This window comes from Burkholderia diffusa, assembly GCF_902499115.1.
Taxonomy (GTDB): domain Bacteria; phylum Pseudomonadota; class Gammaproteobacteria; order Burkholderiales; family Burkholderiaceae; genus Burkholderia; species Burkholderia diffusa.
Genome location: NZ_CABVPN010000021.1, coordinates 1 through 54,395 on the forward strand (window position 1 = coordinate 1; position 54,395 = coordinate 54,395).

55 protein-coding genes, 2 pseudogenes and 1 riboswitch are annotated in these 54,395 nt (G+C 65.8%); of the genes and pseudogenes, 26 read left to right on the top strand and 31 right to left on the bottom strand.

The genetic code is table 11. The annotated features are described in order from the left end of the window. The 3 genes and pseudogenes from glyA to BTE28158_RS21135 form a co-directional block, all read right to left on the bottom strand. Nucleotides 1-435, bottom strand: a pseudogene (gene glyA / locus BTE28158_RS21125) (serine hydroxymethyltransferase); the annotation flags it as partial. Nucleotides 436-755: 320 nt separating this feature from the next. Then, complete coding sequence (locus BTE28158_RS21130; protein WP_059608046.1) at nucleotides 756-1,535, bottom strand: SDR family NAD(P)-dependent oxidoreductase; 780 nt, start codon at nucleotides 1,533-1,535, stop codon at nucleotides 756-758. Nucleotides 1,536-1,568: 33 nt separating this feature from the next. After that, nucleotides 1,569-2,816, bottom strand: a complete 1,248-nt coding sequence (locus BTE28158_RS21135) for a D-arabinono-1,4-lactone oxidase (protein ID WP_151049792.1) — start codon at nucleotides 2,814-2,816, stop codon at nucleotides 1,569-1,571. A 261-nt stretch (nucleotides 2,817-3,077) separates the two neighbouring features. Between BTE28158_RS21135 and BTE28158_RS21140 the strand changes: the two genes are divergently transcribed. Next, nucleotides 3,078-4,103, top strand: a complete 1,026-nt coding sequence (locus BTE28158_RS21140; protein WP_124627581.1) for a helix-turn-helix domain-containing protein — start codon at nucleotides 3,078-3,080, stop codon at nucleotides 4,101-4,103. Between the two features lie 145 nt (nucleotides 4,104-4,248). Here BTE28158_RS21140 and BTE28158_RS21145 read toward each other — a convergent pair whose 3' ends face one another. The 10 genes from BTE28158_RS21145 to BTE28158_RS21190 form a co-directional block, all read right to left on the bottom strand. Next, entirely contained in the window at nucleotides 4,249-4,677 is a 429-nt protein-coding gene (locus tag BTE28158_RS21145) for a 2-oxoglutarate dehydrogenase (RefSeq protein WP_151049794.1), read from the bottom strand. A 44-nt stretch (nucleotides 4,678-4,721) separates the two neighbouring features. After that, complete coding sequence (locus BTE28158_RS21150; RefSeq protein WP_151049796.1) at nucleotides 4,722-6,572, bottom strand: S10 family serine carboxypeptidase-like protein; 1,851 nt, start codon at nucleotides 6,570-6,572, stop codon at nucleotides 4,722-4,724. Nucleotides 6,573-7,380: 808 nt separating this feature from the next. After that, nucleotides 7,381-9,192, bottom strand: a complete 1,812-nt coding sequence (locus BTE28158_RS21155) for an ExeM/NucH family extracellular endonuclease (RefSeq protein WP_151049798.1) — start codon at nucleotides 9,190-9,192, stop codon at nucleotides 7,381-7,383. Between the two features lie 189 nt (nucleotides 9,193-9,381). Then, entirely contained in the window at nucleotides 9,382-10,323 is a 942-nt protein-coding gene (locus tag BTE28158_RS21160) for a CopD family protein (protein ID WP_151049800.1), read from the bottom strand. After that, on the bottom strand, nucleotides 10,320-10,700 hold the full coding sequence (gene copC / locus BTE28158_RS21165; protein ID WP_151049826.1) for a copper homeostasis periplasmic binding protein CopC: 381 nt from the start codon (nucleotides 10,698-10,700) through the stop codon (nucleotides 10,320-10,322). The genes BTE28158_RS21160 and copC overlap by 4 nt, the downstream gene beginning before the upstream one ends. A gap of 14 nt (nucleotides 10,701-10,714) precedes the next feature. Further along, nucleotides 10,715-11,062: a copper-binding protein gene (locus BTE28158_RS21170; RefSeq protein ID WP_059608039.1), complete on the bottom strand. Its 348-nt coding sequence runs from the start codon at nucleotides 11,060-11,062 to the stop codon at nucleotides 10,715-10,717. A 73-nt stretch (nucleotides 11,063-11,135) separates the two neighbouring features. After that, complete coding sequence (locus BTE28158_RS21175) at nucleotides 11,136-12,431, bottom strand: multicopper oxidase family protein (protein WP_059608038.1); 1,296 nt, start codon at nucleotides 12,429-12,431, stop codon at nucleotides 11,136-11,138. A 1-nt stretch (nucleotide 12,432) separates the two neighbouring features. Continuing rightward, nucleotides 12,433-13,947, bottom strand: coding sequence for a TolC family protein (locus BTE28158_RS21180; RefSeq protein ID WP_151049802.1), 1,515 nt, complete (start codon nucleotides 13,945-13,947; stop codon nucleotides 12,433-12,435). After that, on the bottom strand, nucleotides 13,944-14,237 hold the full coding sequence (locus tag BTE28158_RS21185) for a hypothetical protein (RefSeq protein ID WP_151049804.1): 294 nt from the start codon (nucleotides 14,235-14,237) through the stop codon (nucleotides 13,944-13,946). The genes BTE28158_RS21180 and BTE28158_RS21185 overlap by 4 nt, the downstream gene beginning before the upstream one ends. Nucleotides 14,238-14,325: 88 nt before the next feature. Further along, a complete protein-coding gene (locus BTE28158_RS21190) occupies nucleotides 14,326-14,700 on the bottom strand; it encodes a hypothetical protein (RefSeq protein WP_059605178.1) in 375 nt (124 codons plus the stop codon). Nucleotides 14,701-14,965: 265 nt separating this feature from the next. On the opposite strand from BTE28158_RS21190, the gene BTE28158_RS21195 reads away from it, so the two are divergent. From BTE28158_RS21195 to BTE28158_RS21205, 3 genes are all read left to right on the top strand, one after another. Continuing rightward, the gene (locus BTE28158_RS21195) at nucleotides 14,966-15,637 is read left to right on the top strand and encodes a heavy metal response regulator transcription factor (RefSeq protein ID WP_151049806.1); all 672 of its coding nucleotides are present in this window, start codon (nucleotides 14,966-14,968) and stop codon (nucleotides 15,635-15,637) included. Further along, entirely contained in the window at nucleotides 15,634-17,049 is a 1,416-nt protein-coding gene (locus tag BTE28158_RS21200) for a heavy metal sensor histidine kinase (protein ID WP_151049808.1), read from the top strand. Before BTE28158_RS21195 ends, BTE28158_RS21200 begins: the two co-directional genes overlap by 4 nt. A gap of 139 nt (nucleotides 17,050-17,188) precedes the next feature. Then, nucleotides 17,189-17,372, top strand: a riboswitch (yybP-ykoY riboswitch). Between the two features lie 84 nt (nucleotides 17,373-17,456). Continuing rightward, the gene (locus BTE28158_RS21205) at nucleotides 17,457-18,467 is read left to right on the top strand and encodes a sodium:calcium antiporter (protein WP_059605168.1); all 1,011 of its coding nucleotides are present in this window, start codon (nucleotides 17,457-17,459) and stop codon (nucleotides 18,465-18,467) included. A gap of 18 nt (nucleotides 18,468-18,485) precedes the next feature. Here the strand turns inward: BTE28158_RS21205 and gstA are convergent, their stop codons facing one another. Further along, nucleotides 18,486-19,124 carry a glutathione transferase GstA gene (gstA, locus tag BTE28158_RS21210; RefSeq protein ID WP_151049810.1) on the bottom strand — a complete coding sequence of 213 codons (639 nt, stop codon included), beginning with the start codon at nucleotides 19,122-19,124 and terminating at the stop codon, nucleotides 18,486-18,488. 137 nt (nucleotides 19,125-19,261) lie between these two features. Here gstA and BTE28158_RS21215 point away from each other — a divergent pair, with 137 nt between their 5' ends. From BTE28158_RS21215 to BTE28158_RS21225, 3 genes and pseudogenes are all read left to right on the top strand, one after another. Next, the gene (locus BTE28158_RS21215; RefSeq protein WP_151049812.1) at nucleotides 19,262-19,618 is read left to right on the top strand and encodes a winged helix-turn-helix transcriptional regulator; all 357 of its coding nucleotides are present in this window, start codon (nucleotides 19,262-19,264) and stop codon (nucleotides 19,616-19,618) included. Between the two features lie 21 nt (nucleotides 19,619-19,639). Then, on the top strand, nucleotides 19,640-20,008 hold the full coding sequence (locus BTE28158_RS21220; protein WP_151049814.1) for a hypothetical protein: 369 nt from the start codon (nucleotides 19,640-19,642) through the stop codon (nucleotides 20,006-20,008). A 142-nt stretch (nucleotides 20,009-20,150) separates the two neighbouring features. Further along, a pseudogene (locus tag BTE28158_RS21225) lies at nucleotides 20,151-20,432 on the top strand (MFS transporter); the annotation flags it as partial. 12 nt (nucleotides 20,433-20,444) lie between these two features. Here BTE28158_RS21225 and BTE28158_RS21230 read toward each other — a convergent pair. From BTE28158_RS21230 to BTE28158_RS21240, 3 genes are all read right to left on the bottom strand, one after another. Continuing rightward, a complete protein-coding gene (locus BTE28158_RS21230) occupies nucleotides 20,445-21,365 on the bottom strand; it encodes a LysR family transcriptional regulator (protein ID WP_151049816.1) in 921 nt (306 codons plus the stop codon). A gap of 137 nt (nucleotides 21,366-21,502) precedes the next feature. Then, the gene (locus BTE28158_RS21235; protein WP_151049818.1) at nucleotides 21,503-22,963 is read right to left on the bottom strand and encodes an NAD(P)/FAD-dependent oxidoreductase; all 1,461 of its coding nucleotides are present in this window, start codon (nucleotides 22,961-22,963) and stop codon (nucleotides 21,503-21,505) included. A 222-nt stretch (nucleotides 22,964-23,185) separates the two neighbouring features. Then, nucleotides 23,186-23,530: a cupin domain-containing protein gene (locus BTE28158_RS21240; protein ID WP_059447616.1), complete on the bottom strand. Its 345-nt coding sequence runs from the start codon at nucleotides 23,528-23,530 to the stop codon at nucleotides 23,186-23,188. A gap of 196 nt (nucleotides 23,531-23,726) precedes the next feature. Here BTE28158_RS21240 and BTE28158_RS21245 point away from each other — a divergent pair, with 196 nt between their 5' ends. The 4 genes from BTE28158_RS21245 (at nucleotide 23,727) to BTE28158_RS21260 (ending at nucleotide 27,757) form a co-directional block, all read left to right on the top strand. Beyond that, the gene (locus BTE28158_RS21245; RefSeq protein ID WP_151049820.1) at nucleotides 23,727-24,617 is read left to right on the top strand and encodes a helix-turn-helix transcriptional regulator; all 891 of its coding nucleotides are present in this window, start codon (nucleotides 23,727-23,729) and stop codon (nucleotides 24,615-24,617) included. A 165-nt stretch (nucleotides 24,618-24,782) separates the two neighbouring features. Then, the gene (gene speB / locus BTE28158_RS21250; RefSeq protein ID WP_151049822.1) at nucleotides 24,783-25,733 is read left to right on the top strand and encodes an agmatinase; all 951 of its coding nucleotides are present in this window, start codon (nucleotides 24,783-24,785) and stop codon (nucleotides 25,731-25,733) included. 22 nt (nucleotides 25,734-25,755) lie between these two features. Next, a complete protein-coding gene (locus BTE28158_RS21255) occupies nucleotides 25,756-27,237 on the top strand; it encodes an aldehyde dehydrogenase family protein (protein WP_174920071.1) in 1,482 nt (493 codons plus the stop codon). Nucleotides 27,238-27,436: 199 nt separating this feature from the next. Further along, nucleotides 27,437-27,757: a hypothetical protein gene (locus tag BTE28158_RS21260; RefSeq protein ID WP_239007154.1), complete on the top strand. Its 321-nt coding sequence runs from the start codon at nucleotides 27,437-27,439 to the stop codon at nucleotides 27,755-27,757. Here BTE28158_RS21260 and BTE28158_RS21265 read toward each other — a convergent pair. Together BTE28158_RS21265 and BTE28158_RS21270 are read right to left on the bottom strand one after the other, a co-directional pair. Beyond that, the gene (locus tag BTE28158_RS21265) at nucleotides 27,712-28,479 is read right to left on the bottom strand and encodes a DeoR/GlpR family DNA-binding transcription regulator (RefSeq protein ID WP_059605131.1); all 768 of its coding nucleotides are present in this window, start codon (nucleotides 28,477-28,479) and stop codon (nucleotides 27,712-27,714) included. The two genes, BTE28158_RS21260 and BTE28158_RS21265, sit on opposite strands and share 46 nt — an antisense overlap. Nucleotides 28,480-28,522: 43 nt before the next feature. Next, entirely contained in the window at nucleotides 28,523-29,203 is a 681-nt protein-coding gene (locus BTE28158_RS21270) for an MgtC/SapB family protein (protein ID WP_124905974.1), read from the bottom strand. A gap of 261 nt (nucleotides 29,204-29,464) precedes the next feature. Here BTE28158_RS21270 and BTE28158_RS21275 point away from each other — a divergent pair, with 261 nt between their 5' ends. The 4 genes from BTE28158_RS21275 to BTE28158_RS21290 all read left to right on the top strand — a co-directional run bounded on the left by BTE28158_RS21275 (nucleotide 29,465) and on the right by BTE28158_RS21290 (nucleotide 33,972). Next, entirely contained in the window at nucleotides 29,465-30,409 is a 945-nt protein-coding gene (locus BTE28158_RS21275; protein WP_151047085.1) for a choline ABC transporter substrate-binding protein, read from the top strand. A gap of 35 nt (nucleotides 30,410-30,444) precedes the next feature. Continuing rightward, nucleotides 30,445-31,125 (top strand): histidinol-phosphatase, encoded by a 681-nt coding sequence (locus BTE28158_RS21280; RefSeq protein ID WP_151047208.1) that lies wholly within the window; start codon nucleotides 30,445-30,447, stop codon nucleotides 31,123-31,125. Continuing rightward, nucleotides 31,101-31,430, top strand: coding sequence for a hypothetical protein (locus tag BTE28158_RS21285; RefSeq protein ID WP_239007155.1), 330 nt, complete (start codon nucleotides 31,101-31,103; stop codon nucleotides 31,428-31,430). The genes BTE28158_RS21280 and BTE28158_RS21285 overlap by 25 nt, the downstream gene beginning before the upstream one ends. 91 nt (nucleotides 31,431-31,521) lie before the next feature. After that, nucleotides 31,522-33,972 (top strand): phosphocholine-specific phospholipase C, encoded by a 2,451-nt coding sequence (locus BTE28158_RS21290; protein ID WP_151047087.1) that lies wholly within the window; start codon nucleotides 31,522-31,524, stop codon nucleotides 33,970-33,972. A gap of 64 nt (nucleotides 33,973-34,036) precedes the next feature. On the opposite strand, the gene BTE28158_RS32545 is transcribed toward BTE28158_RS21290, so the two are convergent. Next, nucleotides 34,037-34,462 (bottom strand): hypothetical protein, encoded by a 426-nt coding sequence (locus BTE28158_RS32545; protein ID WP_239007156.1) that lies wholly within the window; start codon nucleotides 34,460-34,462, stop codon nucleotides 34,037-34,039. Between the two features lie 114 nt (nucleotides 34,463-34,576). Between BTE28158_RS32545 and BTE28158_RS21300 the strand changes: the two genes are divergently transcribed. After that, entirely contained in the window at nucleotides 34,577-35,167 is a 591-nt protein-coding gene (locus BTE28158_RS21300) for a GNAT family N-acetyltransferase (protein WP_151047089.1), read from the top strand. Between the two features lie 41 nt (nucleotides 35,168-35,208). Here BTE28158_RS21300 and tam read toward each other — a convergent pair whose 3' ends face one another. Then, nucleotides 35,209-35,994, bottom strand: a complete 786-nt coding sequence (gene tam / locus BTE28158_RS21305; protein WP_151047091.1) for a trans-aconitate 2-methyltransferase — start codon at nucleotides 35,992-35,994, stop codon at nucleotides 35,209-35,211. 122 nt (nucleotides 35,995-36,116) lie between these two features. Here tam and BTE28158_RS21310 point away from each other — a divergent pair, with 122 nt between their 5' ends. Next, nucleotides 36,117-37,013 carry a LysR family transcriptional regulator gene (locus tag BTE28158_RS21310; protein ID WP_151047212.1) on the top strand — a complete coding sequence of 299 codons (897 nt, stop codon included), beginning with the start codon at nucleotides 36,117-36,119 and terminating at the stop codon, nucleotides 37,011-37,013. A 16-nt stretch (nucleotides 37,014-37,029) separates the two neighbouring features. Here BTE28158_RS21310 and BTE28158_RS21315 read toward each other — a convergent pair whose 3' ends face one another. Next, complete coding sequence (locus tag BTE28158_RS21315) at nucleotides 37,030-37,464, bottom strand: GNAT family N-acetyltransferase (protein WP_124905980.1); 435 nt, start codon at nucleotides 37,462-37,464, stop codon at nucleotides 37,030-37,032. Nucleotides 37,465-37,653: 189 nt separating this feature from the next. After that, the gene (locus BTE28158_RS21320; RefSeq protein WP_170296364.1) at nucleotides 37,654-37,992 is read right to left on the bottom strand and encodes a hypothetical protein; all 339 of its coding nucleotides are present in this window, start codon (nucleotides 37,990-37,992) and stop codon (nucleotides 37,654-37,656) included. Nucleotides 37,993-38,221: 229 nt separating this feature from the next. Here BTE28158_RS21320 and BTE28158_RS21325 point away from each other — a divergent pair, with 229 nt between their 5' ends. From BTE28158_RS21325 to BTE28158_RS21345, 5 genes are all read left to right on the top strand, one after another. After that, nucleotides 38,222-38,677, top strand: a complete 456-nt coding sequence (locus tag BTE28158_RS21325) for a DUF3304 domain-containing protein (protein WP_151047093.1) — start codon at nucleotides 38,222-38,224, stop codon at nucleotides 38,675-38,677. 85 nt (nucleotides 38,678-38,762) lie between these two features. Then, nucleotides 38,763-39,347 carry a hypothetical protein gene (locus BTE28158_RS21330; protein WP_151047095.1) on the top strand — a complete coding sequence of 195 codons (585 nt, stop codon included), beginning with the start codon at nucleotides 38,763-38,765 and terminating at the stop codon, nucleotides 39,345-39,347. Beyond that, a complete protein-coding gene (locus tag BTE28158_RS21335; RefSeq protein ID WP_174920073.1) occupies nucleotides 39,341-39,808 on the top strand; it encodes a DUF3304 domain-containing protein in 468 nt (155 codons plus the stop codon). The genes BTE28158_RS21330 and BTE28158_RS21335 overlap by 7 nt, the downstream gene beginning before the upstream one ends. A gap of 17 nt (nucleotides 39,809-39,825) precedes the next feature. Then, on the top strand, nucleotides 39,826-40,281 hold the full coding sequence (locus BTE28158_RS21340) for a DUF3304 domain-containing protein (RefSeq protein WP_151047097.1): 456 nt from the start codon (nucleotides 39,826-39,828) through the stop codon (nucleotides 40,279-40,281). A gap of 13 nt (nucleotides 40,282-40,294) precedes the next feature. Then, entirely contained in the window at nucleotides 40,295-42,304 is a 2,010-nt protein-coding gene (locus BTE28158_RS21345; RefSeq protein WP_151047099.1) for a phospholipase effector Tle1 domain-containing protein, read from the top strand. Between the two features lie 76 nt (nucleotides 42,305-42,380). Here BTE28158_RS21345 and BTE28158_RS21350 read toward each other — a convergent pair whose 3' ends face one another. After that, nucleotides 42,381-42,584 (bottom strand): hypothetical protein, encoded by a 204-nt coding sequence (locus BTE28158_RS21350; protein WP_151047101.1) that lies wholly within the window; start codon nucleotides 42,582-42,584, stop codon nucleotides 42,381-42,383. A gap of 43 nt (nucleotides 42,585-42,627) precedes the next feature. Then, nucleotides 42,628-43,947 (bottom strand): DUF3422 family protein, encoded by a 1,320-nt coding sequence (locus BTE28158_RS21355; protein ID WP_151047103.1) that lies wholly within the window; start codon nucleotides 43,945-43,947, stop codon nucleotides 42,628-42,630. A gap of 160 nt (nucleotides 43,948-44,107) precedes the next feature. On the opposite strand from BTE28158_RS21355, the gene BTE28158_RS21360 reads away from it, so the two are divergent. Beyond that, the gene (locus tag BTE28158_RS21360) at nucleotides 44,108-44,983 is read left to right on the top strand and encodes a LysR family transcriptional regulator (protein WP_059605089.1); all 876 of its coding nucleotides are present in this window, start codon (nucleotides 44,108-44,110) and stop codon (nucleotides 44,981-44,983) included. 30 nt (nucleotides 44,984-45,013) lie between these two features. On the opposite strand, the gene BTE28158_RS21365 is transcribed toward BTE28158_RS21360, so the two are convergent. Together BTE28158_RS21365 and BTE28158_RS21370 are read right to left on the bottom strand one after the other, a co-directional pair. Next, entirely contained in the window at nucleotides 45,014-45,580 is a 567-nt protein-coding gene (locus tag BTE28158_RS21365) for a hypothetical protein (RefSeq protein WP_151047105.1), read from the bottom strand. A gap of 119 nt (nucleotides 45,581-45,699) precedes the next feature. Beyond that, nucleotides 45,700-46,065 (bottom strand): hypothetical protein, encoded by a 366-nt coding sequence (locus BTE28158_RS21370; protein ID WP_151047107.1) that lies wholly within the window; start codon nucleotides 46,063-46,065, stop codon nucleotides 45,700-45,702. Between the two features lie 423 nt (nucleotides 46,066-46,488). On the opposite strand from BTE28158_RS21370, the gene BTE28158_RS21375 reads away from it, so the two are divergent. Continuing rightward, a complete protein-coding gene (locus tag BTE28158_RS21375) occupies nucleotides 46,489-47,625 on the top strand; it encodes an acyltransferase family protein (protein WP_151047109.1) in 1,137 nt (378 codons plus the stop codon). 57 nt (nucleotides 47,626-47,682) lie between these two features. On the opposite strand, the gene BTE28158_RS21380 is transcribed toward BTE28158_RS21375, so the two are convergent. Both BTE28158_RS21380 and BTE28158_RS21385 read right to left on the bottom strand, forming a co-directional pair. After that, nucleotides 47,683-48,273, bottom strand: a complete 591-nt coding sequence (locus BTE28158_RS21380) for a class I SAM-dependent methyltransferase (protein WP_059605078.1) — start codon at nucleotides 48,271-48,273, stop codon at nucleotides 47,683-47,685. A gap of 223 nt (nucleotides 48,274-48,496) precedes the next feature. Continuing rightward, nucleotides 48,497-49,480, bottom strand: coding sequence for an aldo/keto reductase (locus BTE28158_RS21385; RefSeq protein WP_059605075.1), 984 nt, complete (start codon nucleotides 49,478-49,480; stop codon nucleotides 48,497-48,499). Nucleotides 49,481-49,601: 121 nt separating this feature from the next. Between BTE28158_RS21385 and BTE28158_RS21390 the strand changes: the two genes are divergently transcribed. Beyond that, nucleotides 49,602-50,519: a LysR family transcriptional regulator gene (locus tag BTE28158_RS21390; protein ID WP_151047111.1), complete on the top strand. Its 918-nt coding sequence runs from the start codon at nucleotides 49,602-49,604 to the stop codon at nucleotides 50,517-50,519. A 22-nt stretch (nucleotides 50,520-50,541) separates the two neighbouring features. On the opposite strand, the gene poxB is transcribed toward BTE28158_RS21390, so the two are convergent. Together poxB and BTE28158_RS21400 are read right to left on the bottom strand one after the other, a co-directional pair. Further along, the gene (gene poxB, locus BTE28158_RS21395; protein WP_151047215.1) at nucleotides 50,542-52,263 is read right to left on the bottom strand and encodes a ubiquinone-dependent pyruvate dehydrogenase; all 1,722 of its coding nucleotides are present in this window, start codon (nucleotides 52,261-52,263) and stop codon (nucleotides 50,542-50,544) included. 267 nt (nucleotides 52,264-52,530) lie between these two features. Beyond that, nucleotides 52,531-53,031 (bottom strand): Lrp/AsnC family transcriptional regulator, encoded by a 501-nt coding sequence (locus BTE28158_RS21400; protein ID WP_059605069.1) that lies wholly within the window; start codon nucleotides 53,029-53,031, stop codon nucleotides 52,531-52,533. 191 nt (nucleotides 53,032-53,222) lie between these two features. On the opposite strand from BTE28158_RS21400, the gene BTE28158_RS21405 reads away from it, so the two are divergent. Further along, complete coding sequence (locus tag BTE28158_RS21405; RefSeq protein WP_124903185.1) at nucleotides 53,223-54,239, top strand: 1-aminocyclopropane-1-carboxylate deaminase; 1,017 nt, start codon at nucleotides 53,223-53,225, stop codon at nucleotides 54,237-54,239. Nucleotides 54,240-54,395: the final 156 nt, after the last annotated feature.

Consider the following 54,395-nt stretch of genomic DNA (forward strand, 5'->3'; position numbering starts at 1 on the left):
GCTCACGACGTTGAACCACTTGCCCGACATGTTCACCGGCGAGCCGTGCGTCAGGTGGCCGCCGTGCGCGAGGCTCAGCCCCATGATCGTGTCGCCCGGCTTGAGCATCGCGAAGAACACGCCCTGGTTCGCCTGCGAACCCGAGTTCGGCTGCACGTTCGCCGCTTCCGCGCCGAACAGCTGCTTCACGCGGTCGATCGCCAGCTGCTCGACCACGTCGACGTATTCACAGCCGCCGTAGTAGCGCTTGCCCGGATACCCTTCCGCGTACTTGTTCGTGAGCTGCGAGCCCTGTGCGGCCATCACGGCCGGGCTCGTGTAGTTTTCCGACGCGATCAGCTCGATGTGCTCTTCCTGGCGGCGGTTCTCGTCCTGAATGGCAGTCCAGAGTTCCGGATCGACGTTGGCGACGGTGCTGGTAGTGCGATTGAACATGATGATTGATCAAAAGAAAGTGATGGATTGACCCTGGTATGCCGGACTTGCCCGGACCCGCGAAGCCGAGCGCCGGACCGGCGCTCGATGACGTCATCAACCATGCCGCCCCGCGATGCCGGCTGAACGGTGATTCGGCATTGCCATTCCAACAGACGCAAATTCGTTCAGATAGAAGGATTACGACAATCCGCTAGGACGCATCGCGCGGCGAACCCGCAAAAAAAATCGAAGGCCCGCATCGCTGCGGAACCTTCGACGGGACCTGCCGCTCCTGGAGAATTCGTGCCTGCCCTTCGGCCTCCTGCGAATATCGGGGCCTAAACAGCGGAAAAACAGTTGTCGACGAACAGATGGGTACCGTTGACGAAGCTCGATTCGTCCGACGCCAGGAACAGCGCGGCCGCGGCCACTTCCGACGGCTCGCACAGCCGGCCTTGCTGCACCGCGATAGCCGCTTCGGTCGCGTCCACGCCCATCGCCTGCAGATCCTTGAGCTCGCGCATCCCGTGCGGCGTGCGGATGAACCCGGGCGCCAGCGCGTTGCAGCGGATGCCGCGGTCGCGGTATTCGACTGCGATCGCCCGCGCGAACATGTGGCACGCGCCCTTGGTCGCGTCATACAGCACCTCGCCGGGCGTCGCGCAGACGGCCGAGATCGACGACGTGCAGACGATGCTGCCGCGCCCCTGTTCCAGCATCTGCGGCAGGACTGCCTTCGTCATCAGGAACATGCTCTTCACGTTCACGCCCATCAGCCAGTCCCATTCCGACTCCTCGATGTCGAGGAACGGTTTGACGATCAGCGTGCCCGCGTGATTGAACAGGATGTCCGCATTGCCATACTGCCGGCGTGCCGCGTCGACCGCCGCCTGCACCTCCGACTGCTTCGACACGTCGGCGCCGACGCCCATCGCCTGCAAGCCGGCATCGCGCAGCCGCGACGCGAGCGTTTCGGCCGCGTCGCCGTCGCGGTCGATGATCGCCACCTTCGCGCCCTGCGCGGCGAACAGTTCGGACGCGGCGCCGCCGCATCCGCCCGCGCCGCCGCTCACGATGGCGACCTTGCCGGCCAGGCGTCCGTCAATCTTGGCATTCATTCGTCGCTCTCCAGTCTGGTTCGTTCGGACCGCTCAGCTGAACAGCGTCCGAAGATGATCGTTGAGGAAACGGCCTTCCGGGTCCACGCTGCGGCGCAGTTCGCGGAATGCTTCGGCCTTCGGGAACCAGCGATCCACGTCATCGCGGTTCGTGAAGTGCAGCTTGCCCCAGTGCGGACGCGAACCGTAATCGCGCAGGATGTCGTCGACGTCCTTCAGGAACGGCCAGTAGTCGACGCCGTTCGGCCCGCCCGAGCACGAGATGGTTACGCTGTCCTGATTGTTGAACGGGCTGATCCACGCCGGATCGCCCTTCGTGAAGCGGTACTCGACCGGGAAGATGCAGTCGCGATGCTTCGTGAGGATCAGGTCGCGCACGCGGCGCAGCGCTTCCTTGCCGTGTTCGGCGGGCACGGCGTATTCGAGTTCGTGGAAGTTCGCGACGTAGTGAATCGCATAGACCTCGGCGCTGTACGCGATCTTCTCGTGCTCGCCTTCGAAGAACGTGCGTTCGTCGGTGACGTCCATCACCTTGATTTCGCACACGTCGTAGTCTTTCTTCGAGTTCGACACCTTCGCGGTGTCGGGCAGGCAGTACAGGTGGCGGCTTTCGGACGTCGGGCACCAGAAGAAACCGAAATGCCGGTGCGTGGCCGCGAGGTCGTCGTACTTTTCCATCAGCGCCTCGAAGTCCTCGCGCCACACGCGGTCGTGCAGCCAGAACGCGTCGGTCACCTGCAGCGTCAGCTCCGACACCACGCCGAACAGGCCGATGTTCACCTGCGTCGCATGCAGCAGGTCGAGGTCCTGCCTGTCGCTCACCTCCATGATCGAGCCGTCGGGGCGAACGATCCGCATCCCGACGACCTGCGACGACAGATTGCTCAGCGTCACCCCCGTGCCGTGCGTGCCGGTTGCGAGCGCACCGGCAATGGCCTGCGAATCGATGTCGCCCTGGTTGACGAGCGAGAAGCCGATGTCCTTCAGATGACGCGTCACCGCGTTGATCCGCGTGCCGGCCTTCACCGTGACGCGCTTTCGCTGCTCGTCGACCGCGACGATGCCCTGGTGGTCCTTCAGCGACAGCAACAGGCCGCTCGTCGCGACGACCGGCGTGAACGAATGTCCCGATCCCGAGCATCGGACGTTCTTGCCCTGGCTCGTCGCCGCATGCACCAGCTCGGCGATCTCCGCCTCGCTGGTCGGCGACGCGATGTGCGCGGCAACGCACGACTGATTGCCCACCCAGTTCCGCCAGAATCCGCCACGTGGAAGCTCCATCGACGTCTCTCCAGAAGTGTGCCGCCGGTCCCACGCCGGCAGCCGTGTTCGGTTCGTCCGGCAACGAAGCGCGATGCTCCCGGCGCCGGCGCGATGCGATGCGTTGTGTTCCGTTCGTGCCAAAGGTATTGCGCCAGCCGGCTTTTCACTATCGGATTTCGGCAAGCGAGGGTTTCTTCGGGGAATCGGGCCATCGGGGTTTTTGACCGGCTCGTGCAGCGGCTACAATGCATCGATCCGGCCCGCCCCTTCCCGACTCCGATGACGCCGTCCGCCGATCCGAGCGATTTTTCTGGCGCCCCGCCGTTTGCGCGAACGGTGGCGTTCTGCGCGTTCACCGACGTGGAGGAACAGGCGCGGATCTTCGACGGCTGGGATCTCAACTACACGCAGATCTCGGGCGGCCTGTTTCATGGCTCGTCGTCCATCGTGTCGCTCGGCGGCATCCGGCTCCTGGTCGAGGACCTCGACAAGGTGATCCTGCAGCAGGGCGCGGTGCCGTCCGACCGCATCGCGGTGGCCGTGCCGCTGGAACTCGAAGGCCATGCACGCATGTGCGGCGAGAAGAGCGGGCGCGACAGCCTGCATGTGTTCTCGAGCCAGCCCGTGTTCGAGTTCTATTCGCCCGACCGGCACGTGCTCGTGAACGTCGAGATCGAACCCGACAAGCTGTCGACGGAGGCGATGCGCACACTCGCCGCGTCGCTGCGCGCGCGTACCTTCGCGCCGCTGATCCCGATGACGCCCCAGGTCGCGGACCGCTTGCGCGACCTGCTGCGCCACACGATGGCCGCGGCCGCGAAAAGCACGCCGATCGAGGACGTGACGACGCAGGAGCGGATCGAACTGCTCGAGCGGACCGTGCTGTATGCGATTTCCGAAGCGATGACGATGCCCGCGCCGGACGCGGACGCCCTCGCGACGCGGCGGACGAAGTACTGGTCGCTCGTGAACGCAGTGCAGGAGCGGCTGCAGGATGCGTCGACGTGCCCGCTGTCGATCGCCGAACTGTGCGTGCAGCTCGGCATCAGCCGGCGTACCGCGCAATACGCGTTCAACGACACGCTCAACCTGAATCCGATCGCCTATCTGCGCGCCGTCCGGCTGAATCACGTTCGCCGCGAGCTGCGGCTCGGCGGGTCCGTGACGTCGGCCGCGACGAAGTGGGGCTTCTGGCACCTGAGCAGCTTTGCGCAGGACTACCGCGCGATGTTCGGCGAGTTGCCGTCGGCGACGGCGCGGCGTTACGCGCACCGGGAAGCTGAACATCGATCACGTGATACGTGACGCGGCTTCGCGTTGCCTGCGCATGAACTGAGCTTCCATGAAGAAAGCCGCGGCCGGACTTGCGCCGCGGCGGGCTGAAAGCAGGCCGCCTCAGCAGGGAGCGGCCGGCACCGGCCACCACCCTGCGCACGACCTCGCTACACCGTCACTCCTGCTGTTCCTGCTCCGCCTGCACCTGCCGCTGCTGGATGAACTGCCGCACATCGCTCATCGTCACGCGACCGGTGTGTTTCGCATCGATCTCGTCGAAGTGCTTCGCGACGAAGCCCAGCCCGCTGCTCTGCGCCTGCGCTTTCGTCACCGCCGCGCCGTTGCTCAGCACCGTGTTGCCGCCGAGCCGGGCGTCGACGCGCCGCTGCGCCTGCTGCTGCAGCGTCGCGCCGGTCGACGGCAATACCGGCGCCACGCGGGTCGAAGGAAAGAACGGACCGTCGACACCGTGCCCGCCGTGCGGCAGCTTCACAGGGGCCACCGCCTGCGGCGGCAGTGCATGGGCGCTGCTCATCACGGCACCGAGGACGATCGACGCAGACATACGCCGCATCAAGTTGATTAGGGACATGATCACTCGCATTCAATGGATGAATAGAGGGTTCCTTTTCGCAAGGAGTCCGTCGTTTATGGTGCCACCGCCAGCGTCGTCGCGGCCGTCGCGCCCGGCACGCTGCCGGTCGGCGTGCCGGCCGGGTTCTCGTCCGGCCACGGCGGCGGCAGCGTGCGCAGCGTCAGCGCCGTCGGAATCCGCCTGCCTTGATAGAAGATCTTCAGGTCGCGCTTCATCTGCGGACGGGCCACGTCATCCAGATACGTCATGTGCCCGCCCTGGAAGAAGTTCACCTGCAGCTTCGGGTTCAGGCCCTTCACGGTCTGCAGCCGCGCTAGTTGCTTCTCGGTGTTGAAGAACGGCGTCGCCAGATCGTGAAGGCCGTTTTCCGCGAGCACCCGGAGCTTCGGATTGAGCTGCAGCGCGCCGAGCAGATCGGGGATCGAGTCGGGCATCGGCTGGCCGTCATGCGAGAAGTCCCACACCTGGATGATGTTGTCGTTCAGTGGCAGGTAAGTCGCGTTCGGCGCGGTGTAGCCGAGGTAGTCGGGCATCTGCGTCGCGAGCGCGTTCGTGAACGGCTGCGAGATCAGGATGTCCGACGGATCGCCGTCCGCTTGCAGTCGCGGATCCGAGTTCGGCAACGACACACGTCCGTCGTAGCGGCCGATCGTCGTGCCGGGCAGCAGGCTCGTGCCGAACGGATTCGCGTTGAAGTAGCCGCGCAGCGCCTGCTGCGTGAGGCTCGACGGCAGCGACCACAGCTTCAGCGTCGCATCGCTCGGGAACACCGGCGTGCCGAGCGCATCCGGAATGCCGAGCTGGCTCAGCACCCACGACTGCGAATACTGCTGCAACTGGTTGTAGATCAGCGTCGTGAACAACTCGGTCTGCAGTGCATACAGATACGGGTTGACCGGCGCCGGCGACACCTGGTTGAAGTACGCCGCTACCGCTGCATAGCCGGGCAGGTAGCCGGCCACGGTATCGGTCTCGAGCAGCAGCCCTTCGGTCGACTGCGTGATCGCCACCGCTTCCACCGCATCGGCGAAGTAGTTCAGGATCGACGACTGCAGCACGATCCCGGTCAGGTGCACGCCGGCCGATTCGAGCGCCAGCGCGAGCATGTCGGTACGCGGCGTGCCGTATGACTCGCCGTACAGGTAGATCGGCGACGTGCCGCGGCTGTTGACGTTCAGGTAGCGCTGGATGAAGTCGCGCATGATGTTGACGTCCGCGTCCGAACCCCAGTACTTCTGGTTGGTGTTCGGCAGCACGGCTTCCGACAGCCCGGTTCCCGGCGGGTCGATGAACACGAGGTCGGTCGTGTCGATCAGGCTTTCCGCGTTGTCGACGAGCGGATAGTTCGGCCAGTTGTTGCCGAACAGCGGATCGGGCGTGGCGACGCGCGTCGGCGCGAAGGAGCCGAGGCGCAGCCAGATCGACGACGATCCGGGGCCGCCGTTATAGACGAACGTGACGGGGCGCGGCTTGCCGTTCGTGCTCGGCGCGGTGTACGCGACGTATGACATCGACGCTTCCGCGTTGCCGTTCGCGTCCTGCGCGGTCAGGTGGCCCGTGGTCGTCGTGTAGCTGACCGTCGTGCCGCCGGATTTCCACTGGTAATGCATCACCGCCGCCTTCTCCGAGACCTGCGCGGCCGCAAGGCCGTCGGTCGCGTTCATCGAATAGGCGACGGGGTCGACGTAAGGCTGGTTCGCCGCCGGCGACTGGCTGTCGGCCGCCGCTTGCGCGCTGGCCTGCTGGCTGGCGGTGGCCTGCGCGAGGCTCGACGCGCCGACCGACGACGAATCGTCGCCGCCGCAGCCCGCGAGCACGAGCGTCACGACGGTCAATGCGCCTAGCCCGGCCAGCCAGCCGCGACGCGCGCGGCGGCTGCCGGTACTGCTCCTGTCTGGTTTCATCTCTGTCCTTGGGTCGGATACCGCTTCACACGGGCCGCCATCGCCGGCGAAAAACGCGCAGGCATACCCGCCACTCGCGTTGCACGGTCGGCAGACGGCGGTTGGGGACTGGATTTCTTCGAGAGACTGAACTTGATACAGACACAGCAAACTGCTGGCGGAGAATGATGCGGGTAACGCCGCCCCCTTTGCAGTTTCAACGACTTATCGTATGACCAAAATTTACGACATCACAAAAATAGGTGGTGCTGCGCTGCGTTGTCAAAGATCATTCCGATATTAAAAAATCTCTTATGATGCAAACGGCGATCAGTGTCTGGCATTTGAAAGAAAACACGATTGTTCGCACCCGGCTTGTTATATGAGTCGTTTTTATTGGAATGCGGCTGCGTTTCCGCACGTTGGGCAACGCTTCCAGACTTCGCATTGCGCATGGACGCCCTTCAAAGCGACAGGATTTTTCTTTCATTTTAATTATCCCGAATCGATTGGCGCGATTCAATGAATAAAAATCGGCATTGTCCAAAAAATACCGATTCCGATTATCTCCCGGACACGCCATGGAATTATTTACCCGGCATTGGAATTAAACCGCGGAGTGCGCCAAGCGGCATTGATGCGTAATGCGAAGGCATTCGCAATGAAGAAGCCGTCATTCGCGCCACGCATTCCGGATCGCATGACAGCGATCGCGAATCGGGCACGTGACGGCCGAGGGGGAGAGAGGCAGCGCGAGCGGCACAAGCACCGCCCGCGCGACGGCGTGCGGCAACGTCGCACGCCGTACTTCAGACACGCGAGTCAGCGATCAGCGCCCGTTGCCCGGCAACGCGATATCGATCAGCACCGGATCGTGGTCCGATGAACGATACGCATCCGGCGCGTAGAACGTCTTCTGCTGCTCGGCCGACTTGTACGCGAGCGTGTACTGCAGCGCGAGCGGCTCGTCCGCGTTGATGTGCCATTCGTGCACGGCCTTCACGTGCGATGCGAGCGGCAGCGACGCGAGCGCATGATCGAGGTAGCCGGCTTCGCCGTTGTACACGTAGCTGTACGCATTGGCGCCGATCCAGCGCGACACGAGGTTGCGGTAGCCGCGCGATTCGAGCAGGCGGATCGGGTCTTCATACGTGTAGCTGTTGAAGTCGCCGATCAGCAGCGTGCCCTGCCCTGCGACGCCCGTCGGGTTGCCGGCGAGCCAGTCGGCCAGCTTCGCGGCCGCGCGCGTGCGCGTCGGATTCCAGCAGCCCTGGCCGTCGCCCTGGTCGAGGTCGTCGTTCGCGGCGTCCGGGCAGTTCTTCGACTTCAGGTGATTGACCGCGATCGTCAACGCCTGCTTGCCGCCGATCCGGCGGAACGACTGCGCGAGCGGCTGGCGGTTCTTGTCGTCGATCGCCAGCGTCGACGCGCGGCCGACGGGTTCGACCGCGCGGCTGTCGTAAATCATCGCGACCGTGATCGCGTCGCCGCCGAGGCGCGACGTGCCCGGATCGACGACGCGCCAGTTGCTGCCGAGCTTCGCCGCGAGCTGACGCACCGCGCTCAGTTCGCCGTAGCCGTTGTTCTGGATTTCCATCAGGCCGATCACGTCGGCGTCGAGCGCCTTCAGCGCGCTGACGATCTTCGCTTCCTGGCGCTGGAATTCCTGGTAGTTCTTCGCGCCGCGGTTGTTCGGATCATCGAAGCCGCCGCCGAGACCGTTGCCGTTGAAGTAGTTGAGGACGTTGAACGACGCGACGCGCAGGTTCGATTTCGGATCGCGCGCCGGTGCGTTGGTGCGCGGGTTCGAACGCGTGTCGAAAGCAGGCGCGGCCGCGCCGGGCAGCGGCTGCACGCGCCATGCGCCGTAGCGCACCTCGAGCACGCCTTCGACGTCGCGCACGGTGTAGCCCGAGCGCAACGTGTTCGCGGCCGACAGTTCCGGCGCCGGATACGGCACGGTCGCCGGGTTCTGCTTGTTCGAGCCGTCGTCGAGGACCAGCCGGTTGCGTGCGTTTGCATCGATCTGCGTCTGCGCCTGCGACGGCGGCACCACGCTCGTCGGTGTGCGCAGGCGGCCGTTGCTCAGCAACACGCTGCCGTAGCGGCCGAGTTCGTAATTTTCGGTGACGGTGAGCGTCTGTGGCAGGCGCACGCGCATCCCTTCATATGCGGCGAATGCGTTCGGGTTGTCGACCGGCAGCGAGAGCGTCGCCGGCGTGACCGTCTGGTTGTTCGCGCACACCGCGATCGCGCCCGACAGCGTGAGCTGCGTCTGCCCGTATTTTTCCTCGATCTTGCCGGTCACGTGCACGAGATCGCCGGCCTTCGCGCGCACTTTCGGCGCATAGACGAACAGGCCTTCGGAGACGCCCGGCTGGTTGCGGCGCTGCGCGTCGGCCTGCTGGACGAAGAAGCCGCCGAAGCCGTCCGTGCCGCCGAAATCGGCGGTGACGACCGCTTCGATCGACACGTTCTGGCCGGCGAGCGGCGACGGCGCGCCGGGCCCCTGGATGTCGGCGATCGGCGTCGTGCTGCCGCCGCAGTTCGGACTGACGGGAGCGGCGGTGACGGCGAAGACCGGTGCGGCAAGCGTGGGCAGCAGCAATAGCGGGGCAAACAGGCGGATTGTCGAGCGCATGACGGGGAATCCCGGTTGTGAGGATGGCGAAAGCTTAGCGGCGCTCGATGACAGTTGTTAGTAACCAGAAGATAGATGGATGTAATAATCCGACATCGCGCTCACGGTCGGAAAGCGCGAAGTCCTCCGATCAAAACCGCCGCTGTTCCGACGATTTCCCGATACCGGCTTCGCCTGCCGGCCGTGGCGCTAAACCGTCCCCGGCAACGCGCTCGACACGAGCACGGCGGCCACCATCAGCGCGCCGGCCAGCACAACCGCCTCGATCCGCAACACCGCGCCGAACCGTCGCAACAGGTCGGCCGGCGTCGCGGCCGCCGGGTCCTTCAGCGCGGCCAGCAACTTCGGCATCTCGAAGAACCGGTTGTGTCCGCCGAGCGCCGTCGCGATCAGCACGAGCGCGAGCTTGAACAGCAGGATCTGCCCGTACGTCGACCCGAGCAGGTTCGCGGGCGTATCGACACCGCGCCAGCCGTTGTAAGCGCCGGTCGCGAACAGCACGATCAACGCGTACGTCGACGCATCGGACAGCGACTGCACGAACGATGCGCCGGTCGTGCGTTCGCTCGCGGGCATGCCGGCAAGACGCGGCATCACGCCGAACGCCGTCACGAACACGAGCCCGACCCACGCGCTGATTGCCAGCAGATGCAGCCAGTCGACCCACACCGGCACGCTGAACAGGCCCGCGTCGACCGGATGCCCGCCGTTGCTGCGCGCGAGTGCGACACCTGCGAGCGCGGCCCACATCGCGAACGGAAAGCGCGTGTCGTTCGCACGCCGGAGCAACGACAGCAGCACGACGACGGCCGTGAACACCGCGCCGGCCAGCCACGCGTGGCCGAAGCCGGTGCCGGCGAGCATCGCGCGGACGGCCGGCCAGGCGTCGCGCATCGACACATCGCTCATCAGCGCGCAGTGCGCCCAGAACGCGGTGATGCTCGCGAGCAGCGACACGATGGACGCGATGCGCAGCGTCGCGACGAGACGCCGCGCGATGCCGTGCTGCCATGCCGACTCGCCGCGCGCGAGCCAGTGGCTGCCGAGCAGCGCGCCGACGATGACGGTGAACCCGGTGTTCTGGATCGCCACCGACACGAGCCTCAGAAGGCCGACGAGGCCCTCGTTCACCCCTTCACCCTGAACGCATAGGTGCCCTTGGTGCGATGCGCGTCGGCCGTCATCGCCACCCACTGCACCGTGTACGCACCGGGCCCAAGCTTCGGTATCCCGACGGTCATCACGCGCGGATTCGACGCATCGACTTTCGCCTTTTCGTGCGCGACGGCATTGCCGTTCGCGTCCGACACCTTCACCGAGCTGAACGCCGGTTCGAGGTCTTCGTTGAACGTCAGCCGCAACGTGTCGGGCGCGGTGTCGACCGCGCTGCCCGTCGCCGGTGCGGCGCTTTCCAGCTTGCCGTGCGCGAATGCCGCGGCCGGCACGGCGGCGGCGATCGCGCCGGCCGCGGCGAGGGCGGCCAGCCGCCCGAGCGTGGTGATCTTCATGGTCATGCCCGGCGTCACGGCTTCTTCAGCTCGACGACGGTCAACGTGCCGCCCACGTCCTCGGCGACGAAGTCGACCTGGTCGCCCACCTTCACCTGCGACAGCATCGCCGGGTCTTTCACCTTGAACGCCATCGTCATCGCGTCCATCCCGAGGTTGTCCAGCGGGCCGTGCTTGATCGTCAGCTTGCCCGTGCCCGTGTCGATCTTGCGAATCTCGCCGTGCGACATCTCGCGCTTTGCGGCGGTGCCCTGCATCGCGCCGCCGCTCATATCCATGCCGGCCATGTCGCCGGCCGCGTACGACGCGGCGGAAAACGCCAGCATGCAACCCGTTGCAATCGAAACCAGTTCCTTCTTCATCGTGCGTGCTCCTGAGTGAATGAAACGAAAACCGGCGGCCGCATCGTCACGGCCGCCGCATGCTGCCCGCGGCTCAACCGTCCGGCAATTCGCCGGTGTATTCGTACGCGACGGTGCCCTTCGGATGCCGGAACCAGCCCGGATCGCGATAGTCGTTGCGGCCGAGCCCCTGCCGGACCTTCAGCACCGTGAACATGCCGCCCATCTCCAGCGGCCCGAACGGGCCGGTGCCCGTCATCATCGGCAGCGTGTTGTCGGGCAGCGGCATTTCCATGCCGCCCATCGCGCCGCCCGTGCTCCCCATCGCCATGTAGTCGGGCACGAGCTTGCCGATCTTCTTCGCGAGGTCCTTCTGCGGCACGCCGATCAGGTTCGGCACCTGATGCCCCATCGCATTCATCGTGTGATGCGACTTGTGGCAATGGAACGCCCAGTCGCCCGGGCGATCGGCGGTGAACTCGATCGCGCGCATCTGGCCGACGGCGACATCCGCCGTCACCTCCGGCCAGCGCGCCGCCGGCGGAATCCAGCCGCCGTCGGTACCGGCCACCTCGAAGCTGTAGCCGTGCAGGTGGATCGGATGGTTCGTCATCGTCAGGTTGCCGAAACGAATCCGCACGCGGTCGCCCGCCCGCACCGGCAGCGGGTCGATGCCCGGGAACACGCGCGAGTTGAACGTCCACATGTTGAAGTCCGTCATCTCGTTCACGCGCGGTGTGTAGCTGCCCGGATCGATGTCGTACGCGGCGAGCAGAAAGACGAAGTCGCGATCGACCGGCATCGTCGCGCGATCCTTCGGGTGCACGATGAACATGCCCATCATCCCCATCGCCATCTGCACCATTTCGTCGGCATGCGGGTGATACATGAACGTGCCGTGCGCCTCCAGCTGGAACTCGTAGACGAAGGTCTTGCCCGGCGGAATGTGCGGCTGCGTGAGGCCCCCGACACCATCCATCCCGTTGGGCAGCCGCAGCCCGTGCCAGTGGATCGTCGTGTGCTCGGGCAGCCGGTTCGTCACGAAGATCCGGACCTTGTCGCCTTCGACGGCCTCGATCGTCGGGCCTGGCGACTGGCCGTTGTAGCCCCACAGGTTCGCGTTCATCCCGGGCGCCATCTCGCGCACGACGGGCTCGGCCGTCAGGTGGAATTCCTTCCAGCCGTTCTTCATTCGCCACGGCAGTGTCCAGCCGTTCAGCGTCGCGACAGGCGTGTACGGGCGGCCGTTGGGCGGCACGAGCGGCGGCTGCGTGCCGGCCTTCGCCATCGTGGGCGCTTCGGGCAGCGACGCCGCGCCGGCCTTGCTGACCATCGCCGCACCGAGCAACGCGGCGCCCGAGCCGCTGAGAAATTGTCGACGGGACACCATGTCAATGACCTTCCGGATGCGTTGCGGGCGCCGGTTGCGCCACGGGTGAAGAAGCCGGCTGCGGTGCAGCGTCGGTCGTGGGTGCGACGGGCGCGTCCGCACGCTGCGTTGGCTGCGTTGGCTGCATCGGCTGAATCGGCTGCATCGGCTGCGCGGTCGGCAGCCGGCCGCCGACGGCCGCCTGCAGATCGGTTTCGGCGAGCCAGTAGTCCTTCAGCGCATCGATGTAGCCGTTGACCGCGCCCACCTGTTCGCGCGCATCGGCCAGCAGCTCGAACACGCTCGCGAGCATCCCGTTGTAGCGCAGCAGCAACTCGTCCGAGATCGTCTTGCGCAGCGGCACGACTTCGTCGCGATAGTGCTTCGCGACGTCGTAGCTCGTCGTGTATGCCGCGTACGATTCGCGCACTTCCGAGCGCGCGTCGATCGCCGTCTGAGCGAGCCGGTTCGCCGACTGCATGTAGACGGCCTCGGCCCGCGCCACCTTCGCGCCGCCCCAGTCGAACAGCGGAATCTCGACGCTGATCTCGTAGCCGTGCTCGTGCCCCTTGGAGGTCTCGTAGTTGTTCACGTAGCCGAGATCGACCGCGTTGACGAAGCGCGTCGCCTTGCTGAGCCCGAGCGACGACGCGACGCCCCGCGTCTGCAGCTTCGCGGCCTGGATGTCGAGGCGATTGCTCATCGCATAGCGTTCGAGATCGGGCAGATCGGGGCGTGCCTTCGGCAGGTCGGGCAAGCGCTCGGGCAGCGCATACCGCGTGCGCTCGCCCCACAGCCCCATCGCGCGCGTGAGCTTCTCGCGCGCGGCCACGGCCTGCTGCCGCGCCTTCGCCTGCTGCGCGACAGCATCCGCATGGAACGCCTGTTCGCGCGCGTAGTCGAGCCGGCTGAAGTTGCCGGCCTGGCGCATGCGCAGCGCGAGTTCGGCTCCGGCGCTCGCGGCGTCGCGGACCTGCTGCGCATAATTCGCGGCCTGTTCGGCCGCGACGGCTTCGACATATGCGCGGCGCGCGTCGGCCGCGACCCCCAGCATCGCGTCGGCGGTTTCGAGCCGAGTCTGCTCGAAACGGCGGCGTTCGATGTTCGTCGCGAGCGGCAGCGTCAGCAGCGCGAACACGTTGGCCGAGAACGTGCGGCCGAGGCTCAGTTCGCCGTCACCGGCCCGCGTGCGGCTGAACGAGAAGCGCGGGTTCGGCAGCCGGCCTGCCTGCACGAGATCGGCCTCCGACAGCCCGAGTTCCGCGTACGACGCCTGCAGGCCACGGTTGTTCAGCAGCGCGAGCTGCACCGCGTCGTCCATCGACAGCGGTTTCTCGAGCAGTTCCGTCGTCCGCTTGTCGACGGCCGCACGGTCGGCGTCGGTCCTGACGATGACGGCGACCTTCCCGATGCGCTCCGATGCGACGGACGACACGGCGTCGAAGCCGCCGTCCTTCGAGAATGTCGTGCAGCCGGCGAGGAATGCCAGCACGAGCACGGTTGCGCCGAACCGCGGTGAAATCGCAAGTCTCGTCATTGCGCGGCCCCTCCGTGCATCGAATGGGCCGCGCCGGCTGCCGCATTTTCGGGTTTCGCGTGTCCGGTGGCGCCGCCCTTCGCGGGCCGCGCCGTCACGTCCCGGTTCAGTTGCTTCCAGCCCGGGCCTGCGTCGTCCCGATACGGCACGTAGCCGTCGAACGCGGACGTCACCGTGACGTCCGGCACCGGCGCAGCCGCGTCGGCCGGATCGGGAAAGGCGGTTTGCGCGGGCGCGAGCGACGGCACGAGCGCCGCCGCGCCAAGCAGCGCCGCAGTAATCAATCGCATGGATGTTTCTCGTCGTGAGTCGTGCGGCGGATGTCGAGCGTTCGCCGGCACGGTTTGCGGATCGCGGCCGGTCGGCCGCGGACACGGACTAGACGGGAATCCGGCGCGGCGGCCGGTCGATGCCGCCGGTCAAGAACGACACGACGACCGTCGACGGCGCGAACGTGACGACCGCGAGGCCGACGTCCGACGTAACGGACACGGCAGGCACCTCCGCCATGCCCGAGCCGAAACAGCAGGACCCGCAGGCGGAACAAGGCGCCCCGTGCCGTGCGTGGTCGTCGTGCTCATGCCGCTCGCCGTGCGCGCTCGGCATCGCATGCGACGCAGCCTGGGCCTCCGCGCCGGCCCCCGCATGCGACGCGGCGGCACCCGCGCACTGCGTCGACACGGTCGCGAACGACTGGATCGGCACGCACAGCGCCAGCAGCACAACGAGGATGAATTTGCGCCAATACGACATGGATGCGGAATCAGGCAGACGGTGACCGGATGAACGGGAGCGGCGCCGCGACGACGCGCGCCGGATACGAGACGGCCGCAGCTTATCGCCGCCGGCGTGACGACGACATGGCCGAAACATGACGGAATTTTCATGAAGTACGGCGACGCATCGCACGCGCGCTTCATGAAAATTCCGTCATCCGGCGGTCATCTTTCGCGCACGCGCTGCGCCGTAAGCTCACGCGTTACACTGACCGGCTGGAATCACGAACGCCTGCTCCACCATGCGGATACTGATAGTCGAAGACGAACCCAAGATGGCGTCGTACCTCCGCAAGGGGCTGACGGAGGCAAGCTACACGGTCGACGTGGCCGAGAACGGCCAGGACGGGCTGTTCCTCGCGCTGCACGAGGATTTCGATCTCGTCGTGCTCGACGTGATGCTGCCGGAACTGGACGGCTTCGAGGTGCTCCGGCGGCTGCGCGCGCAGAAGCAGACGCCGGTGCTGCTGCTGACGGCCCGGGAAGCGATCGAGGACAAGGTCACGGGGCTCGAACTGGGTGCCGACGACTACCTGCTCAAACCGTTCGCGTACGCGGAGTTCCTTGCCCGCATCCGTTCGCTGCTGCGGCGCGTGCCGCGCAATTCCCGAGAGATCCTGCACATCGCCGATCTCGAAGTCGACCTGATCAAGCGCCGCGTGCGGCGCGCCGACGCCCGCATCGACCTGACCGCGCAGGAGTTCGCTCTGCTGCAGCTGCTCGCGGAACGCGAGGGCGAGGTGTTGACGCGCACCTTCATCACGTCGCAGATCTGGGACATGAATTTCGACAGCGACACGAACGTCGTCGATGCGGCGATCAAGCGCCTGCGCGCGAAGATCGACAACGCGTACGAGAAGAAGCTGATCCACACGATCCGCGGGATGGGCTACGTGCTCGAGGATCGCGCATGAAAGGCGGCCCCGCGCCCTATTCGCTGCTCCGGCGCCTGACGCTCGCGTTCGCGGTCGTGGCCGCGCTCGTGTTCGCGCTGACCGGCGCGTACCTGTATCGCTCGCTGTCCGCCGAGTTGACCCGGCGCGACGATATCGAGATCGCCGGCAAGCTCAACCAGTTCCTGCAGCTCGCGCGGGCGAGCGGTTCGACCGCCGCCGTGCGCGCCGATCCGGCCGTTTTCCATGAAGTGCTGCTGTCGCATCCGGGCGTCTATCTCGGCATCTACGACGGCGCGAACCGCCCGCTCGTCGAACACACCGACGAAGCCGGCCATACGCTCGCGTCGGTGATCGCGCGGCCGCAGCCGGCCGGTGCAGCGGGCGCGGCGGCCAGCCCATTCACGTGCTCGCCGCCCGGCATCGGCACGTCGCGCTGCGTCCGTGCGCGCGCCACGCTGCCGTCGGGCGAAACCATTCAGGTTGCGCTGGCGCGCACGGCGGCGGATCGCCAGTCGCTGCTGGAAAGCTATCGCGTCGACATCTGGCTCGCGGCCGCGCTCGGCGCGCTCCTGGTCGGCGCGCTCGGCTACGCGGTCGCGTCCCGCGGTCTGCGTCCGGTCGAGAGCCTCGGCCGGCAGACGTCGCGCATCGAGGCGCACAACCTGGCCGCGCGCCTCGATGCGCGCGGCGGCCCGATCGAGCTGCGCGAGCTCGCCACGTCCGTCAACCGGATGCTCGACCGGCTCGAGCGCGCGTTCGTGCGGCTGTCCCAGTTCTCGTCCGATCTCGCGCACGACATGCGCACGCCGCTCGCGAACGTGATCAGCGCGTCGCAGGTCACGCTGTCGCGTGCCCGCACCACCGAGGAATACGAAGCGCTGATCGATTCGAACATCGAGGAATGCGAACGGCTGCAGCGGATGATCGAGAACATGCTGTTTCTCGCGCGCACGGACAATGCGCGGCAGCACCTGAAGACCGCCGAACTCGACGCCGGCAACGAGCTGCGCCGGCTCGCGTCGTATTTCCAGGCGCTGGCCGACGAGGCCGGCGTGCGCCTCGACGTACACGGCGCAGCGCCGGTCGTCGCGGACGCGACACTGTTCCGGCGCGCCGTCAGCAACCTCGTCTCGAACGCGCTCGAACACGCGGAAGCCGGATCGACGATCGAGCTGGCCGTATCGCCCCGGCCCGGCTACGCGGTCGTCGAGGTCACGAACCGCGGCGTCGCGATTGCGCCCGAACAGATCGAGCGGATCTTCGAGCGCTTCTACCGGATCGATTCGTCGCGGCACGGCGCGGCGCGCAACACCGGGCTCGGGCTCGCGATCGTCAAGTCGATCGTCGAGCTGCATCGCGGCAAGGTCGAGGTCGTGAGCCGCGACGGACGGACGACCTTCGCGCTTCACTTCCCGGCCCGCGTTTCGTGACACGCGGATGACGCCGCCGCGCGAGCATGCCGATTGCTTCCCGATACTGCATGGGCATCCGTCACAAGACGGCTTGACCGCACGCATGAATGGATATGGCCGCACGCGCTTGCCGAAAGCGGCCAGCTCGGCTAGACTGCCCTTCGTCTTTGGGGAGTAGCCTGCTTTCCATCCCCCGGAAAGCGAACGCGTCAACACACTCGGCCTGCGGCCGTGGCGCGTTCGGCCTAATCGGTCTGGCGAGACCATCGACGCATCGCGTCGTTCCTGGTCGGACGTCGGCAGATGCGTCATGGTTCGTCCACGTCCGACCACGGAGTCCCCATGTTCCTTCCAGACTTCCCCCTGCGTTTCGTTCGCCGCGTCCGTTCCGCCACTGCCTGCGTGCCTGCCTGCGGAGGTGCCGCATGACGTTGATGCTCGTCGAACTGGCGGTCATGCTGATCGTCATCCTGATCGCCGCCGAACTCTTCACGAATGCGCTCGAACATCTCGGCGAGCGGCTGAAGATTTCGGAAGGTGTGACCGGCTCGCTGTTCGCCGCCGTCGGCACCGCGCTTCCCGAAACGATGGTGCCGCTGCTCGCGCTCGCGGGCGGCACGTCGAACGCGGCCGTGAACGAGGAAATCGGCGTCGGCGCGATTCTCGGCGCGCCGCTGATGCTCGCGACGCTGACGACCTTCCTGATGACGATCGCCGTGATCCGCTCACGCGGACTGACCGGCACGATCGCGCCCGAGCGCACCGGCTTCGTGCGCGACCTGAACTACTTCATCGCCGCATTCGCACTCGCCACCATCGCGATGTTCGTTCCGCATCACGTGTGGGCGGTCCGTGCGCTGCTCGCCGCGATGCTGGTCGGCATCTACGTGACGTACGTCCTGATGACGTTCCGCGCGTCGACGCAACTCGTCGATGCCGGGCACGGCACCGAGGCGCCGCACGCGATGTTCCTGTCGCGCGTCGGGCTGCCGACCAACCTGGCGACCATCGCGCTGCAACTCGCGCTCGGTGTCGCGCTGCTCGTCGGCGGGGCGAAGGGCTTCATTCACGGCGTCGAGGGGGTGTCGCACCTGCTCGGCATCTCCGCGCTGCTGCTGTCGCTGATCATCGTGCCGATCGCGACGGAATTGCCGGAAAAGGTCAACAGCGTGCTGTGGATCCGCCGCAAGAAGGACACGCTCGCGTTCGGCAACATCACCGGCGCGATGGTGTTCCAGGGCACGCTGCTGCCGGCGATCGGCATCATGCTGACGCCGTGGGAACCGCGCCCCGAAGTGCTGACCGGCGTGATCATCACGCTCGCGGCGGCGGTGTGGCTGCGCGTCAATGCCCGCGCGCGCGGGCTCGCGATCTGGGCGTTGCTGGCAAACGGGGCCGGGTATGTCGGCTATCTGTTCGTGACGCTGACGCGCTGAACGCGCGACGCGCTTCAATCACGACACATCGGGCCGGGCGTCGGCCTGCAGCACCTGCTGCACGGCCGGCCGCGCGCGCACCCGCTCGTACCACGCGCGCAGGTTCGTGTACCGGCTCAAGTCGATGTCGGCGTTGTACACCGAACGCATCCAGTCAGCCTTGCCCCAACCCGTCAGCGCGAACAGGTACGCATCGCCGATCGTGAACGTGTCGCCCGTGATGAAGGTCTTGCCGTAGAGCTGGCGGTCGATCCATGCGAAGCGGCTGTCGAGCTTCTGCCGCGCCGGGTCGACGTATTTCCCCGCCTGCACCGCGTACAGCAGCGGGATGAAGCCCTTGTGGATCTCGGTGCCGAGAAAGTTCAGCCATTCCATCAGCCGGTAGCGCGCGAGGGTGCCGTACGCGGGTGCGAGCCCCGCGTCGGGGCGCAGGTCGGCGAGATACTGCGCGATCACCGGTCCTTCGCGCAGCATCGTGCCGTCGTCGAGTTCGAGCAGCGGCACGTAGCCGAGTTCGTTGACGTCGTAATAATCGCGACCGTCTTCGATCCGGTGCTTGCGCGCGTCGACCGTGACGATCTTCGCGTCGATGCCCGCTTCGCGCAGCACGATGCGAATCGCCTGCGAGCAGCTGCCGGGAGCGTGATAGAGCTTCATGTGTTTCCTTGGTTGGGTGGTTCGACTCTCGATTCGCCGCGACGCGGGCGCTAATATCTCGCATCGGCGCAGCGCTGAGAAGAAGGCAGTCGTTTGTGCCGTAGTCACAAAAAAGTTACCTACCGGGGTTCAGCAGGATGAAAACGAGTGCGACAGGATGTTCCGTGGAAGAAGCGATGCGCCTGCTCGGCGGCCGCTGGCGGCTGCTGCTCGTGTCGTATCTGCTCGACGGGCCGAAGCGCTTCGGCGACCTGCGCCGCGACATGCCGGGCATCTCGCAGCGCATGCTGACGCTCGATCTGCGCGCGCTCGAGGACGCCGGCTTCGTGCGGCGCACCGTGTATCCGGAAGTGCCGGTGCGCGTCGAGTACGATCTGACCGCGGACGGTGACCGGCTGCGGCCCGTCGTCGACGTCATGCGCGAGTTCGGGTTGTGGCTGAAGGCGCGCGATGCGCACTGCGAGGTTGAAGCGGAAGCCGCGCTGCCCCGATAACCCCTCATCGAGAGAAACATCATGGAACTACATGCCACCGTCGGCGCGGCAACGTCCGACATCGACGACGACGAAAGTTGCGCGAACATCTATTGCCACGACGCGGCGCAGAACTATTGCTTCTCGCTGCTGCGCTTTCCGGACGAAACGTCGATCGAGGTGATGGTGCTCGACCAGCTTACCGCGCACGTGAAGGATCTGACGGTGCGCCTCACGGGCGACACGATCGAAGTCGAGCTCGATGAGCGCACCGCCGCGCGTCTCGACGGCAACACGCATTACGTGATTCATCTCGCGCCCGGCGAGCACGATCCGGTCGTGCTGCGTGCCGCGCTCAAGGAAATCTTCGACGGCAAGAGCGGATATCGCGACGACAGCGCAAGCACGTAACCCGCCCTGCCCGGCACGCGTTCAAATCTCAAGCGTTCGCGCTTCGCCCATGACGCGTGCTGCGCGATTCCAACCGCTTCTCCTGCGCTGCGCGCTGCTGGTCGCGGGCTGCGCATCGATAGCCGCCGCGCATGTGGCCAGGATCTCGACCTGCATCATCGGCGCGAACTACGTCACGTCGACGGGATGGGTGATCGCGTTTATGACGATCGCGTTCTTCAGCAACGGCTTCGCATCGATCACATGGCCGCTCGTGTTCAACCTCACCGGCAATCTGGTCGCAATCGCGACGCCGATCGTGATCGGGCTGCTCGTCGACGGCGCGGACTTCTCGCGCGCGATCACCTACATCGCCGCGATGGCGCTCGAGGGCAGCCTGTCGTACGGGCTGCTGGTCGGCAAGGTCGAACGCATCGATGCCTGAGCAGGTGCCGCGCTACGCGGCCAGCGCGACCGCCTTGATGTTGAACGCGCGCAGCAAATCCTCGCAGAACGCGTCGACGATCGGCCTGTCGCTCGCGCTGCGCTTCATCGCGAGATGCAGCGGCACGTCGAAGCTGAGCGTCGCGCGGCCGATGGCCTTCACGAGCCCGCGCTGCTCGAACGGCTCCGCGTAATGCGCGGGCAGATAGCCGAGATGGCCGCCCGACAGAATCAGGATCGTCGCGGCCTCGATGCTGTCCGCGCTCGCGGTCACGCGCCGCTCGGGCAGCGGATACTGCTCCTCCGGCACCGGATAAGTGCGCCATACCCAGTCGTGCGCCTGCAGGTCGTCGGCCGACACCGGCCATGACGCATGAAACAGCGGATGGCCGCGCCCGCAGTAGATCACCTGTTCCTCGGTAAACAACGGCGTGTAGTCGAGCCCCGGCACGCGGTGCCAGAAATACCCGATCGCGAGATCGAGCTGGTTGTTGACGAGACTTTCCTCGAGTTCCTGCGGCGACGCGACCTTCATCGAAAACGTGACGGCCTGGTCGCGCTTGCGGAACGCGCCGATGGCATCGGCCAGGCGCGCGTTTTCGACGAGCGGCGCCTGCCCGATCAGGCCGATCGACAGCGTGCCGACCAGCTTGCGGTCGATGTCGCGCACACGCGCGACGAACTCGGACGTCGCCGCGACGAGCGTACGTGCCGTGGCCGCGAAGCGTTCACCCTTCGACGTCAGCCGAAAGCCGCCGCGGCCGCGATCGCACAGCTTGAAACCGACGCGCGCTTCCAGCGCAGACAGCTGCGTGCTGATCGTCGACTGCCGCACGCCGAGCGATGCCTCGGCCGCCGTGATGCCGCGTGCGTCGACGACGGCGAGAAAGACCCGGATGAGCCGGAGATCGAGATCGGTGGTATTCGAAAACATGCTTCGAGCCGCTGCGCCTGAGCGCGTTGTCGGGCCGGCGCGATACCGGCCGTCTTTGCCGATGAACCTTGCCGGACGCGTGCCGCCATCGGCAACGGCACGCGCCATACGCGTCGCTCGCGGACATCGCGCGTCGCCTACATCGGGAAGCCCATCGCCTTGATCCCGTTTATCCACGCGCGCTTCCAGCCGCCTTCGGCATCCGCGCCGTCAAACGCATGGAACGTGATCTTCGCGGCGACCCAGCGCATCGGCTCGGGCGGGATGTAGCTCGGGCTCTGGTTCGCAATGTCGAGCTTGCGTTCCGGGCTGTCGCGATCGAACAGGATGTTCAGCCCCATGAACGCGCCGAACCGGCTCGCCGCGACGCCGAAACCCGTGTAGCCGGCGACGAACACGGCCTTGTCGCCCAGATAGCGCTTCGCGAACACCGAGCCGCGCGAGCAGTAGTCGATCGGGCCGCCCCACGCGTGCGAGAAGCGCACGTCGGCGAGCTGCGGGAACGTGCGGTAGAACGCCTCCGCGAGCCGGTAGTAGGTTTCGCGCTCGCCGTCCTGGTGCGGCTCGGGATCGCCGTCGAAGTGATAGCTGACCAGCCCGCCGAAGATGATGTTGTTGTTCTTCGTCAGCCGGAAATAGTTCAGCTGTGTGCGCGTGTCGTACACGCCCTGGCGATTCTTCCAGCCGATGCGCGCGAGCTGTTCGTCGGTGAGCGGCTCGGTCGCGAGCACGTGGTCGCGCACCTGCATCACCCGGCGGTTGATGTCGGGAATGCCGACCTTCGCCGTGCCGCTGCCGAACACGACGCGCGGCGCGCGCACGCTGCCCTTCGGCGTCTTCACGTACACCGTGCCGCCTTCGTCGGTCACCTTCGTGAGCGGCGTGTGTTCGTACAGCTTCACGCCGAGCGACAGCGCCGCGCGCTTGAGCCCCCACGCGAGCTTCGCCGGATGCACGATGCCGCTGCGGTTGCGCGACCACAGTGCGCCCGCGAACAGCGGCGAGTTCAACTGTTCGAGCGTTTCGTCGCGATTCAGCAGCACGACGTCGTGTCCGTATTCGCGATGCAGATCGTAGTCGCCCTTCAAGTGCGCGAGGTGCTCGGGGTCGACCGCCACCGTCATCTCGCCGTTCCACTCGATGTCGGCGTCGATGTCGTAGCGCTTCAGCGTTTCCTCGAAGCCGTCGAGGTTGCGATGGCCGAAAGCCTCGAGCTGCGCGATGTCGTTCGGGAACACGCGCACCGCGTTCGGCAGCCCGTGCATCACCGACGTCGAGATGATCCCGCCCGCGCGGCCCGATGCGCCGTGCGCGACCTTGCCGGCCTCGATCAGCACCACGTTCAGCTGCGGCATCTGCTCCTTCGCCTGCACGGCCGCCCACAGCCCCGTGAAGCCGCCGCCGACGATCAGCAGGTCGGCCGTCGCGTCGCCGACGAGCTCCGGCTCGGTGGCCGGTGCGGCCGGGTTGTCGAGCCAGTACGGGAACAGCTTCGTATTCGCGAGCGCCTCGGCGGCGCCCAGTGCGACCGGTGCGCGACGCGCGGCGTGTGCGTGCGCCGGTGCGGCCCGTGTTGCTTCGTTGACTTCCATTTCCATGATCCCAGCCATTCCACGTGATCGCAGCCCGCACGGGTCGAGCGTGCGCGGCGTGCCGCATTCGCCGATTTCGCCGATGGCGACTTGCGGCGCACGCACCGCAAGTCGCAATATGTCCTGTCGGCAAAAGCGCGACGGACTTCGCTTGCGGTCGATCGAAAACGCAACCGCCGGCGGGCCCGCGTCAATCCGACGACGACACCCCGGCGGCGGTCGCTCACATCACGACTTCTCGAGCAGCACGTAGAACTTCTTCGCGTCCTCGATCGTCTCCCAGCGGCCCGCGAAACCGGCCGGCAGCAGGTACCCCTGGCCCGGCGTGAATTCCTTCCGGTTGCCTTCCACGTCGGTCAGCGCGATCCGGCCCTCGACGAGCCACACCGCCTCGTCCGCCGCCGTTTCCGGAAACTCCACCGAGCCGACCTTGCCTTCCCACCAGCCGATGAGGTAGCTGCCGCTCTTGCCTTCGGCCGCGCGCCAGTCGCTTTCGTCCATCCCGAAGTCGAGCTTCGTGAATTCGCCAATGCCTGCGCCGAGCGGCAGGATGTCCTTGATCAGTTTGGTCATCTGAATCTTTCGTCTCTGGATTGAAAAGCAGAGACAAAGTTACTCATTTACACTGCCCCGGTATGCCCCCCTTCGGGGGGGACAAGTCGCGTTTTCCGGGGTGCGCCAGGTCGCAGGACGCCATACCGCATTTCCCCCTAATGACGTTTCGGACTTCGGACGCTAAAATCGCGGCCGCTTTTCACCGGGGAACCGCATGCTGCTCAACGTGAACCCCTCAGACCGCGACACCGACCGCTTCGTCGTGCCGTTCAAGGCGCTGGGCGAGCTGATCGAGACGGTCGGCACGCCGCACTTCGTGCCGCGTCTCACGCAATTGCTGAACGACGTGGTACCGCTCGACGTGGCGCACGTCGAACGTTCGCGCGTCGACGGCACGATGCCCACCGGCTACCGCTGCGAATGGATCGGCAGCAGCGGCATCGGCACCGCGACTGCCGCGATCTCCGACGTGATGACGCTCTACTACGAGCGCTTTCTCGACAGCGACCCGCTGTTCGCGGGGCTGCGCGGCAAGACGGGCACGATGCTGGTCGTGCGCGATATCGCGGCGATCCCGCCCGGCGAATTCCGCCAGCGGCTGTTCGACGACGTGCGTATCGGCCACGAATGCGTGCTCGCGCGCGGCACCCGCTACGCGCAGCATTCGATCGCGCTGGAACGCGGCCGTGACCGCCCGCCGTTCACGCTCGCCGAGATGAACCGCTTTCGCAACGTCAGCGATGTGCTGTTCCCGCTGCTCGAGCTGCACGCGTCGACTACCGCCGCGCGGCGCGTCGCGCACCCGACACCCGAAGTGCATCCGCTCGCGCAGTTCGATGCGCGGATCGCGACCGACGGCGTGAAGCTGTCGAAGCGCGAATACGAAACCTGCAAGCATCTGATCTCCGGCAAGACCGTGCCGGAAACCGCCGACATCCTCGGCGTGCGGGTCGCGTCGGCCGAGTCGTACGTGAAGCGCGCGTTCGCGAAGCTCGGCGTGCGCACGAAACGCGAGCTTGCTGCATGGGGCTCGGCCGCGCCGGCGTTTCGTGCGGCCGCGGCCCACGACGGCGACGGCGCGCCGCCGCCCGCGATCGCGCGCTGATCCGGTCCGACGTCGACCGTCCGCCGACGGTCACGCCGCGTCGATGCGGCGGCGCCACTCGCATCGAGCGCCGTCGATGTAAACGTTGCGACTTCAAGATCTTCGCGTGCGCGTTCTCCTCTACCATCGGCCGATCGCTTTTCACCAGAAAGAGGAGACGGCCCGATGCAACGCGAACTGAACCAACCCATGGGCGGCAACGAGATGCCGCGCTTTGGCGGCATCGCCACGATGATGCGCCTGCCGCAGGCCGACACGACCGACGGCCTCGACGTGTGCTTCGTCGGCGTGCCGCTGGACCTCGGCACGTCGAATCGCTCGGGTTCGCGCTTCGGCCCGCGCCAGATCCGCACCGAATCCGTGCTGCTTCGCCCGTACAACATGGCCACGCGCGCGGCACCGTTCGATTCGCTGCAGGTCGCCGACATCGGCGACGTCGCGACCAATCCGTACGACCTGAAGGATTCGGTGCGCCGCATCGAGCAAGCGTATGACGAGATCGTCGCGAACGGCTGCCGGCCGATCACGCTCGGCGGCGACCACACGATCGCATGGCCGATCCTGCGCGCGCTGCACAAGAAGTACGGCAAGGTCGCCGTGGTGCACGTCGACGCGCACGCGGACGTGAACGACACGATGTTCGGCGAGAAGATCGCGCACGGCACGCCGTTCCGCCGCGCGGTGGAGGACGGCCTGCTGCAATGCGACAAGGTCACGCAGATCGGCTTGCGCGGCACCGGCTACCACGCGGACGATTTCGACTGGTGCCGCCAGCAGGGCTTCACGGTCGTGCAGGCGGAGGCATGCTGGAACACGTCGCTCGCGCCGCTGATGACGCAGGTGCGCGAACGCATCGGCGACACGCCGGTCTATCTCAGCTTCGACATCGACGGTCTCGATCCGTCGTTCGCACCCGGCACCGGCACGCCGGAAATCGGCGGGCTGTCGGTGCAGCAGGGTCTCGAGATCATTCGCGGGATGAAGGGGCTGAACATCGTCGGCGCGGATCTCGTCGAAGTGTCGCCGCCGTATGATCCGACCGGCACCACCGCGCTCGTCGGCGCGAACCTCGCGTTCGAGATGCTCTGCGTGATGCCGGGCGTCGCCTGCCGCTAACCCGATCGACAGGAAAACGTTCATGTCCACCGCTGAGCTTTCCCCTTCCGCCACCGCCATCGTGCTGCCCGCCGCGCGCATCGCCGGCCGATCCGTGCACACGCATTCCGCTGAAGCCGGCGCGCCGATCTTCAATGCGTCGACCGGCGAGACGATCGGCTGGCAGGAATTCGCGACGGCCGCGCACGTCGACGCCGCGGTCCGCGCCGCGCGCGACGCGTTCGCCGCGTGGCGCGACACGCCGCCCGCCGAGCGCGGCCGCCTGCTCGCGACGATCGCCGCGCGCGTCGACGCCAACCGCGAACGCCTTGCGGCGCTGCAGATGCAGGTGAGCGGCAAGCCGCCGTTCGAGGCCGACGCCGACGTCGGCGACGTCGCCGCGACGTTCGCGTACTACGCGCAGCTGTGCGAGAACCCTGCGCTGTTCGCGGCCGAGCCGGTCGCGCTGCCCAGCGACACCGTTGCGGCCGAACGCTTTCACGATGCGGTCGGCGTGGCCGCGCTGATCATGCCGTGGAATTTCCCGATGGTCACGACCGCGTGGAAGCTCGCGCCCGCGCTGGCGGCAGGCTGCACGGTCGTGATGAAGCCGTCCGAACTGACGTCGCCGACCGAGCACGCACTGCTCGACCTGATCGCCGAAGCCGGCGTGCCCGACGGCGTCGTCAACGTCGTCAACGGCGGCGCGGAAGTCGGCGCGGCGCTGACCGAGCATCCGCTGGTCGACAAGATCTCGTTTACCGGCAGCACGGCCGCCGGCCGCAAGGTCATGCAGGCCGCGGCCGAGGACATGAAGCGCGTGACGCTCGAACTCGGCGGCAAGTCGTCGCTGATCGTGCGCGACGACGCCGATCTTGACGTCGCGGTGTCGCTGGCGGTGGCCGGTGCGTTCACGAACGCGGGCCAGATGTGCTCGGCCACCGCGCGCATCCTTGTGCACGACAGCGTGTACCGCCGCTTCATGGCCGCGTTCGAGACGGCCGTTCGCGCGCTCGTCGTCGCGCCGCCTTCCGCCGAACACGTCGCGATGGGGCCGCTGATCTCGGCCGCGCAGCGCACGCGCGTGGAGGCGATGCTCGAGCAAGGCATCGCGGCCGGCGCCCGCGTCGCGTTCAGCGGGTGCGTCGCCGAGGGGGGCGGCAACGGCTTCTTCATGGCGCCGGTCGTGGTCGCCGAACCGACCGTCGACAACCTGCTGTGGACTGACGAGGTGTTCGGCCCGGTCGCGTGCGTGAAGTCGTTCCGCACCGACGACGAGGCGATCGCGCTCGCGAACGACACGCGCTATGGGCTCGTCGCGACCGTCGTGACGCGCGACGCGGAAATCGCGAAGCAGTTCCAGGCACGCGTGCGCGCCGGGCTCGTGTGGATCAACGCACCGCAGCTCATCTACCCGCACGTGTGCTGGGGCGGTTTCGGGCTCAGCGGGATCGGACGCGAACTCGGCGTGACGGGCCTGCGCAGCTACCAGGAACTGCGCCACGCGATGCGTGCGATCGATTGACCGGGGGCGGCCGGCCGAAGCATGAGATGCACGCTTCCGATGATGACGATGTCCGTGCGCGAATACGGCGTCGTCACGGTCGATGTGCCGCCGCTTCGGCCTCGGTATCGTGATACTCGACAGACGTCGCGATCTTCCCGCTTTCGATCGTGAACAGATGCCCCCAGTCGTCGTCGTACGTGCGGCCTGTGGCATGGACATGCCAGCGTTGCGTGCCGAGCACGACGACCCGGTTGCGCTGCACACGAGCCGCCGCGAGGCAGCGGAACAGACAAGCGCGCGTGCGATGCGCGCGCGGCTCGATGACTTGATGGCGATGGTGAAAGCGCTGCGCGCCGAGGCGAGCGCGATCGAACGGACGGTGCAGGCATCGACCGACGATCCGGCCGCACCCGCGGCGCAGTCACTGTCGATGCTGCGGCGCAAGCGCGTCGTGCCAGCCGCTCCACGCGACGCGGCGCGCCGCCGCGCGCATCACGACAGCACGATGTTCCGGATGACCTTCCTGATGCTCGGGTAGCTGTCGACCGACTCCGCCTTCTGGTCCGTCACGAGCGTGCCGATCCGCGCGGGTTCGCAAAAGCCGATCCGGCTATTCGTGCCGAGCTTGCTGAAGTCGGCCAGGATCGCGACGTCCGCCGCGTTGGCGACCATCGCGCGCGCGACTTCCGTTTCCATCCGGTCGTAGTTCGTCGCGCCGCGCACGTGGTCGACGCCGACCGGCGACAGCAACGCGAGATCGGCGCGATAGCGGAAGATCTCGGCGATCGTCCCGTCGCCGACCGTCGCGGCCGCGCGGCTGCCGATCATCCCGCCGAGCAGAATCGTTTCGTTCTTCGCCTGCCCGGGGTCGCTCGAGCGCATCTTCAATGCGACGTCGATCGAATTCGTGACGACCGTGAGGCCGGACAGCTTCGCCAGTTCCTCGGCCAGCAGCGTGGTGGTCGTGCCCGCGTCGATGAACAGCGTCTGCGAGCCCGTGACGAGCCGCGCCGCGGCGCGCGCGATCGCCTGCTTCGCCTTCACGTGCGTCTGCGCGCGTTCGGCGATCGGCGCTTCGTCGCCCACCTGCACCGCGCCGCCGTGCACGCGCTTCAGCTCCCCCATCGCTTCCAGATCGACGAGATCGCGGCGCACGGTTTCCCGCGACACGTTCAGATCGGCCATGATCCGGTCGGTGGAGACACGCTGCATCTTCGATAACAGAAGCCGGATCCTCTGATATCGCTCTTCTTGCCACATGAAATGTCCTTGGAAATGAACGTCAATGGTATTCGAACCGCGGCTACGCGGCGCTCTCCTCCATCTTTTTGACCCCGCCGAGGGTCTGCAGGGATTGACGGACCACCTGGAATTCGCGGCTCGTCATCTTCGAGAACACCACATGGATCCGGTCGTCGTCCGGTGTCGCGTCGTCCTGTTCGATGACGAACTGGACGATGCGCGCCTGGTCGATCCCGGGCATCGCCTGCAGCGACGTCAGCTTCACCGCGCCGCGGCTCGCGAGGATACGCACGCCCCAGCGCTGCCTCGCGGCGAAGAAGCGCTTCTCGATCGGCTTCAGGCCGGCGAGGATCGTCAGCACGATCGCCGTTGCAGCGATCGCGGCGATGTACATGCCGCCGCCCACCGCCAGCCCGACCGCCGCGACGACCCACAGGCTCGCCGCCGTCGTCAGCCCTCGGATGATCTCGCCGCGCAGCATGATCGACCCGGCGCCGAGAAAGCCGATGCCCGATACGACCTGCGCGGCGACCCGCGACGGGTCGAGCGACACGTTCTTCGCGTTCTGGATGTCCGCGAAGCCGAACGCCGACACGACCATCACGAGCGCCGCGCCGACGGCTACCAGCATGTGCGTGCGCAACCCGGCCGCCCACGACAGCCGTTCGCGCTCGATGCCGATGATGCTGCCGAGCAGCGCGGCCAGCAACAGGCGGGAGATGATTTCCATCTGACTGATCATGCGATGCCTCCATTCTTCGACCGACTTGATGAAACGCGACCCGCCCGAACCGCCGCCCGGCATGTTCTGCTTTCGTCCGGCTGACGGTTCGCACGCGCCGCAGGTTGTATTTTTGTGCGAACTTGCGAATTTGTGCTTTCTAATATACGTTACGAAAAACCGCACGGCTAGACCCAAGTTCGTTCGTTTCATCCGATCAATACGATCGATCGTCGGACCACTCACGCAACCCGATCCGGAACACTTGCTTAGGAGACCAACATGATGAAGAAGGCATGGATGCTGGCCGCAATGCTGCTCGCGTCGATCGCGACGGCGCCCGTTCACGCATCCGAAGGCGACGTCTGCAGGAAGGTGACGCTCGGTGATGTCGGCTGGAGCGACATCGCGGCCACGACCGGCGTCGCGATGATGCTGCTCGACGGGCTCGGCTACGAAGCCAGCAAGACGATCGCGTCGCCGCCGATCGTGCTGGCCGGCGTGAAGAAGGCGCAGATCGATGCGTTCCTCGGCTATTGGGATCCGAGCATGACGCCGACGGTGAAGCCGTTCGTCGACGCCGGCGCCGTGCACCTGCTGCCGCAGCCGAACCTGGTCGGCGCGCGTTACACGCTGGCCGTGCCGCAATACGCATCGGACAAGGGCCTGAAGAGCTTCGCCGACATCGCGAAGTTCCGCGACCAGCTCGACGGCAAGATCTACGGGATCGGCGCCGGCAACAACGGTAACGCGCTGATCCAGCGGATGATCGACAGGAACGAATTCGGGCTCGGCGGCTTCAAGCTCGTCGAGTCCAGCGAGGCCGGGATGCTGGTGCAGGTGACGCGTGCGGTGCAGGAACACCGGATGATCGTGTTCCTGGCGTGGGAGCCGCATCCGATGAACATCAACTACAAGATCGCGTACCTGGAAGGCGGCGACGCCGTGTTCGGCCCGAACTACGGCTCGGCGAAGGTCTACACGCTCGTCACGCCCGGCTACCTCGAACGCTGCCCGAACGTCGGCCGCCTGCTGACCAACCTGAAATTCACGACCGACGAAGAGAACCAGCTGATGGTGCCGATCATGAATCACGCGGATCCGGTCGCGGTCGCGAAGGAATGGGCGAGGAAGAACCCGGGCGTGTTGTCGAAGTGGCTCGACGGCGTCACGACCATCGACGGGAAGAACGCGAAGGACGCGATCGAGAAACTCATCGGCGCATGAGCACGCCAGCAGGCACGCAATACAAGGACTTTCACATGCACAGGAATCTCGCGCTGTTCGATCTCGATCACACGCTGTTGCCGCTCGACAGCGATCAGGCCTGGGGCCGCTTCATCACTCGGGTCGGTTCGCTGGAAGACGACACGCACGCGGCGCTGATCGACGAGCACTACGGCCGCTACGCGGCCGGTACGCTCGACATGGACGCGTATCTCGCGGTGACGCTGGCGCCGCTCACCCGCTATCCACGGGCCCAGCTCGAACGCTGGCACGCGCAGTTCATGGACGAGGTGATTCGGCCGGCCATCACGCCACAGGCGCGCGCGCTCGTCGATCGTCATCGCGAGAGCGGCGATCTCTGCTGCATCGTCACCGCAACCAACGTATTCGTGACGGGGCCGATCGCCGCCGAGTTTGGAATCGAGCATCTACTCGGCATCGAGCTCGATACCGACGACGGCACGCCGGGCGGACGGTTCACCGGACGCAGCACCGGCGTGCCGAGTTTTCGCGAAGGGAAGGTCGTGCGCACGAACGCCTGGCTCGATTCGCTCGGCTACGCACCGTCGGATTTCGAACGAACCTACTTCTACAGCGATTCGATCAACGACGTGCCGTTGCTCGACTACGTCACGCATCCGGTCGCGACCAATCCCGATGCAAGGCTGTCGCATGTCGCCGGCGCGCGCGGATGGCCTGTCATGAAGTTGTTCTGATACGGGCGCTATTCTCCGCTGTTCATTTCATTTCTGGAGGGGCAATGAAAGCAGGAACAGGAACGACGCACGTCAATCACTCAGGAATCCGACTTGAATCGAGTCACGACAACCCCGCTCCGCCCGCCGGCAAGGAAAGTCATTTTCCGCACTGGCGCGGCGCTTTGATGATCGCACTCCTCTGCACGCTGGCCGGTTGCGGCGATGGCGATTCCGGCGCGACCGGCAACCTCGCCGCGAACCGCGCATCGGCATCGGGCCCGGCCGCCGCGCCGGTCCTGCATTGCGCCACGGCTTGCCACTGACGGGCACCTGCCCTTGTCCGGCGCGACTGCCATTGCAACGCGCGGCGTTTGAAGCGCGGCGGCGTCCGGCCATTCATGACAGAGAGCGAACATGCAAAACAAATCCACGACACGACGTCAGTTCCTGGCCGATGCGCTGAAGCTCGCGGGCGCCACGGCAGTCACCGGCATGCTGCCCGAGAGCATCCTGCGCGCGCAGTCGATTCCGGCGGCAACCGTCACCGGCACGATCCAGGACGTGAAGCACGTCGTGATCCTGATGCAGGAAAACAGGTCGTTCGACCACTACCTCGGCACGCTGCGCAGCGCGCGCGGCTTCGGCGATCCGCGCCCCGTCGTGATCTCGAGCGGGTATCCGGTCTGGCGCCAGCCGTGGCTGCTGTCGTACGTGTTCCCGTTCAACCCGTCGCCGCCGGCCGGCAGCGCGAACGGCGACACCTATTACGGAGACCTCGACCACAGCTGGAACGGCACGCACAGCGCATGGAACAACGGCCGCTACGACAACTGGGCCGGCGCGAAGACCAGCGGCACGATGTACTACTTCACGCAGAACGACATCCCGTTCTATTACGCGCTGGCGAGCGCCTTCACCGTATGCGACAGCTACCACTGCTCGATGCTCGGGCCGACCGACCCGAACCGCCTGTATCTGTGGACCGGTTGCTGCGGCAACGTGCCCGGCTATTCACCGTACACGACCAACACGATGACCGGCACCGGCTGGACCACGATGCCGGAACGGCTGAATGAAGCCGGCGTCACGTGGAAGTTCTATCAGGACAAGGGCAACGGGCTCGATGCCGCTCACGGTTACGGCGAATACAACGGCTCCAGCAAGGATCTCTGGTGGAACGGCAACTACGGTGACAACGTCATCCTCAACTTCAGGCAGTACCAGAACCTCGGCGCGAACGATCCGCTTGCGCCGGCGCTCAACGGCACGCAAATCGACCCGACGGGTGGCGGCACCGAATACGACACGCGCCTGTTCAGCCAGTTGCAGGCCGACGTCGCGAACGACACGCTGCCGCAGGTATCGTGGATCGCCGCGCCCTACGCGTACTGCGAACATCCGTCGTGGGCCGCGAGCGGCGGCGAATGGTATGTGAGCAACGTCCTCAACGTGCTGACGTCGAATCCGAAGGTCTGGGCCAGCACGGTGCTGCTCGTGATGTACGACGAGAACGACGGCCTGTTCGATCACGTGCCGCCCGCCGTGCCATCCAGCGCCTACGCGGGCACCAGCCTGTCGACGGTCTCGACCGCGGCCGAATTCGTCGGCAGCAGCGGCGCAGCGTCCGACGGCTCGGCCAGCGGCGACGTGCCGATCGGCCTCGGCCCGCGTGTGCCGATGTTCGTGATCTCGCCGTGGTCGAAAGGCGGCAAGGTCAACTCGCAGGTGTTCGATCACACGTCGGTGATCCGCTTTCTGGAAACGCGTTTCGGGCTGCAGGAAACGAACATCACGCCGTGGCGGCGCACCGTGTGCGGGGATCTCACGTCGGCGTTCGACTTCACGAATCCCGACCAGACGGTGCCCGCGATCCCGAGCCCGGCCAGCAACATGGACCCGAACGGCTGGACGGTCGTCATCCCGCCGGCGACCACCACCGCGGTGCCGGCACAAACGACCGGCCGCAATGCGGCATGCCGGCTGCCGTACGAGTTCTTCGTGCAGGGCAAGGTCAACCGGTCCGGCAAGACGCTCGCGCTGACGATGACCAATACCGGCACGGCGGGCGTGCATCTGCAGGCGTGGGTCGACGGCACCAGCACGATCCCGCGGCAATACACGATCGGTGCCGGCGCAAACGCGTGCACGACCCTGTCCGATTCGCTCGCGCTGAGTTCGGCCGGTGGCTACGACTATTCGGTCTACGGGCCGAACGGATTCCTGCAGACGTTCCGTGGCAACATCGGCGCGTCGGGAAATACCGGTTCGTCGGCCGAAGTGAGCCTCTGTTATGACGTGCAGAACGGCAACGTGCAGATCACGCTCGACAACACCGCCGGATCGAGCCCGACGACGTTCCAGCTCGTCGACAACGCGTACGGCATGAACACGCCGCAGTCGGTCAGCGTGCCGGCCGGCGCGACGCAGGCCGTCACGTGGTACGGCGACGCAGGCTGGTACGACACGAGCATCCGCGACGCGAACGATCCGAACTTCCTGCGCCGCGTGGCCGGCTGCGTGCAGACGCAAGCGGGCGCGCTGCTGACCGATTCGGCGATTGGCAATACGAACGGAAAGTTCGTGCCCGCGCTGTCGTCGCAGGGGTCGACGTACGGTACGCTGCGGTTCGACTACGTCGTGCCGCCCTGGCGCCACAGCCCGAAGAACTGGGTCGGCATCTACCCGCGCGGCGCGCAGCCGACCAAGGGCGGCTACAAGTCGTGGGCGTATCTGCCGAAGAGCACGGGCTCGCTGCTCTTCTCTTCGACGGCGAACAGCGCGCTGGCGTCGGGCCAGTACGATGCGTGGTTCCTCTTCGACGACGGCTACACGCCGCTGGCAGGCCCGGTCGCGATCAGCATCTGACGAGCGGCCGGCGACGCGCGCTCACGGCGCGCGTCGCTCGGCTGGGGCTCACATCAGCAAGTCTTCACGGAGCGCGCCGAACGGCCGTGTCGGATGCGCGTTTTCGGATTTCCAGGATCCACGGCCCGGTGGCCGGCGCGCCGTCGAAATCGCCGAGATTGCCGGCCTTGTCGATCGCGTGCGGAAAATCGCTGACGCGATGCCCCTCATCCGCGATCGCGTCGACGGCGTGCCACGTCATCGTTCTTGCGTGCCGCTTCGCGTCGAGCGAAAACGCTTCTCCGACGGCTTCCTGCTGCGTCGAATTCAACATGGTGTTCCCGTGCCGGTGAATGTCGGTCGGTGCAGTCGATCGTCGTTTCGATACGCACCGCCGACTATCTCGCGTTCCGCGCCGATGCATGGCGTGGTTGCATACCCGTTCCAGGTGCGGCGTCGCCGCCGATATCCCGCATAATCGGGCGTTGAACCGCGCCGCGAAGGGAAGCATTGTGCGAGCGCAGCAATTCGAATCAGGAACGGGCGCGATCCGGCTCGCCGCAAGGCGGCGGCGCTCGTCCCGGGGGAATACCCGGCAATCCCGCTGAAGACAGGACACCGACACATGGACCGAGCCGAGCACATCAGCATCGAACAGGCGAGCGATCTGCCCGCCGACGAACTGAACGGATGCGACTTTTCGTTCGAGATCGCGTGGGAGCTGAATGCGCCGTACCAGGATCTGCTCGATTTGCGCGCGCTGCCCGTGCGGCGCAAGGACTACGGATTCGACCCGGCCGGCTGGGCGCGCGAGGCATCCGGCGGCACCGCGCTGTTCCGCGCCAGCGCGGGCGGGCGCCTCGCGGGATTCGTCGCGATCACCGAAAGCTGGAACGGGATGGCCGAGATCGCGGAACTCGCGGTCGACCGCGGTTGCCGGCGGCAAGGTATCGGCCAGTTCCTGCTGGCGGCCGCGGAAGCATGGGCGCGCAACCGCGGGTTCGGCTTCATGCGGCTGGAAACGCAGGCGAACAACGTCGCGGCCTGCTGCACGTACGCGCGCGCCGGCTTCGTCATCGGCGGCCACGACCGCTTCCTGTACGCCGACGGCGCGAATGACGGGGAAGTCGCCCTCTTCTGGTACAAGGATCTGCGTGACGGGCAGTCCGCAAAGAGCCGGACGGTCGATCCGGAATCGATGCGGCCGCTGTCCTGACCGACGACCGGCCGCCGCACCGCCCCGGTCCTGGTTTCGCCTTACTTCCGCGTCGCGACGATGAACAGGCGCGGGAACGGCAGCAGCACGGTGCCGTCGTCGAGCAGCGGATAGCCGTCCGGACCAGCGAGCGCATCACGATAGCGCGCGACGAATGCGTCGCGCTCGCTTTCGTCCAGCGCCGCGAGAAACGGCCGCAGCGCGCTGCCCTTGAACCATTCGACGACCGCATCGGCCCCGCCGCGCAACGGATGGTAGTAAGTCGTGCGCCAGACATCCACCCGCGAACACAACGGCGACAGCAGCGCGTAGTAATACCGTGCGTCGAACCGTTCGGTGCGCGCCGCGCCCTTGAGCTTGTCCGCCCATCGCCCGCCCGCGGCGACCTCGCGCATCAGCCGGTGCGCGGGTTCGTCGAGGTTGTCGGGCATCTGCACTGCGAGATGGCCCCCCGGCGCGAGCCGACCGACGAGCGACGGAAACAGCGTGTCGTGCGCGGGCACCCATTGCAGCACCGCGTTCGACAGAATCAGGTCGTAGCCGCCCGGATCGTCCCAGGCGGAGACGTCCGCGAGATCGAAACGCAGCGCGGGCAGGCGCTTGCGCGCGGCCGCGATCATGTCCGGCGACGCGTCGATCCCGCGAACCGTCGCGTCGGGTGCGCGCGCGATCAGCGCCTCGGTCGAATTGCCGGGCCCGCAGCCGATGTCGATCGCGGTATGGATCCGCGTACCCGGCACGGCGGCCAGCAGGTCGCGCACAGGCCGCGTGCGTTCGTCTTCGAATCGCACGTACTGGTTGGCGTATTGATCGAGTGGGGTCGTCACGGTATGCCTCCTGGTCGGCGTGGACGGCGTCGGAATACCGACAGCCATCGATGCAGCGCATTCTGCGATCTCGCCGTTCTTCAGTAAAATGAATTTAATATCGTTATTGATTCATGTTTCTGATGAAAATCGATACGCTCGGTGTCCAGGCTTTCGTCGCGATCGCCGACGGCGGCAGCTTCAGGCAGGCGGCCGACACGCTGCACGTCACGCAAACGGCGATCACGCAACGGCTGCGCAAGCTCGAGTCGTTTCTCGGCGTCGCGCTGATCGAGCGCACGACACGCCGCACCACTCTCACCGAAATCGGCCAGCGTTTCCTGCCGCAGGCGCGCCGGCTGCTGAACGAGCTGTCGGATGCGCTGACCGAAATCCGCGAAACGGGCCTGAGCCAGCGCGGCGACGTGACGATCGCGTGCGTGCCGACGGTCGGCGTTCAGTATCTCCCCCGTATTCTGCGTGCGTTCTCCGGGCACCGGCCGCACGATCGCGTGAAGATCCTCGACCACGCGTCGGCGTCGGTATTGCAGGCCGTGCTGCGCCGCGAAGCGGAATTCGGGATCAGCATCGCGGGCGACCAGCACCCCGAACTCGTCAGCGTGCCCCTCACGCATGATCCGTACGTGCTCGTCTGCCGCGACGATCACCCGCTCGCGAGGCGTCGGCGGATCCGCTGGGCCGCGCTGCAGCCGCATCCGCTGATCTTCGCTGGCGAAGTGAGCGGCAATCGCGGGCTGCTCGAAGGTGCGCTGAAGACGAGCGGCGTGACGCTGCATTCGTTCTACGAAGTGCAGCGCAGTTCGACCGCGCTCGGACTCGTCGCCGAAGGCCTCGGCGCGGCCGTGGTGCCGAAGCTCGCGATCCAGAAGAACGCGTATCCGATGATCCGCACGATCGAACTCGTCGAGCCGTCGGTGTCGCGCACGCTCGTGCTGGTCAAGCGCCGGGCCGCGCAGTTGTCGCCCGCGGCGCAGGCGCTGTACGACATGATCGTCGAGCGCGCGACGCCGGCGCGGTGACGTCAGGCAACGTCGTTCATAGCGTCTTGACCATGAACACACGCGCCGCCCCTTCCGGCTCGCACGGCACTTCACCGAACACCTCGTACCCGTGCTTCCGGTAGAAATCCGGCGCCTGGAACGTAATCGTGTACAGCACCGCGCGGGCACATCCGCGCCGCTTCGCCTCCGCTTCAGCCTCGCGCAGCAGCCGGCTGCCGAAGCCGCCGCCACGCAGCGATTCCGGCAGATAAAAGAGGTCGACGAAGAAGAGACCGAGCGAGGTTCGGCCGGTGAGCCCGCCCAGGACCTCGCCGGTCGCGGGATCGGTCACGTAGACGTCGAGCGCCGCCGTGTCGCTGCGGCCCGTCATCGCGTGGTTGAATTCGCCGAGCTTGCGGCTGATGAAATCGCGGGCAGCCGGTTGTTCGGTGTCGGTGAGCTGAAGGGAAACGGCGGGATGCGCGGTCATGGAATGGAGACGTGCGTGAATGAGCCGCCGAACGTGCAGTGTTCGCGGCGGGCGTCGCACGACTATAGCGCGTTCACCGACAGCGCGAGACTGTGCCGATCTTGACGAACATACAAACGACGGGCACATCCGGAACCCGCCGCTTCGTGACGCCGGGAGCCACTGCCTCTCGGGGCCGAACAGCCTCGACTATCCGCTGCCACGCCTGCCCGAAGGCGTATGTTCGGAATGCTGCCGCAGCGCCACGAAAATGAAGTCCGCACTGACACCCCGTACATGAGCGACGCTGCCTCCATGAAGCTGTTTCGCGATTTGGCGCGCGCGTTGCCGCTGCCAACGTAATGGCCACGCACGACCGCGGAGCAGCGGCACGACGATCTGCGCGACTGGCATCGCGCGCGGCGGATCGAGCACACGGGCCCGTTGCGCCTCATCGCGCTCGTCGACGGCGCGCTGGACGATACGATGCTCGTTCGCAACCCGATCATGGTCGCCGTGCCGCTGCTTGTCGGGGCACGGCGGGTTCATGCGGTGACTGCTGGCTACGGTCCTTATCGATAGATTTGCCGAACGATGTAGATGAAACTGACATCCCCGTCCCTTCGTTGCCCAACAAACACGACGGATCTATCGAATTCCATTTCCTGCCCGACCGAAAGATCGAAGCCAAATGGGTCGAGTACCCGACCGACCCACACAACCCGAATACAACGAGCAACGCGTCGCCCGCGACGAACTGACTGACAGGAACGCCGACATGCTGAATTTTCTTCGTCGCCTCATTCGTAATTCAATCGTCGTCGCGGTACCGCTGCTTGGCGGGGCATGGTGGGTGCATGCGCAGACAGGAGGATACGAACCGTATCGGGTCATTAGCTATAACCACACGGATCGAAGCATCTACAGCTTTCAGATCGACGATTTCGGCGCAGGGGGATCATATGCGCACGAGTCCCAAGGAGGCGGTGGCATCGTGTGCTGCATGGATGTCCCTCGAGGGAAAAAGACCTGGCATATCAAGATCATCTATGACTTGACCAAAGAGCAGGCTCAAAAGAATGTGCCGAATGAGGTTTACGAAACCGACATTCCCGTTCCCCCTCTGCCAAACAAGCATGGCGGGTATATCGCATTTCATTTTCTGCCCGATCGAAAGATTGAGGCGCAGTGGGTCGAACGTCGAATCAAGGCAAACATCCCGAACGCAAACTAAGATAGCGAGCGCAGCATGTCGAACGAAACCAGTCCTGCCCAAAGCGCCAACTCAAGCCAATCCGATTCCGCCTCCGGTGCCTCCCGTGCATCGCGCGCAGCGAGCGTCAGCGCGCAGCTTCCCCCCGAACCGCCAAGCCCTTGCTTTCGCTGCCATCAGGAAATCTATCAATCCTTCCTTTTTTGATGGGTTTGCGCAAGGGCTAAAGGATGTCGATCACCCGTCGAATATCCTTCGACTGTTCAATGCACACGAAGAAACAAACGATGAGCGCGGCATCTACAAGATGTACTACGACGGGATGGGCCGCGACCTTGCCAACCAGACGGTCGGCACCGGCAAGAAGGTGGCAAGCGACATCGCGTCCACCGCCGAGAAGATGGCGAGCGACAAGTTTCTGAAAGGGCCTGCCAATGCCGTCGCCGACGATATCCGAAAACGGGCAATGAACGACGCCGGCGACAAAGGTCTACTGACCCGAGCCAGATCCGCGATTCTCGAAGGTACCGCTGCCGCTGGCACTACAGCGAAAAACAATATAAAAGACTCGTTTTCTCTGAAAAGATGGGCATCCGCTGGCGGATTATGCGGCCGAGCGGCAGCAGGCAATGACGGCGGCGGTGGATGCGCAGCCCGAAGCCGGTTGAGTGGCGGGAGAGGCGGATGTTGAGGGGAATGCGTCGGGTGGCTGCAATAGGGATCGCGGTCGCTGGCGGCCTGTGGGGTATGCAGGCACATGCCGAGCGCGACGGGCCGTATCGCGTCGTGGGCTTCAACTACACCGACCGGGGTGTGTACAACTTCGTAGTCGACGATTTCGGTGCCGGCACTGTGCACGCCCGTCAATTCGGCGGCGGTGGAGGCATGGCCTGTTGCATGGAGGTGCTGCGCGACAAGAAGACCTGGCACCTCAAGGTCACATACGACCTGACGCCTGAAGAAGATGCCAGGAATCTGTCGCCGGAAATCTACGAGACGGACATTGCCGTTCCGAAGCTGCCAACCAAACGCGACGGCTATATCGCATTCCATTTCCTGCCCGACCGCAAGATCGAAGCCCAATGGGTCGAATACCCGACCGGTCCGCGCAACCCGAATACCACGAGCAACGCGTCGTCCACGACGAACTGAATGACAGGAACATCGACATGCTGAATTTTCTTCGCCGTCTCATTCGCAACCCGATCGCGATCGCCGTGATGCTGCTCGGTGGTGCGTGGTGGGTGCATGCTCAAACCACAGATTTCGGCCCGTACCGCGTCATCGGTTATAACTTCACCGATCGCAGTATCTACAGTTTCAAGATCGACGAATTTGGCGCAGGTAACGTGCGTGCGCACAAGCCAGGCGGTGGCGGTGGAACCGTATGCTGTATGGATGTACCTCGGGGCAAGAAAACTTGGCACATCAAACTCAAGTACGAGCTGACTCAAGAACAATACAAAAACAACCTTCCCAACGACATCTTCGAGACGGACATTGCTATTCCGCCGCTTCCTGACAAGCACGGCGGATACATCGAATTCTATTTCTTGCCGAAACAGAAAATTGAAGCGCGATGGGCCGAACTGCCGACTGACCCTCACAATCCGAACTTGCAGTAACCGGGAGGAAAGCATGCCTAACGACACAATCCCCGCCCAGGGCGCCACGCCCGTGCAATCCAGCGCCAATGCCGGAGCATCGCGTGCCGCCCGGGCGGCCAGCGTCAGTACACAGCTTCCCGCCGAGCCTCCCAGCCCATGCTTTCGTTGCCACCAGGAAATCTATCAGTCCTTCTTCTTTGACGGCTTCGGACAAAGCCTCGACGACGATAACCCTTCGAATATCGCGCGCCTGTATAAGGCCCATATGGAAAGCGACAATTCAACCGGAATCTATCGAACATACTATGCAGGCATGGGCCGTGATTTACCCAACCAGACGGTCGGCACGCTCAAGAAGGCTGCAAGCGATAGTGGTGCCGCGTTACTCAAGGAAGCCAAAGGCAAAGGCATCGAAGATCCCGCCAAGAAAGTCGGGGTCGATATTGGCAAGCGTGTAATGGCCGATCGAGCCAATCAATCGATATTCGCACACGCCAAGTCATCGATACTCGACGCGATCAGCAATGCCCCCGACACCATAAAGAAATCCCTCAAGGAATCCTTCACAGTCAAAAAAATCGGCACCGACCTTATTCCCGCCGGAATATCAACAGTTGCCGACTCAGTTCCGGCGATACGTGACACCGAATTCTCGGCTGCATATCTGGGTACTGGTTTCGACATCCGAGTCAGTCAGGCACTTGCCGACTTCGAAGCCAATGTCAAACGCGCAACAGACGGTGACCCTCGCGAGCTCAAGCGTATCCGCGTTTCGGTTTTCGGCTACGACAGAGGCGGCACCATCGCCCGGAAATTCGCGAACGAATTGATCGCCAAGGTATGCAAGCAGAAGAACGGTAACGTCACATACAAAGAAATCCCTGTTGAATTCGATTTCATGGGGCTATTCGATTGCGTCTCAACATCCTATGCAGACTCGATATTCACGAAGGCAGTCGCCCCTATTCTTGGTGTCGTGCCGGCCGCAGGAAAAGGCGTCAGCCTCAGCATTAAAGGGCTAAGTGTATTTCTCAGCCTCTCCAAGCAAACGCTTGGCGAATACGATATCCAGAAGGAGTTCAAGTCAATCATCCACCACGTCGCAGCGACAGAGTTGCGCTTCTATAAGAATCTGGATTCACCGAGAAAATCTTCGGATCACGCGAATCTCCTGGAGATCGTCTATCCGGGAAGTCAGGCTGATGTGGGAGGCGGATTTCACGAAGGCGAGAATCAAAAGTCGGCCGAGCTGGCACGCATATCGGCACGGCATATGCTCGATCGAGCATGGTCAGCCGGTGTACCGTTGCTGCCACTCGACAAGCTTCGGAAAACCGACCCGACGGTTGCTCGTGAGTTCGAATTTCAGAAGACAGTCAGCGTCAACGGAAAGAACCTCACCGTCGACGATCTCTTCGCTGCCTACACGGCAATGCTGCCGAAATCGAATGGGCCACTCGAGACATATTTTCTCGAGCACCAGAAGCTGTTCGTGTCGTGGGCGCGTTACGTCCACGATCGCACATCGCATGAAAGCACGGGCGACAACCTGTTCATTAACACCGTGGACGCCGATGTCTACAGCGCAGTCTTCCCGCACGGCGGCGGCTTGCCAAACTATGAGGGCCGGGACTGGTACTACAAGAGCCAGGATCCGAATTCCAAGGTCCCGCAGTTCACCTTCGGCGAACGCCGGACAGTCGACGACATCTCGGACAAGACCGTGCGCGCATTGGCCACCGCATGGGTGCACCCGCCAAAACTGTCACCGGAAGTCATCGCGTTCTTCGACAACTTCGTACACAACACGATCACGCCATTCAACAACGTGTCGCTCGGCGACGGGGTATTCATGCAACTGCGCGAAATCGAAGAAAAAGGCTGGGTCGCACGCCAGACCGACGCCGCGAAGGATTACGTGAAAAAAGTCCTCGGCAACGTGTCGAAGAACATCAAGGATGCGCAGGACGAATACGTCAGGCAGGTCACGTCCGGCCAGATTCCGCACGGCGCGTCGATCGGCGACCTCTCCGGCGATTGAGCAGTACACACCACGCCAATCAGCAAGCCCGCCCGGCCGCACACGCGACCGGGCGCCAACCGCATCCGGCCCCGCGTCAGTTGTACCCGAGAATCGCCACCGCCGCGACGTCCGGCCGGTCGAGCGTATTCCCGACGAGCGACGTCATCGGCTCCTGCAGCACGGCCTGATACGAGGTCACGCGCGGCGCTTCCGGCGCGCCCGGCTCATCCGGTGCCGGTTCGTCGAACGCGGCATCGAAACCGCTGTAAAACCCCGGTTGCCTCTGCGAAAAAGTCATCTCCACTCCTTTACCTGTTTTATCTGTTTATGTTTTCGATGTTCTAACCAACTTGCTTCAATGCCGCCGACTGCACCGGCATGCCGTCGTGCGCCGCCTCCGATCGCGCCAGCTGCGCGCGCGTGCGCCGCGTGATGTGAATCACCGCGAACACGACCGGCGCGATCAGCAGGCCTTCCGCCAGTTCGGGATCGACCGGCAGGTTCATCACGTGCAGTGCCTTGAACGCCGCCGTCGCGAGCGACAGCACGTAGTACGAAATGGCCGCCACCGACAGCCCTTCGACCGCGTGCTGCAAGTGAAGCTGATTGCGCGCGGTGCGCTCCATGCCGGCCAGCAGGCGCGTCACGTCCTTTTCCTGCGCGAGATTCACGCGCGTGCGCAGCAGGTCGACCGCCCGCGCGATCCGCGCGGCGATCTGCTCGTGGCGCGCCCACACGCTGCGGCAGGTTTCCATCGCCGGCGCGAAGCGGCGTTCCATGAATTCGGCGATCGTCGGCATCCCTTCGATGCGCTCCTCGCGCAATTCGTGGATGCGCGCCAGCACGAGCTTTTCGTATGCACGCGACGCGCTGAAGCGGCCACCGGACCCCGACAGCGCCTCGACCCGCACCGCGAGATGCGTGAGCTTCACGAGCAAGGCCGCGTCGTCGCCGTCGGCGCCGCTCGCGTCCATCCGCTGCATCAATGCGTGCAGCGCCGCGTGGATCTCGTCGAGCTCGCGGCTCATCCGGCGCGCGACGGGCAACGCGAGCAGCGCCATCATCCGGTACGTCTCGATTTCATACAGGCGCTGCAGCAGTCGGCCGCCCTGCTCCTCGCGAAAATCCTCGTCGACGACGAGAAAGCGCATGAAGCCGTCGTCGCGCACGTGCCAGTCGCAGTACACCTTGCCACCGCCGAGCACGTTGCTGCCGACGAGCGCGGGGCCGTCGATCCAGCGGCGCAGGTCGCCGCACACGAGCCGCGCGGCGTTGCCCGTCAGCAGCTCCATGCGCACCGCGACGAAGCGGATGCCCGCGAGCCGCGCGAACCACGCAGCCGGAATGCCTTCGATCGCGAGATCGTCGAAATAGCCCGTGTCGCGACGCGGCGCGACAAACGTGAAGGTCGAGAATTCGGTGTGCCGCTCCCACTTAAGATGCCAGCCGCACGGCGACTGCACCGCATAGTGGGTCGCGCCGTCCTGCGGCACGACGATGCCGGTGTCGCGGCACAGTGCGTGCAGCAGCGTTTCGTGGATATCGGGCTGGCCGTCCGCGTAGATCGCGTAATGCGTGAGCGACACGGCTTCGGCGAGCCGCAGGAACGGCCGGGCATGCAATTCCGCGGCCAGCGCGGCGCGCAACGGATGATCCATCATCGGTACACCACTCTTCCTGTTCAACGCTGCGTGCCGGGCTCGCCGGCGTGATGGCCGCACCGCATCGAACGATACGGCAGGCTCGATGCCACTATGGCAGACACACAGCAACAATAAAAACGCATAATGCTGATCGTTACGTTCAGTTTTCCTGATACCCATGAAGATGCTCGATCACGACGTGCTGGCCACCGTCGTCGCCGTCGCGGAAACCGGCAACATGACCCGCGCCGCCGAAGCGGTGAACCGCTCGCAGTCGGCCGTGAGCATGCAGATCAAGAGCCTGGAAGACGCGATCGGCCGGCCGCTGTTCGTGCGCAAGCCGCGCAGCATCGTGCTGACGCGCGAAGGCGAGGTGCTGCTGGGATTCGCCAGACGAATGCTGGCGCTGCGCGACGAGGCGTGGGCGGCCGTGGTGCGGCCGGAAGTGACCGGCAAGGTCGTGATCGGCGTGCCGGACGACTATGCGTCGTCGCTGCTGCCGTCGGTCCTGAAAAAATTCTCGGCGACCTACCCGAAGGTCGAGATCCAGGTGATGGGGCTGCCGAGCAGCGCGCTCGCGCCGCTGATCAAGGAGGGCACCGTCGATCTCGTGTGCGGCACGCGCATCAAGGGGCTGACCGGCGACTTCATCCGCCACGAGCCGATGGCATGGGCCGCGATGACGAACGGGCCGCGCGTGTGGGAAGAACGGCCGCTGCCGATCGCGGTGTTCATGCCGGGCAGCGTTGCGCGCGAGAACGCGATCCGCAGCCTCGAACGCGCGAAGGTGCCGTACCGCACCTCCTATGAAAGCCCGAGCCTGCTCGGGCTCCTCAGCATGGTCGAAGCCGGCCTCGCGGTCGCGCCGCTCGCGCGCTGCGCGATACCCGCGCAGCTGTCGATGCTCGGCCGCTCACACGGGCTGCCCGATCTGCCGCCGCTCGAGCTGATCCTCGCGCGCAGCACGAAATCGAAGCGCCCGCCATGCGACTTTCTCGCAGAGCAGTTGATGGAAGACCTGCAGCGGCAAACCGGCCAGACCGCCGACGCCTGAACCGCTGTCGGGCGCGCGCCGCCTGCGCCGTCACGAACCGCAGGGCCGTGGATGGCCGGCCGCGAGCAGCGCCGCGTTGACGATGCCCGCCACCGTGTCGACGAGCGCTTCCAGCGTGTCGCCATGCACATGCCGCCCGGCAGGCGGAATGCATTCGATACGCCGGCCGCCCCATTGCGACCCGCCCGTCACCGACAGCGTCGCCCCGAACCGGTTGCCGTGCCGCCGGCCGAAGATGCCGACGCGCTGCTCGCCCAGGTACGCCTGCTCCGGAAGAAACAGCCGAATGTCGACCGCAACCTGGTCGGGATCGCCGGCGCGCGCGTTCGCATCGGCCGACGGCGCGAACGTCTTCGCGATGCGCAGCGTCACGTGCGAATCCCAGGCGGCCAGCGGTCCGCCGGCCGCGTCGACACGTTCGAGGTCGACCGACCACTGATGGCGATCCGGCAGCCGGATCGCCTGACGCAGCAGCACCTCCGCCGCGCGCACGGTCACCCGCAGCTGCATGGCAAGCTGCGTGCCCGACGGCAACGCCGCCACGCGCAAGCGGCCGCTTGCCGGACGCGTAGTCTGCACTTCTTCCATGAGGTGCATGGATCCTCCCTGTCGAGGGCCGGCGCCGCGTGCGACGCGGCGCACAAACGCTCGCCGCGACCGGCCCGCGGACAGCACGACGGCCGGCGAATCGGCGGCAAACCGTAACGTACGAGCAATCAGCGTTCCCCGGCCTGACGATCCTGCGTCGCCACGCGCAGACGGCGGGCAACGGGACCGATCACGGCATCGACCTGCTGCGCGATCAGCATGTGCAGCGTGAAGTCGAGATTCTCCGGCGCGATGTCGAATTCCACATGGATCACGTCGCGCACGGTACGCGCGCTGACCACATATACGCCGAGCGGGGAATGCAGCAGCGCCGCGAGCCGGGCGTGCGCGAGCGCGCCGGTGTCGGCCGTCAGCGTGACGGGCAACCGCAGGCGCGGACGCGGCGGCGGGAGCGGGACGACGGTAGTGCGCGCGCCGGCACGCAGCTGGCGGCCGACGATGTCGCACCCGGGTACGGGATGGATGAAGGTCATGGTGCGGACGGAGGGCGTCCTGGCTGTTGGACACATCCCGAGCTTAGAAGGCGCCGCATAAATACCGTGCAAAAAAACGGCTTTGCAGTGCAAAAAACGGCATGCCGGAAGAGCAGCACATACCGGTCGGGTTGCGCGGCGTGCGCCCCGTCAACGCTGACAGGACAATCGCCAACGATCCGCCGATACACTTGTGCCACCGTGACGTCCGGCGTCCTCGATGCCGGACGGCGCTTTAATTGCACGCACGCTCCACCGCTTCCGGTTGGCCAGCCTGCATCGCACATGTCGCCCCGATCCGATGGAGTCCTGCTTGAACCCCTGGCGCCCCACGCTGCCCGACGCCCAATCCGACACCGTGCGGCATTCACGCGACACGTTCCCGGCCGCGCGGCCGGCTCGCGCGCAACCGGGCCGGCCGCAATGAGCGCCGGGCCGCGCAATGCCCGGATCGACGTGCTGCGCGGCGTGTCGATCCTGCTCGTCCTGCTGCATCACTTCAACATCCCGTATTCGCTGCGCGACACGTCCGTCGCGCGCATGTTCGGCTGGGACGCGGTGCACGCGGTGGTCCGCAACGGCAACTATGGCGTGACGATGTTCTTCGTGATCTCCGGCTACCTGATCACGTCGAATGCGCGCCGCCGCTGGGGCAGCCTCGGCGCGGTGGACGTGCGCGCGTTCTACGTGTCGCGCATCGCGCGCATCGTCCCGTGCCTGCTCCTGCTGCTCGCGCTTGTCAACGGGCTGGCGGCGACCGGCGTGCCGATCTTCTTGAACCACGCGCCGCAGGGTGTCGCCGTGTCGTTCTGGCTCGTCAATCTCGCGTCGCTGACGTTCTGGATGAACGTGCTGATCGGCACGTATGGATGGGTCAATTACGCGCTCGGCGTGCTGTGGTCGCTGTCGGTCGAAGAGATGTTCTACCTGTCGTTTCCGCTGCTGTGCATCGCCCTGCGCCGCGACGCGCGACTGTTCGCGTTCTGGCTGGCGGTCGTCGCGATCGGGCCCGTGTACCGCTTCACGCATGCGAGCGACGAAGGCGGGTTTCTGTATGCGTATTTCGCGTGCTTCGACGGAATCGCGATCGGCTGCTGCACCGCGGTGCTGGCCGGACGCGCCGGCTGGCAGCGGCTCGCGGCCGCGCCCGTGCAATGGCTGACCGCGATCGCGATGACCGTGCTCTATCTCGCGTGGCCGATCGCCCAGAGCCATGTGATCGGCGTATCCGCGATGGCGCTCGGCACAGCCGTGCTGCTGATCGGCGCGCATGCCCGCGGCGAGCGAGCACCGGGCCGCGCGCTCGCGCCGCTGCGCTGGAGCGGCCGGCTCAGCTACGAGTTGTACCTGTTTCACCTGATCGCGCTCGGCGCGCTGCGCACGGTGTGGCCGCCCGCCACCATGCACGGCAACGGCAAGCTCGTGCTGCTCGTCGCGTATCTGGTGTTGTCGGCCGGATTGAGCGCGTCCGTCGCGCGCGGCTACGCGACGCCGCTCGACCGCATCATCCGGCGGGCCGCGTCGCGGCCCGCGCCGCGCGTGCCGGACGCCGCGACATGAGCCGCGGCCGACGGCATCCGCAGGGTCGATGAAAGGAAGCGCGGCACGATGTGGGCATCACGCCGCCTGTCCGATCGCGGCCCGGCGCATCGTGACGATGCGCGCGGGCGGAATATTTGCCCACACGATCCGGCTGGCGTCGGCAACAAATGCCGGATCGCGCAGCGGGTGACGCTCGGGCACGCGCAAATCGTAGGTGAACTGGATCATCACGCCGTCGACTGACAGCACGCGCTCGCACTGCCCGACGATCGCCGTCACGTCCTGGCGCGGCAGCGTGCGCAGCGGCAAGCAGGACACGATCGCATCGACCGCCGCGTCGGACGGCAGCAGCCGCTCGAGCTGTCGCGCGTCGCCCGACACGATCGAGATACCGGGGAAGCGGCGTCGCAGGTGCTGCACGAACGCCGGCGACCGCTCGACCACCACGAGGCGCCGTGGCGCGACGCCGCGTTCGAGCAACGCGGCGGTGATCGCGCCGGTGCCACCGCCGAGCTCGACGACGAGGCCGTCGCCGTCCGGCACGGCATCGGCCATCTCGCGCGCCAGATGCCGCGAACTCGGGCACAACGCGCCCACCGCGGCCGGGCGGCCGACCCACTCGCGCACGAACAGTGCCGAGACACGCAACGCGTTCGGCCAGATCATCGGCCAACCTTGCGCGGTTGCGCTTTCAGCTTCGACGTGCCAATGACTGCCTGCAACAGGGCTACGACGACACGAGGTTCTTTCACGTGCATCCTCCTGAACAAATCGGTCCGCCGCGCTCGCGCGGCGATCAATCGATTCTAGGAAATGCAAACTTAAGGCGACGTGAAGATTGTCCCTGATTGCGTCATCGATGCGGGCCGTGCAACCGACGGCTGCCCGATCAGCGGTCGACGCGCTGCTGAAGCTGCGCGGGATACCGCTCGCCGACGATCGTGATCTGGCGCAGCGCCGTCTCGATCGCCGACAGTTCGTCGGTCGTCAGCACCACCGCGGCCGCGCCCACGTTTTCGTCGAGCCGATGCAGCTTCGTCGTGCCCGGAATCGGCACGATCCACGACTTGCGGGCCAGCAGCCACGCCAGCGCGATCTGCGCGCGCGTCACGCCCTTGTCGGCCGCGATCCGGCCGAGCAGGTCGACGAGGCCCGCGTTGGCCCTGCGGTTTTCTTCCGAGAAGCGCGGCACGATATTGCGGAAGTCGGTCACATCGAACGTCGTGCTCGCATCGATCGCCCCCGTCAGGAAACCCTTGCCGAGCGGGCTGAACGCCACGAAGCCGATGCCGAGCTCCTCGAGCGTCGGCAGGATGCGCTCCTCCGGCTCGCGCCACCACAGCGAATATTCGCTTTGTAGCGCCGCGACGGGCTGCACCGCGTGCGCGCGGCGAATCGTCTGCTCACCGGCTTCCGACAGCCCGAAGTGCGCGACCTTGCCTTCGCCGATCAGATCCTTGACGGTGCCCGCGACGTCCTCGATCGGCACGTTCGGATCGACGCGATGCTGATAGAACAGATCGATGCGGTCGACCTTCAGCCGCTTGAGCGCTGCGTCGGCCACCGCGCGGATCTGCGACGGCCGGCTGTCGACGCCCTTCATCGGCTCGCCATTCTCGAAACCGAACTTGGTGGCGATCACGACCTGATCGCGAAACGGCGCCACCGCCTCGCCCACCAGCTCCTCGTTGACGAACGGGCCGTACGCTTCGGCCGTATCGAAGAAGGTCACGCCACGTTCGAACGCCGCGCGAATCAGCGCGACGCCGCTCGCCTTGTCGGTGGCCGGACCGTAGCCGTAACTCAATCCCATGCAGCCGAGCCCGATTGCCGAGACTTCGAGGCCGCTCTTTCCAAGCATGCGCTTTTGCATGACTTTCTCCTGCTGAAAGGTGAAGACGATTGACGGGATGCCCGAGGAAGCGAGTGTAGGTTGATGGATAAGTCTCAACAATCGGCGTAACATTTCATGCATTATTGAGGGAATTTAATTAATGCTGCGCACTGGCCTCGGCGAACTCACGACCTTCATCACGATCGCGGAACAGCGCAGCTTCAGCGGCGCGGCCCGCATCCTCGGCGTGTCGCCGTCGGCGCTGAGCCATGCGATCCGTCATCTCGAGGCGCGGCTCGGCGTGCGCCTGTTCAACCGCACGACCCGCTCCGTCGCGCTGACCCAAGCCGGCGAACAGTTGCTGCTGCGCGTGCGGCCCGCCGTCGCCGATCTCGAGGACGCGATGAACGACGCCGCGACCGCCCGCAACCGGCCGTCCGGCCAGATCCGGATCAGCGCGTCGGAATCCGCGTCGCGCCCGCTGATCCGGCATGTGCTGCCCGGCTTCGTCGCGCGCTATCCGGACATCCACGTGGAGTTCGTCGTCGATTCGCGGCTGATCGACATCGTCGAACACGGCTTCGACGCCGGCATCCGCGTGCGGGAGGACGTGCCGCGCGACATGATCGCCGTGCGGTTCGGCGACGCTGTCCGCTTCGTCGCGGTGGCGTCGCCCGACTACCTGGCGCGGCACCCCGCGCCGGACACGCCACAGGACCTCACGCGCCACCGGTGCATCCGGTTCCGCTTCGAAAGCGGCGCGCTCTATCGATGGGACCTGATGCGCGACGGCAAGCGCGTGAGCGTCGACGTCGACGGGCCGATGACGCTCGGCAACCTGGGGCTGATGGTCGACGCGGCGCTCGCCGGCATCGGCATCGCATGGGTCACGCACGCGCGGGTCGCCGAGCATCTGGCCGACGGCCGGCTCGTGCGCGTGTTGCCCGAATGGGCGCAGACATTCGACAGCCTGTGCCTCTACTATCCGGCGAACCGGCATCCGCCAGCCGCCCTGCGGCTGTTCGTCGAAGCCGTGCGCGAATGGACGGCTGCGGGAGGTAACGCGTCGGACGACTGACGGTTCGCCCCGCTCCGCCACTTCACCGCAGGTTGGTCCTCGCCAGCTCGACGATCTCGTCGCCGCGCCCGCTCAGGATCGCGCGCAGCATGAACAGGCTGAAGCCCTTCGCATGCGCGAGCTCGATCTTCGGCGGCATCGCCAGTTCGTACTTCGACGTGACGACGTCGACGACCGCCGGCCCGTCATGCGCGAACGCCGTGCGCAATGCCTGCTCGACGTTCTCCGAATGTTCGACGCGCACGCTGAAGATGCCCGCGCCCTTCGCGATCGCCGCGAAGTCGGTCGGGCTCAGGTCGACGTTCGTGTCGAGATAGCCGGCCGCCTTCAGCTCCATCGACACGAAGCCGAGCAGGCTGTTGTTGTAGACGACGATCTTGATCGGCAGGTTGAGCTGGCGCGCGGTCAGCAGATCGCCGAGCAGCATCGACAGCCCGCCGTCGCCCGACAGCGACACGACCTGCCGCCCCGGATGCGCGCCCTGCGCGCCGAGCGCCTGCGGCATCGCGTTCGCCATCGAGCCGTGGTTGAAGGAGCCGTGCAGCTGGCGCTTGCCGTTCATCGTCAGGTAGCGCGCGGCCCACAGCGTCGGCGTGCCGACGTCGGCCGTGAAGATCGCGTCGTCGGCCGCGACGTCGTCGACGATCTTCGTCAGGTATTGCGGATGAATCGCGCGGCCCGGCGGCTCGGCCACCGCGAGATCGTCGAGCCCCTTGCGCGCAGCCGCGTAGTGCTTCAGCGAGTTCTCGAGGAAGCGCCGCTGCGTCTTGCGCGTGAGGCGCGGCAGCAGCGCAGCGATCGTTTCCTTCACCGTGCCGACGAGCCCCAACGCAAGCGGCGCACGGTGCCCGAGCTGCGAGCCTTTGCAGTCGATCTGCGCGATCTTTGCGTTGGTCGGATAGAACGGCCGGTAAGGGAAGTCCGTGCCGAGCATCAGCAGCGTGTCGCACGATTCCATCGCGTGATAGCCCGAGCTGAAGCCGATCAACCCCGTCATCCCGACGTCGAACGGGTTGTCCCATTCGACGAACTGCTTGCCGCGCAGCGCATGCACGACCGGCGCGCCGAGCGTGTCGGCCAGCGCGACCACTTCGTCGTGCGCGCCCTGCGTGCCGCTGCCGCACAGCAGCGTGACCGCGTCCGACGCGTCGAGCAGCGCCGCGAGCCGGTCGAGATCGGCGTCGGCCGGAAGGATCGACGGCGGCGCCGAGCCGCTCCACGCAGGCGCCTCTTCCGGGCCGTCGCCGAGCGCGATGTCGCCCGGCAGCACGATCACCGCGACGCCGCGCTCCTCGATCGCGGTGCGCATCGCGCGCGCGAGCACGCGCGGGAACTGCGATGCGTTGGTCACGAGTTCCGCGAAATGACTGCACTCGCGGAACAGCTCCTGCGGATGGGTTTCCTGGAAGTAGCCGAGGCCGATCTCGGTCGACGGGATGTGCGCGGCGATCGCCAGCACCGGCTGGTGATTGCGATGGCAGTCGTAGAGGCCGTTGATCAGGTGCAGGTTGCCGGGGCCGCAGCTGCCCGCGCACACCGCGAGCCGGCCGGTCGACGCGGCATCGGCGCCGGCCGCGAACGCGGCGCTTTCCTCGTGCCGCGTATGCATCCAGCGGATCGAGCCGATCTGGCTCAGGCTGAACGACAGCCCGTTCAGGCTGTCGCCCGTCACACCCCAGATCCGCTCGACGCCCGCTGCCGCCAGCGTCTTCGCCAGGTATTCCGCCATCGTCTGTCTAGCCATCATGCCCTCGCTCATTGATCGGTCGTTACACGATTGATCCGGCTACGGCAGCCGCCGTCGCCGCTGACGGGACGAGCATACGCGATCGTGCCGCGCGGCGTCGTGACGATGCGAGCGTCACGCGCGGCGACGCGGCGGCTAACGGGCGCGGCAACGCAGAGTGCGGCACGCCAGTCGTTTTCTCGACGGAACTGCCCTGCGATGCGGCGCGCTCCGCGGCCCGCATGCCGTCAACGCAGCCTGCGCGGCCGACCACATCGCGATGCGCTACACCGGCAGTGCATGCGTGGACAGAATCTCCTTGAGCACCATGAACGAACGCACCTGCCGCACACCGGGCAGGTACAGCAGTTGTTCCGCGTGCAAGCGGTTGAAGCTCTCGTTGTCGCGCGTGCGGACCAGCATGAAGTAGTCGAATTCGCCGGTTACCACGTGACATTCGACACACCCCGACACCTTCTGCGCGGCCTTCTCGAATTCGGCGAACGCCTCGGGCGTCGAACGATCGAGTACGAAGCCGATCACGACCAGCATCCCGGCACCCAGCGGCTTCGGGTCGAGCAGCGCGACGATACCGCGAATCAGCCCCATCTCCTTCAACCGTTCGACGCGCCGCAGGCACGCCGGCGCGCTCAGCTTCACCTTCGCGGCGAGGCTCACGTTCGAGATCGACGCGTCCTGCTGCAACTGCCGCAGGATCGCGCGGTCGATGCGGTCGAGCACCGGCGCGGCGGCGGCCGGCAAGGCATTGCCGCGATCTAATTTCATTGCGTCTCCTGGACTTTTTACGAACAAAAATTATCCATCTGATCCTCATCTCATCGACAACGTAGGCCCTCGTTATTAATTTCGCAAGCTCATTTCGCGCCGTCCTGCCTATCATTTTTCCATTGGGACACGGCGTGCCGGCCGCCCCCGTCCGATGCGAATTCCCGCCCACAGCCTTTCGGAGCTTGTCGATGAACCTGCAACGTTTCCCCCGCTATCCGCTCACGTTCGGCCCGACGCCGATCCAGCCGCTCAGGCGTCTGAGCGCGCACCTCGGCGGCAAGGTCGAGCTGTATGCGAAGCGCGAGGACTGCAACAGCGGCCTCGCTTTCGGCGGCAACAAGACGCGCAAGCTCGAATACCTCGTCCCCGACGCGCTCGCGCAAGGCGCCGACACGCTCGTGTCGATCGGCGGCATTCAATCGAACCAGACACGCCAGGTCGCGGCCGTCGCCGCGCATCTCGGGATGAAGTGCGTGCTCGTGCAGGAGCACTGGGTCAACTACGAGGATCCGGTGTACGACCGCGTCGGGAACATCCAGCTGTCGCGAATGATGGGCGCCGACGTGCGGCTCGTTGCCGACGGTTTCGACATCGGCATTCGCCGCAGCTGGGAAGAAGCGATGGAGAGCGTGCGGCAGGCGGGCGGCAAGCCGTATCCGATTCCGGCCGGGTGTTCCGAGCATCCGCTCGGCGGACTCGGGTTCGTCGGCTTCGCGGAAGAAGTGCGCGAGCAGGAAGCACAACTTGGCTTCAAGTTCGATTACATCGTGGTCTGCTCGGTCACGGGCAGCACGCAGGCGGGGATGGTCGTCGGCTTCGCGGCCGACGGACGCGCGGACCGCGTGATCGGCATCGACGCGTCGGCAACGCCCGAGCGCACACATGAACAGATCACGCGCATCGCGCGGCACACGGCCGAGCTGGTCGGGCTGGGGCGCGATATCGAGGAGAAGGACGTGGTGCTCGACACGCGCTATGCCGGGCCGGAATACGGACTGCCGAACGATGGCACGCTGGAGGCGATTCGTCTGTGTGCGCGGCTGGAAGGCATGCTGACCGATCCCGTCTATGAAGGGAAATCGATGCACGGGATGATCGACCACGTGCGGCGCGGGGAATTCGAGCCAGGGTCGAAGGTGCTGTATGCGCACCTTGGCGGGGTGCCGGCGTTGAGTGCATATAGCGGGATTTTTCGGGAAGGTTGATCGCGCGATGCGGCACGCCGGCGAGGCATGCGCGAAGTCGGCGCCGCCTCGCCGGTGTGCCGCCTCTTGCCGATTCCCACTGGACGGCCGCTTCGATCCGACCAGGCCGTCGTTCTCACGCGCGTGCCGCACAGACTGGCACGCACGCCGCGATGC

What these genes read in the sequence shown, in the direction of transcription:
- BTE28158_RS21320 (WP_170296364.1), bottom strand. Translation starts at nt 37,992, where the DNA reads ATGAACCCGCCGTGCCCCGACAAGCAGCGGCACGGCGACCATGATCGG.
- BTE28158_RS21255 (WP_174920071.1), top strand. Translation starts at nt 25,756, where the DNA reads ATGTCCACCGCTGAGCTTTCCCCTTCCGCCACCGCCATCGTGCTGCCC.
- BTE28158_RS21170 (WP_059608039.1), bottom strand. Translation starts at nt 11,062, where the DNA reads ATGAAGAAGGAACTGGTTTCGATTGCAACGGGTTGCATGCTGGCGTTT.
- BTE28158_RS21200 (WP_151049808.1), top strand. Translation starts at nt 15,634, where the DNA reads ATGAAAGGCGGCCCCGCGCCCTATTCGCTGCTCCGGCGCCTGACGCTC.
- BTE28158_RS21140 (WP_124627581.1), top strand. Translation starts at nt 3,078, where the DNA reads ATGACGCCGTCCGCCGATCCGAGCGATTTTTCTGGCGCCCCGCCGTTT.
- BTE28158_RS21215 (WP_151049812.1), top strand. Translation starts at nt 19,262, where the DNA reads ATGAAAACGAGTGCGACAGGATGTTCCGTGGAAGAAGCGATGCGCCTG.
- BTE28158_RS21310 (WP_151047212.1), top strand. Translation starts at nt 36,117, where the DNA reads ATGAAAATCGATACGCTCGGTGTCCAGGCTTTCGTCGCGATCGCCGAC.
- BTE28158_RS21240 (WP_059447616.1), bottom strand. Translation starts at nt 23,530, where the DNA reads ATGACCAAACTGATCAAGGACATCCTGCCGCTCGGCGCAGGCATTGGC.
- BTE28158_RS21350 (WP_151047101.1), bottom strand. Translation starts at nt 42,584, where the DNA reads ATGACTTTTTCGCAGAGGCAACCGGGGTTTTACAGCGGTTTCGATGCC.
- BTE28158_RS21145 (WP_151049794.1), bottom strand. Translation starts at nt 4,677, where the DNA reads ATGCGAGTGATCATGTCCCTAATCAACTTGATGCGGCGTATGTCTGCG.
- BTE28158_RS21265 (WP_059605131.1), bottom strand. Translation starts at nt 28,479, where the DNA reads ATGTGGCAAGAAGAGCGATATCAGAGGATCCGGCTTCTGTTATCGAAG.
- BTE28158_RS21370 (WP_151047107.1), bottom strand. Translation starts at nt 46,065, where the DNA reads ATGACCTTCATCCATCCCGTACCCGGGTGCGACATCGTCGGCCGCCAG.
- BTE28158_RS21280 (WP_151047208.1), top strand. Translation starts at nt 30,445, where the DNA reads ATGCACAGGAATCTCGCGCTGTTCGATCTCGATCACACGCTGTTGCCG.
- BTE28158_RS21180 (WP_151049802.1), bottom strand. Translation starts at nt 13,947, where the DNA reads ATGACGAGACTTGCGATTTCACCGCGGTTCGGCGCAACCGTGCTCGTG.
- speB (WP_151049822.1), top strand. Translation starts at nt 24,783, where the DNA reads ATGCAACGCGAACTGAACCAACCCATGGGCGGCAACGAGATGCCGCGC.
- BTE28158_RS21335 (WP_174920073.1), top strand. Translation starts at nt 39,341, where the DNA reads ATGTTGAGGGGAATGCGTCGGGTGGCTGCAATAGGGATCGCGGTCGCT.
- BTE28158_RS21400 (WP_059605069.1), bottom strand. Translation starts at nt 53,031, where the DNA reads ATGAAATTAGATCGCGGCAATGCCTTGCCGGCCGCCGCCGCGCCGGTG.
- BTE28158_RS21315 (WP_124905980.1), bottom strand. Translation starts at nt 37,464, where the DNA reads ATGACCGCGCATCCCGCCGTTTCCCTTCAGCTCACCGACACCGAACAA.
- BTE28158_RS21380 (WP_059605078.1), bottom strand. Translation starts at nt 48,273, where the DNA reads ATGATCTGGCCGAACGCGTTGCGTGTCTCGGCACTGTTCGTGCGCGAG.
- BTE28158_RS21405 (WP_124903185.1), top strand. Translation starts at nt 53,223, where the DNA reads ATGAACCTGCAACGTTTCCCCCGCTATCCGCTCACGTTCGGCCCGACG.
- BTE28158_RS21325 (WP_151047093.1), top strand. Translation starts at nt 38,222, where the DNA reads ATGCTGAATTTTCTTCGTCGCCTCATTCGTAATTCAATCGTCGTCGCG.
- BTE28158_RS21235 (WP_151049818.1), bottom strand. Translation starts at nt 22,963, where the DNA reads ATGGAAATGGAAGTCAACGAAGCAACACGGGCCGCACCGGCGCACGCA.
- BTE28158_RS21190 (WP_059605178.1), bottom strand. Translation starts at nt 14,700, where the DNA reads ATGTCGTATTGGCGCAAATTCATCCTCGTTGTGCTGCTGGCGCTGTGC.
- BTE28158_RS21390 (WP_151047111.1), top strand. Translation starts at nt 49,602, where the DNA reads ATGCTGCGCACTGGCCTCGGCGAACTCACGACCTTCATCACGATCGCG.
- BTE28158_RS21275 (WP_151047085.1), top strand. Translation starts at nt 29,465, where the DNA reads ATGATGAAGAAGGCATGGATGCTGGCCGCAATGCTGCTCGCGTCGATC.
- BTE28158_RS21260 (WP_239007154.1), top strand. Translation starts at nt 27,437, where the DNA reads ATGCCAGCGTTGCGTGCCGAGCACGACGACCCGGTTGCGCTGCACACG.
- BTE28158_RS21365 (WP_151047105.1), bottom strand. Translation starts at nt 45,580, where the DNA reads ATGCACCTCATGGAAGAAGTGCAGACTACGCGTCCGGCAAGCGGCCGC.
- BTE28158_RS21300 (WP_151047089.1), top strand. Translation starts at nt 34,577, where the DNA reads ATGGACCGAGCCGAGCACATCAGCATCGAACAGGCGAGCGATCTGCCC.
- BTE28158_RS21270 (WP_124905974.1), bottom strand. Translation starts at nt 29,203, where the DNA reads ATGATCAGTCAGATGGAAATCATCTCCCGCCTGTTGCTGGCCGCGCTG.
- BTE28158_RS21195 (WP_151049806.1), top strand. Translation starts at nt 14,966, where the DNA reads ATGCGGATACTGATAGTCGAAGACGAACCCAAGATGGCGTCGTACCTC.
- BTE28158_RS21355 (WP_151047103.1), bottom strand. Translation starts at nt 43,947, where the DNA reads ATGATGGATCATCCGTTGCGCGCCGCGCTGGCCGCGGAATTGCATGCC.
- BTE28158_RS21130 (WP_059608046.1), bottom strand. Translation starts at nt 1,535, where the DNA reads ATGAATGCCAAGATTGACGGACGCCTGGCCGGCAAGGTCGCCATCGTG.
- BTE28158_RS21230 (WP_151049816.1), bottom strand. Translation starts at nt 21,365, where the DNA reads ATGTTTTCGAATACCACCGATCTCGATCTCCGGCTCATCCGGGTCTTT.
- BTE28158_RS21360 (WP_059605089.1), top strand. Translation starts at nt 44,108, where the DNA reads ATGAAGATGCTCGATCACGACGTGCTGGCCACCGTCGTCGCCGTCGCG.
- BTE28158_RS21185 (WP_151049804.1), bottom strand. Translation starts at nt 14,237, where the DNA reads ATGCGATTGATTACTGCGGCGCTGCTTGGCGCGGCGGCGCTCGTGCCG.
- BTE28158_RS21220 (WP_151049814.1), top strand. Translation starts at nt 19,640, where the DNA reads ATGGAACTACATGCCACCGTCGGCGCGGCAACGTCCGACATCGACGAC.
- BTE28158_RS21385 (WP_059605075.1), bottom strand. Translation starts at nt 49,480, where the DNA reads ATGCAAAAGCGCATGCTTGGAAAGAGCGGCCTCGAAGTCTCGGCAATC.
- BTE28158_RS21345 (WP_151047099.1), top strand. Translation starts at nt 40,295, where the DNA reads ATGCCTAACGACACAATCCCCGCCCAGGGCGCCACGCCCGTGCAATCC.
- BTE28158_RS21205 (WP_059605168.1), top strand. Translation starts at nt 17,457, where the DNA reads ATGACGTTGATGCTCGTCGAACTGGCGGTCATGCTGATCGTCATCCTG.
- BTE28158_RS21175 (WP_059608038.1), bottom strand. Translation starts at nt 12,431, where the DNA reads ATGGTGTCCCGTCGACAATTTCTCAGCGGCTCGGGCGCCGCGTTGCTC.
- copC (WP_151049826.1), bottom strand. Translation starts at nt 10,700, where the DNA reads ATGAAGATCACCACGCTCGGGCGGCTGGCCGCCCTCGCCGCGGCCGGC.
- BTE28158_RS21150 (WP_151049796.1), bottom strand. Translation starts at nt 6,572, where the DNA reads ATGAAACCAGACAGGAGCAGTACCGGCAGCCGCCGCGCGCGTCGCGGC.
- BTE28158_RS21290 (WP_151047087.1), top strand. Translation starts at nt 31,522, where the DNA reads ATGCAAAACAAATCCACGACACGACGTCAGTTCCTGGCCGATGCGCTG.
- BTE28158_RS21135 (WP_151049792.1), bottom strand. Translation starts at nt 2,816, where the DNA reads ATGGAGCTTCCACGTGGCGGATTCTGGCGGAACTGGGTGGGCAATCAG.
- BTE28158_RS21245 (WP_151049820.1), top strand. Translation starts at nt 23,727, where the DNA reads ATGCTGCTCAACGTGAACCCCTCAGACCGCGACACCGACCGCTTCGTC.
- poxB (WP_151047215.1), bottom strand. Translation starts at nt 52,263, where the DNA reads ATGGCTAGACAGACGATGGCGGAATACCTGGCGAAGACGCTGGCGGCA.
- BTE28158_RS21155 (WP_151049798.1), bottom strand. Translation starts at nt 9,192, where the DNA reads ATGCGCTCGACAATCCGCCTGTTTGCCCCGCTATTGCTGCTGCCCACG.
- BTE28158_RS32545 (WP_239007156.1), bottom strand. Translation starts at nt 34,462, where the DNA reads ATGCTTCCCTTCGCGGCGCGGTTCAACGCCCGATTATGCGGGATATCG.
- gstA (WP_151049810.1), bottom strand. Translation starts at nt 19,124, where the DNA reads ATGAAGCTCTATCACGCTCCCGGCAGCTGCTCGCAGGCGATTCGCATC.
- BTE28158_RS21285 (WP_239007155.1), top strand. Translation starts at nt 31,101, where the DNA reads ATGGCCTGTCATGAAGTTGTTCTGATACGGGCGCTATTCTCCGCTGTT.
- BTE28158_RS21375 (WP_151047109.1), top strand. Translation starts at nt 46,489, where the DNA reads ATGAGCGCCGGGCCGCGCAATGCCCGGATCGACGTGCTGCGCGGCGTG.
- BTE28158_RS21340 (WP_151047097.1), top strand. Translation starts at nt 39,826, where the DNA reads ATGCTGAATTTTCTTCGCCGTCTCATTCGCAACCCGATCGCGATCGCC.